Here is a 56,940-nt window from a genome sequence, read left to right as displayed (position 1 = left end):
TGCCTCGTCACCGCAAGAGGTAACACCATTCATGACTGACAAGGCCACGGAAATTGCCAGCTCTCCGCTCTTTCCGATCCGCGAAGTCTCACGCCTGACCGGCGTCAACTCGGTCACGCTGAGAGCTTGGGAGCGTCGTTACGGGCTGATCGAACCGCGTCGCACTCCCAAGGGGCATCGTCTATATGCCCGTGAGGATATCGAGCGCATTGAGCATATTCTGCAGTGGCTCAACCGCGGTGTGCCAGTCAGTCAGGTGCGCGAACTACTCGACCAGCCACAACCGGAAGCGGCTCCGATGCCTGATGAAGGCAGCTGGAGCGGCCAACAGCAGCTGGCGATGGCTGCGATTGACGCACTGGACGAGACGCGGCTGGCAGAGCTCTATAACCAGAGCCTCGCGCTGTATCCGGTCAGTAGTGTGGTTGAGCGTCTGTGGCGGCCACTGGTCGAGCAGCTGGAAGAACGTGGCAACGCCACCTTTGGTGTACGCCTGTCCCAGTGCTTTTTCGAGAGCTTCTTGCGCTCGCGCGTCGGTGCCCGCTTGGTCTTTGCCAATCAGGAACGCCACGCCCCACATATCACGGTGACACGTCTGCCCGACGAGCCGGGACTGTGCTGGTTGTTACTGTTTGCACTGGTCGCCAGCGACGCCGGCTATCACGTCAGTCTGCTGGATGGTCCGTTGCCGCTGGCCGAGCTGCCACTGGCGGCTGAACGCCTTCAAGCACAGGCCGTGATTCTGGTCGGCACTCAGGCAGAACGTACCGATGTCATGCGCCGCCAGCTACCGCGCGTGGCAGAACAGTTGTCAGTGCCGTTGGCCATCACCGGCCCGGCAGCCCAAATTCGTCAGCAGGAGCTGGTGGGTGGGCCTGTTGAAGGCCTAGGCGCCGACCCCATTCAGGCGGTTGCTCGCTTAAGGTCGCTGATAGCCCGCTGAGCTCAACACTCCTGCGCGAGACTTACGTCATCATCGCCAAGGAGTTTGCATGCCCACTTCCTCTACCTCTCCCGACTCCTCCGCATCTGCGGAGGTATCCCTGCAGCTGGTCTGGCTGCGCAGCGACCTACGCGTACATGACAACACCGCGCTTGCGGCCGCCGCGGAGCGTGGCCCGGTGGTAGTGGTGGTCACGCCCTGTTATCCGCAATGGCGACAGCATGGTCACGGTGCCAACAAGCTCGACTTTCTGCGCCGTGGCTTACACGTGCTGCAGCAGGCGCTCGCTGGCTACCACATACCTCTCAAGGTAATCGACTGCGACACCTTTGCAGAGATTCCCGAGGTACTGGCAGCGCTCTGCGCATCACTGAACGTTGCGGCGCTGCACTTCAATGATGAGTACGCCATCAATGAGCAGATACGCGACGCGGCCGTCCGCCGGCGTCTCGCTGATCTGGATATTCGCCTGCATCACTACACCGACATGATCGCCTTCGCACCGGGCGAATTGCTGACCGGAAAAGGCGACTACTACGGTGTCTTCACGCCGTTTTCCAAACGCTGGCATAAAGACCTCGAGGCGCGTCGACTCAAGCTGGCTCCTGCTCCCGGGGTACAAGCGACTCCGCTCGATCCACACGGCCAGGCCATCCAGGGCGATGCGATTCCTTCCCTGCCACACGATCTTCCCGTGCCAGTGGATGCCAGCCTGTGGCCCGCAGGCGAAGACGCGGCCCAGGAGCGCCTCGAACGCTTCATGACCTTCCGGGCTCGTCGTTACCATGAACAACGCGATCTACCGGCTACGCGCGGCACCAGTGAGCTATCCGCTTATCTGGCGCTAGGCATGATTTCGGCGCGCCAGTGTTACGCAGCGGTACTGGCAGAAAACGGCAGCCTGTCCGATGGCGATGTCGGCCTGACGGCCTGGGTCAATGAATTGATCTGGCGTGAGTTCTATCAGCACATCCTCATCGGCTTCCCGCGCGTCAATCGCCACCGACCCTTCCAGCGCCATACCGAAGCACTTGCCTGGCGTGATGATGATGCAGGCTTCGACGCCTGGTGCGAGGGCCGTACCGGTTATCCACTCGTCGATGCCGCCATGCGCCAACTGACCAGCACAGGCTGGATGCACAATCGCTTGCGCATGGTAACGGCGATGTTCCTGACCAAGCATCTGCTGATCGACTGGCGACGCGGTGAAGCCTTCTTCATGGAACATCTCGTTGATGGTGAGCTCGGCGCCAACAATGGTGGTTGGCAGTGGGCGGCTTCTACCGGCACCGATGCGGCGCCCTATTTCCGAATTTTCAATCCGACGACGCAGGGCGAGCGCTTCGACAAGGACGCTGAGTTCATCGCCAGTCTTGTACCAGAATTATCCAGCCTGCCCGCCAAGCGCCGTCATCAACCCAGTGATGAAGATCGTCACGCGTGCGGCTATCCGCGCCCGATCGTCGATCACAAGGCGGCTCGCCTGCGTGCACTAGATGCCTTCAAAGCACTGTCAAAAGGCAATTGATCTTGCGATTTGCGTGATTATCGGAAGAGCAGAATCACTCGCACTCTCTCACCTCCTACCCAGGATCATTGTCATGCAGGCACTCCCCCAAGACATGAGTCCGGCATTGATACGCGTCTGCCGACTTTACGAAAAGCTGGACAAGACCTCTACAGAACTGCTGAAATCAGTCTATGCCACTGATATAACCTTCCGTGATCCACTACATGAAGTGCAGGGCATTCGTGCCCTCAACGCTTACTTCGCCGAACTTTATGCCAATGTCGACTCGATCGAGTTTGCCTTTCATCAGCCGCTCGGGCCGTTAAACAGTGGGGACGAAGGTCATGAGTCGGGGCTAGCGTGGCTGAGCTGGACCATGACCTACCGCCACCCGCGTCTGAATCGCGGGCTGGACATAACAGTAGAAGGGGCATCACGGCTCGAGTTTCATGAGGGGCACGTCATTCATCATCGCGATTTCTTTGATGCTGGCGAGCTGCTTTACGAGCAACTGCCTGTCCTGCGTAACGTGATTGGCCTACTCAAGCGCCGGCTAGGGTGAGTGCAACAGAAAGTGCAGCCGGCAGTTCAGCAAGCAGTAGATAGTGCAATGGAAGATGGCAGTGGCATCTGAATATGCATAACAGACGTTACTCCCAGCAGGATGTCATCCAAGGAGATTGAATGACCAGTCATGGTACGCCCCCCCAACCAGCCGCACGCAAACGTATCTGGCTGACAGGTGCCAGTTCCGGCATCGGAGAAGGCTTGGCGCGACGACTGCTGGCCGACGGCCATCGAGTCGCCATCAGTGCGCGCTCGACCGACAAGCTGGAAGCGCTCGCCCAGGCAGCTGCCAATGGACCGGGCGAGGCACTGGTGGTGACACTAGACCTCACTGATCGCGACGCCATCTGTCAGGCTGCAGTGAAGATAGAGGAAAGTTTCGGCGGCCTGGACATGCTGCTGCTCAATGCCGGCACCTGTGAATATCTCGATGCCCGTGATTTTGAGGCAAACCTCGTGCAGCGGGTATTTGCGACAAACTTTCACGCTGCCATTGATGTCATCGAAAGCGCGCTACCGCTATTGCGCGTAGCAGTCGCCGAGGGCGGTGAACGCCCACAACTGGCAGCCGTCTCCAGTGCATCTGCTTATTTACCGCTGCCACGCGCCGAAGCTTACGGCGCGTCAAAGGCGGCACTCAGCTACTTCCTTGAGTCACTGCGATTGGACCTGGATGCACAAAACATCGATGTGAGCATCATTCATCCGGGATTTGTGAAAACGCCGCTGACGGAACGCAATGACTTTCCGATGCCGGTGCAAGTGACCACCGGGCAAGCCGTGGAGGCCATTCTCAAGGGACTTGCCAAGCATCGACTCGATATACATTTTCCTAAGCGCTTCACTCTGCTGGTCAAGCTGTTAGGCATTCTGCCGCAGCCATTACGGCGGCGTATTGGGCTACGCATGACACGTAGTTGACCCAAGGCATTCTCTGCCAATCAAGATATTGCTACCCAGTACTTGTCAGTCGCCTTTGTGGACATACTTTTATTCATATCAGGAGTGGCATGAATACATCCTCTTCGCGTTCATCGGCAGGCTTGCCTCGCCAACGCATTGCCGTAATTGGCAGTGGTATCAGTGGTATGGCGGCGGCCTACTACCTCGCCCGTCATCATGAGGTGCATGTCTTCGAATCTGCGGAGCGGCTGGGGGGCCATACCGCCACCATGGACGTGGAAACTCCTGATGGACGCGAATGGGCAATCGATACCGGCTTCATTGTCTTCAATGATCGTACCTACCCTCATTTCCAGCGCCTGCTAGCGCAGCTCGGAGTAGCGTATCAGCCGACTGAGATGAGCTTCTCGGTGCACTCGACCACTCAGGACTTCGAGTACAACGGCCACACTCTGCTGTCGCTGTTCGCCCAGAAGCGCAATGTGCTGCGCCCCCGCTTCTACCGCCTCTTGCGCGACATCATGCGCTTCAACACTCAAGCCGCCGCTGACCTCGACAATGGCGTACTGACCGAAGGCGCGACGCTGGGTGAGTATCTTGATACCAAGCGCTACTCACAGGTATTCCGCGACTACTATCTACTGCCGATGGGTGCTGCCATCTGGTCCGCCAGCATTGAGGACATCGCAGGCTTCCCGCTGATCTTTTTTGTGCGCTTCTTCCGTAACCATGGCCTGCTGTCAGTCAATGACCGCCCTCAGTGGTTTACGTTGGAAGGAGGATCACGCGCCTACATTCCCCGGCTGACCGAGCCCTATGCCGAACGCATCCATCTCGGCTGCGAACTGCGCCGTATCACTCGGGATACAGACGGCGTGACGCTGGAGCACTCCGATGGTCGCAGCGAACGCTTCGATCAAGTCGTGCTGGCTTGCCATGCACCACAGGCTCTCGCGCTGCTGGGCGATGCCAGCGATGTCGAACGCGAGGTCCTTTCGGCCATCACGACCCAGCGCAATGAAGTGGTCATGCATACTGACACCTCCCTCCTGCCCAAAAGACGAGCTGCCTGGGCGAGCTGGAACTATCGCCTCGATGGCAGAGAAGATGCACAGCGTGTCAGCGTCACCTATGACATGAATATCCTGCAGTGCCTCGACGATGCCGAGCATCCACCACGCGATACCTTCTGCGTGACGCTCAACGATAGCGACGCCATTGATCCAGACAAGGTGCTTGGGCGTTATGCCTATGACCACCCCCGTTTCACGCTACACGCAGAAGCGGCCAAGGCACGTTTTGCCGAGATTTCGGCGGTCGAAGGCTATGTAGGAGGTCCAGTGGGGCGTACGCATTTCTGTGGCGCTTGGTGGCGTAACGGCTTCCATGAAGACGGTGTATGGAGTGCCCTGCGGGTCGCAGAAGCTCTAGGCGCCAGCGAGGCAGACGACTGATGACACCCGCCAGCTGCATCGGCTACGGCACGTTGCGCCATCGACGCCACTCGCCCCGTGAGCATGCCTTTCGCTATCGCGTGGCCATGGCTTGGCTAGCACTGGATGAGATGCCAATGCTGATGAATGGCCAACGATTCATTAGCGCCAGTCACGCTGCGCCGCTGGCCTTCCGCGAGCGTGATCATCTGCCGGCAAGTATCCATGGCCTATCTGCCGGCTCTCTCGAGGAGCGAGTCCGCGAAGCTTGCGCTCGTGAACTGACACGCGCGGGCGATGACGCCCTACTGCCCACAGGACGTATCTTTCTGCTCACACAGCTACGACATTTCGGCGTTGGCTTTAATCCGATTCGGCTCTACTACCTCTATACCCAAGAAGGTCAGCTAGGTGCCGTACTCGGCGAAGTCACCAGTATTCCGTGGGGCGAGCGAGTGCTATACGCCTGGCGTACTGATACGCAGCGCCGTGTTCAGGCAGCATGCTTCGACAAGCGCATGCATGTGTCGCCCTTCATGCCGATGGGCATGCGCTATCACTGGCGCTTCAATGATCCTTCCGATGGTCAGTTGTTGCTACACATGGAAAACCACCCACTCACCGATGACACGAGGCGTATTCCCAAACAGGTCGTCTTCGATGCAAGCCTGAGCCTGGCGCTCGAGCCGGCAACCCCTCGCGCCCTGACCCGACTGTTACTGCGCTTCCCCTGGATGACGCTCAAGACCGTAGCAGGCATTCATTTCGAAGCGCTACGTCTGGCGATCAAGCGTGTCCCGATATTCGATCGCCCACGCACCCAGTCATAGTCTCAGTACCTGTCATGAGGAACCCATCATCATGAGTCATTTCGAATCCGTACCGCCCCGTCCTTCGACGACCCGTCTTTCGACGGACCGTCTGACTCGTCTGCTGCGTCCACGCCTGTTACGCATGCTGGATTCGCTGGAGGGTGGCACCTTGACCGTACTGGAAGGCCATGAATGCCAAATGCTGGGCAAGGGTGGGCCGCGCAATGTCACGCTGCGCATCAACGACTCGCGCGCCTGGCGGCGCATGGCATTGGGGGGCACCGTTGCTGCCGCAGAAGCCTACATGGACGGCCAATGGGAAGCGGATGATCTCGTCGGTCTTATCCGTCTGTTCGCCTTCAACCTGGAGCAGGTCAATAGCTCCGTGGATAGCGGTACCTCACGCTTCTCCAAGTGGGCACTCAGTGTGGCTTATGCGTTGGCGCGCAATACATTGCAGGGCTCGAAGCGCAACATCTCGGCCCATTACGATCTCGGCAACAACCTGTTCACGCTGTTTCTCGATAATGAACATCGCATGTATTCCTCTGCTGTATTCCCTCACCCAGAGGCCAGCCTGGAGGAGGCGTCGGCTCACAAACTGGAGCGGCTGTTCGACATGCTAGAGCTGGGGCCAGATCATCACCTGCTGGAGATCGGGACAGGCTGGGGCGGACTTGCCCTGCACGCCGCCAAGACGCGTGGCTGTCGTGTCACTACCACCACGATCTCCGATGAACAGCATGCCTACACGGCGAAGAGAATTGCCGAGGAAGGGCTTGGAGATCGCATCACTCTGCTCAAGCAGGATTATCGAGCACTGGAAGGTCGCTTCGACCGCATCGTCTCGGTGGAGATGATCGAAGCCGTGGGCCACCAGTACCTGCCTACCTACCTGAAGACGCTCGAGCGCCTGCTGACACATGATGGCTTGATCGCTCTGCAGGCCATCACGATCCGTGACCAGCGTTTTGCGGCCGCGCGCCGCGAGATGGACTTCATCAAGCGCTACATCTTCCCCGGCGGCTTCTTGCCCTCACATGGTGCCATTCTGACCGCCATGCAGCGCGACACTCAGCTCAACCTGCTGCAGCTCGAAGATATCGGGTTGCACTATGCGGCCACTCTGAAGGCATGGGGGGAGCGCTTTGAGTCACGATTGGGAGAGGTTTACGCGCAGGGTTATGACGAGCGCTTTGTCCGCATGTGGCGCTACTATCTGGCTTACTGCGAAGGGGGGTTCCGTGAGCGCACCATCGGTACTTGTCAGTTATTGATGGGCGGGCCTGGCGCACGTCCAGCCCAGGTCGGCCTGACAGATTGGAACGCCTGAGCATGCTGGCACCTCAGGCACGCGCACTACTCAATGCCGGGCTGTTTCAGCTCGGTTGGTTCAGTTGTGTCATGGGAGGGCCGCTAATCGCCACACTGGTAGCGCCGTTGATATTGGTACTTCATCTGACAATAGTGGTTCCTGCTCATCAGCGTATGCGGGAATTACGCTGGCTGATCGGCTTTACAGCACTGGGAATGGTGGTTGATGGCAGCCTGTCATTGGCAGGCGGATATACACTGCCAGCACAGGCCTCTGATGGCATTACTACCTGGCTACCGCTGCCCGTCTGGATGTGGTGGTTATGGCCACTGTTCGCTAGCACCATTCATCACGCGCTCTCCTGGCTATGGCAGCGTCCATGGCTGGCAGCAGTAGGCGGAGCCGTCAGTGCTCCACTCTCCTACTACGGTGGCGCGCAGCTCGCGGGCATCGGGCTTGCAGATTGGCTGCTACCGGTGCAGGCACTGATCTGGGCTGGGCTGTGCCTAGGCATTACTCGCCTGCATCCAGGCCGGTCAACGACCTGACTGCCAGACCCTTATCGCTTACAGAGCTGATGCCTGATGCCTGATGCCTGATGCCTGATGCCTGATGCCTGATGCCTGATGCCTGATGCCTGATGCCTCACAACTCTATCACGCTGCGGCAAGAGACAGCTGACCAGCTTCATAGCCAACAAGGCGCTCAATCCCGGTTGAAAGAGGCTTGCGGCCACATACGAGACTCTCGGCCAAAGGGATAATATCAAAGGAACATCATTGTCATGGGTTGGCGACCTTCGACTCGAGACTCCTCGAACTGTCGACACCTGCATGAGAATGTTATGCCACACTGGTGATACACCTCGTCCTATCGACCGCTGCAGTCCAAGCTGTAGGACATATTTGCACCTTGCCCTCCTGCCCTTTAGTCTGACCCCCACGTGCATTCACGGGGGCCAGCCATTAGACTAGCCCCATTCGGGCGCCGATGCGCCTCGTACGGTATAACCATCCCGCTACTCGGAATGACTCAGTGACCAAGCAACACTCCTTTACTCACGACGAGCTGCTGGCCTGTGGCCAGGGCGAACTCTTCGGCCCAGGCAATGCTCAACTGCCTGCCCCTAACATGCTGATGCTTGATCGCATCACTCACATCAGTGAGGAAGGCGGTAGCCACGGCAAAGGCCAGCTGATTGCTGAGCTGGATATCTCCCCGGACCTGTGGTTCTTTGACTGCCACTTCCCGGGTGATCCGGTGATGCCTGGCTGCCTGGGTCTTGATGCCATGTGGCAACTGGTAGGCTTCCACCTCGGCTGGCTCGGCAATCCGGGACGCGGCCGCGCACTGGGCTGCGGTGAGGTCAAGTTCTCTGGCCAGGTTTTGCCGACGGCCAAGAAAGTGACCTATACCATCAACATCAAGCGAGTCATTACTCGCAAGCTGATCCTCGGCATTGCTGATGGTACAGTGACTGTTGATGGCCGCGACATCTATCAGGCCAACGACCTTCGCGTCGGTCTGTTCACCTCCACTGCGAACTTCTGAACGGGAGGCTCCCATGCGTAGAGTGGTAGTCACCGGGCTGGGCATTGTTTCCTGCCTGGGCAACGATCGCCAGCAGGTCCTGGATTCGCTCCGCGAAGGGCGTTCTGGTATCCGCCGCAAAGAGGAATACGCCGAACTGGGCTTCCGTAGCCAAGTTGCAGGCGTTGTCGACATTAACCTCGAGGACCATATCGATCGCAAGCAACTGCGCTTCATGGGTGATGCGGCAGCTTATGCCTACATCTCCATGGCGCAGGCGATTGCCGATTCTGGCCTCAGTGAAGAGCAGGTTTCAAACGAGCGTACCGGCCTCATCGCTGGCTCGGGCGGCGCCTCCTCCGCGAATCAGGTCGAGGCTGCAGATATCATGCGTGCCAAGGGCCTGCGTCGTGTCGGACCGTACCGTGTGACCCGCACCATGGGTTCCACCGTTTCTGCCTGTCTGGCCACACCGTTCAAGATCAAGGGGCTCAATTATTCGATCTCCTCAGCTTGTGCGACGTCGGCTCACTGTATTGGCAGCGCGGTTGAACAGATTCAGCTGAACAAGCAGGACGTGGTGTTTGCCGGTGGCGGTGAAGAAGAGCACTGGACCCTGTCCTGCCTGTTCGACGCCATGGGAGCCCTCTCCACCAGCTACAACGATGTACCGGAAACAGCCTCACGCCCGTACGACAAGACCCGCGATGGGTTTGTCATTGCAGGCGGTGGCGGCATGTTGGTACTGGAAGAGCTGGAGCATGCCAAGGCACGCGGCGCCAAGATCTATGCCGAAGTGACTGGCTATGGCGCGACTTCCGATGGCCACGATATGGTCGCTCCGTCCGGCGAAGGTGCAGCACGCTGCATGCGTCAGGCGATGGCAACCGTAAATGGAAAGATCGACTACATCAATACTCACGGCACCTCGACGCCAGTGGGTGATGTCGCCGAACTCAAAGCCATTCAGGAAGTCTTCGGTGCAGCCAGCCCGGCGATGAGCTCGACCAAATCGCTGACTGGCCACTCGCTGGGTGCGACTGGCGTGCAAGAAGCCATCTATTCACTGCTGATGATGGAGAACGACTTCATTGCCGCCTCCGCCAATGTCAGTGAACTGGATGACCGTGCTGCTGGTCTCGACATCGTCACGACTCGTCGTGACGGCGTGAAGATCGATCGTGTACTGTCTAATAGCTTCGGCTTCGGTGGTACCAATGCCTGCCTGATTCTGGAACGCTTCCAGGATTGATCAGTGCGAAAGGCCGTCATGCAGTAACCGGTACGATGTAAAAAGGCCGCCCTTCGGGGCGGCCTTTTTGTTGGCGCATACTGCGGGGATTACCTTGACGCTGGCATGGCGCCAAAAACTAGGCACCGACACTATCCGCCGGAGCTTCGGCCTCTAGCGGTGGGCGCTGTACCTGAGAGATTTCCGCCAGCGTTGCCTCAACCCACGCCTCAGCTTCAGCGACTACCACGTCCGGCTTACGTCCTGTCGTTTCGATGGCAGGACCAAATACGACATTGAGCGTACCAGGTTGTTTGATCCAACTATCGTTGGGCCAGATTTCACCAGCGTTGTGGGCAACTGGCACGACCGGTACGCCTGCACGACACGCGATGGCAGCACCGGACTTGTTGAACTTCTTACGGTGGCCCGGCGCGATGCGAGTTCCCTCAGGGAAGATCAGTACGGTGAAGCCATCCTTCAGGCGCTGCGTGCCAACGGTCAGCACCTGCTTGAGTGCCTTGGCAGGCTGAGTGCGGTCCAGCGGTATCGGCTCCAGCAGCTTCAAGCCCCATCCAAAGACAGGAATCTTGAGCAATTCCTGCTTGAGCACAGTACACAACGGACGCTTTACGACCTGAAGATAGATGGTTTCCCACTCGCTTTGATGATTGGCCAGCAGCACACAAGCGCCTTCGGGAACCTGTTCACGGCCGCTGACGTTTACAGTGACGCCACAGGTCAAACGAAACCACCACAGCACAATGTGATTGTAACTGTGCAATACACGATAACGTGCCTGAAGCGGCAAACAGGCGGCCAGCGGTACCAGTACTACGGCGCTCAGCAGCAGCGCCATAAAATAACCAAAGTAAAACAACACACTACGCACCGCATTCACAGGCTTGATCTCCGCATGTCAGGTAGGGTCAGAAATAGGGGCGGTCGGTGCGCGCTGCGCAATCCAATCATCCAGCAAACGAGAGAGCTCAAGACGCCATGGCTTCTGATGGACACCAAAAGTCTCTAGTACGCGTCGGCAGTTGAGAACTCGGCGAAGGGGCGTACCTGAATTCAGCGTCAGTGCCTTGAGCGAGCCCGGCGTAACCGCTTCGCCAATACCTTCAAGACGCGTGACTAGCTGAGTGCGCACGATACTCACGAAAGCATAGGTGCTGATAGGCTCGGTACCGGCCAGATGATAGGCACCCCAGGAGTCTGCGCCACAACGTTGCTGCTGCAACATTCCTATCAAGGCCATCGCCACTGCATCGACACTGGTCGGGCACAGTATGACATCTTCGGCAGCACGAATTTCTTTTCCTGCCAGTAAGCGCTCGATCAACGTCGGCAGCCAAGCATCTCGACCATCGGGGCCGAACAGTGGACCAAGGCGTACGATCAGATGATGCGGCAGCTCAGCGCGGATCCGGTCCCCCGTCGCGATGACGCGTCGCAGAGCAGTATCGATAGGCGAAGGAACTTCCTCTTCATCTAGCAGGCCCTCTCCACCCTGCTCGAACATCTGATCAGCCACGCACCACACCAGCGGAGTATCCGTCTCGATACAGGCAGCCAGCACCGCTTCTACCGCCTCAGCGTGAGCAGTGACATCTGCTGGTGCAGCATCAGCCGGGCTGACAAATGGCGGCACGATGACGACATCCGCCTGACAAGCACGAATATCCGTTGCGCCAATACGATCAGCATCGACGACATTAAGCTCAAGATCAGTGCGCGAACTGGCCGTACGCGCCAAGCCAAGGCTCAGGCAATGCCCAGCATCAAGCAGCAAGAGTTTCACAGGCACACTCCAGCAAACAGGCGCATCGATGCAAGAGGCGTCGATGCAAAGGCCACATTCTATCAACCTTGCAAGCTGGCTGCAGGCCCGTTGTCATGTGGTGTGCCTGAGGAAAGAGGGGAGCCCAGTGGCTTGGGGCGACCTACGCCATAACCCTGCACAAAATCGACGCCAATCTTTTCAAGTGCTGGTAGCAGCTCAATATGCTCGACATATTCTGCCACCGTGATAATGCCCACCTGAGCACAGATCTGGCAGATGGCAGAGACAATGGCGGCATCCAGACTGTCACGAGTGAGGTTGCGAACGAAGGCGCCGTCTATCTTGAGCTGATTGACCGGTAGCTCCTTGAGATAGGCAAAGGAAGACATGCCGCTACCAAAATCATCCAGCGAGAAGCTACACCCCAAGCGGCGAAGGCTATAGATGAATTCACGGGCCTGTGCCAAATCTCTGATGGCTGCCGTTTCGGTAATCTCAAAACACAACCGCTGAGGCTCAACCGAACTCTGGCTCACCAGCTCAATCAACTGATCACGTAATTTCAAATCTCCCAGGCTCTGCTCCGAGAGATTGATCGCCAAAATGGCATCCGGCTCAATGCGCCCATCATCTGCCTCCAGCACCTGAAGTGCCTCAGTGACGACCCAGATATCGATAGCAGACATTAAGCCAAAACGTTCCGCAGTGGCCATGAAATGAGCAGGTGCAAGATGCTCGCCCGTATCACTGATATAGCGCAGTAGTACCTCATAGTAAGGCTGTTCGGCCGGCGCACTCAGTGAACGAATCGGCTGGATATAAAGCGTGAAGCGATTATGCTCCAATGCCTCATGCAGCAACGGTAGCCATTGCACTTCGCGCTGCGCTCGCTCAAGACTGGCATCACCGTCCAAATAGCCGTGCACCTGATTACGTCCATTCTGCTTGGCTATATAACAGGCGGCATCGGCTTGACGCAGGACATCAGAGGGTTGGTGCTCTCCCCCTTTTGGCGCCACACCGATACTGACTCCCAGCTGGAACGGACGCCCTTCATCGTAATAACGGTACTGACCTACTGCGACACACAATGCGTCGGCCCGCTCCATTGCCTGCTCCCGAGTGCAGCGATACAACAGGATGGCAAACTCATCTCCTCCCAAGCGCGCCAACACATCAGAATCACGTACATGTGAGCGCATCAGAGAGGATATCTCACGCAGCACCGTGTCTCCGGCAGCATGACCACAGGTGTCATTGACGACCTTGAAGAAGTCCAAATCCAGATATAGAAGCTGATGACACTCACCATCATCATTCGATGTATTCAGTGCCTCATCGAAGGCGCTGCGATTATGCAAGCCTGTCAGGCTGTCATGGTGCGCCTGGAAGTTGAGGCGGCGAATCATGGCCTGACGGTAGCTGATATCGCGAAATACCAGCACGGCACCATCAATATCGCCATTACGATGGCGCACAGGTGATGCCTTCAGCTCCACTGCACATTCACTCCCATCGCGTGCGACTAGCAGCGTCTGAGTAGACATATGCACTACCTCGCCATGACTCAATACGCCATCAAACTGAGCATCCAGCGACTGGAGCGTACCTTCATGGCGTAGCTGCAGAATACGCGCCCAAGGCCGCCTTCTCGCCAGTGATGGATTCCAGCCGCACAGCCCTGCTGCAATCGGGTTGATATGTCGAATCAGCCCGTCGCTATCGAGACTGATCACTCCTTCATCAATCGAGTCCAACATTACCGCGACCTGATCACGCTCATGACGCAGCTCTTGAGTACGATTCACCAGTAAATCGTTAACACGTGAGCGGTAGTGATGACTGCGCCGGATACGCTGCTCAGCTCCAATCGCCAGCAACGTCAGCCCTAGCACCAATAGCGTCGCCATACCGATGGCAAGCGCCAGCCAGAGATGCTGGCCGTCCTCAGGCACAAGCTCCAAGAGAGGGGGGGTCGCAAGAGGCACCATTTGCATTGCTGCCATACCGAGATAATGCATCCCGGAAATACCCAGGCCCATCAGTCCCGCTGCAAGCGCCTGACATGCTCTGCGTGGCCGGCGCTGACGCAGGAAGACGCCCCCGACCCACAACCCTGCAGTCGATGCCCCAATGGCGATTAGAATCGAGAGCGACAACAACAACGCATCATACTGATACGTCATATCCATCTGCATCGCCGCCATACCGGTGTAGTGCATCATCGCGGTGCCACTGCCCATCACGAGCCCACTGCCAGCCAAGAGAGGGAGCGTCAGGCGCGGTAAGGTATTGACCCACAGCGCCAGTCCCGACGACAACACCGCAATTAGCATCGATAATGCTGTTAGCTCTACCCCGTATGAAATCGGCCTACCTGTCTCGTATGCCAACATGCCGATGAAGTGCATAGACCAGATGCCAAGCCCCATCGCAAGCGCCCCTCCCAGCAACCAGCCGAGATTACTGGTACGCGATGTCGCTAACGCAACCTGATGGATGAGTTGCAACGCGGCATGAGATGCAAGCACAGCCACTACAATCGAAAGCATCACTAGAGGAGGGGAATAACTGCCATGCATGAATAACCTCAATCATCAGTGGCATGCCACAGTAGACAAGCAGTGTGGGCAAATACATCAATGGAAATAGCAGTCTATCCGCAGGCATCGTCGGAACGGACATTTTCCGTGCTCTGCTCTCAACGGCCTTCCGGTATTGATCAATACCAAGTGATAGTCTGCTGGCTACCCCCCTTTACGCTCGTCACGATGATGCAGATGTCATGCGATAAAAGATTCTTTCAACCTGAGAATGAGCTATCCGCATGCAGCATGCTCAACCTCCTCCACGTCTATCGGCTGCCATCCCGTCTTCTGAAATCAAAAAACCCCCGCGGAGCGAGGGCTTTCCATGATATGTCGCACAGTTATCTAGCAATTCACGCCGCGGTGACCTCTACCCCCTACAATTTAGCGTACCTTAAAACGGGATCTCATCATCGAAGTCATCAAAGCTACCCGCGGGCGGCGCGCCAAAGTTATTGTTCTGCTGGCTCGCTGGTTGAGCCGGACTGGACGATTGCTGTCCACCAAAGCCGTTACCCTGCTGCGGAGCAGATTGCTGACCACCAGAATTGCCGCCCTGTTGTTGAGCAGGCTGCTGACCACCGAAGTTTCCACCCTGCTGTGGAGCCGCGGCAGGCTGTGACGCTGCTTGTTGCTGGCCACCAAAGTTACCACCTTGCTGCGGCGGTGCCTGCTGCGGGCGCCCACCACCACTAAAGTTACCACCACCGCCTTCACCGCGCGTGTCGAGCATCTGCATATCGTTGGCCACGATCTCAGTGCTGTAGCGGTCGTTACCGTTTTGGTCCTGCCACTTGCGCGTCTGCAGACGACCTTCGATATACAGGCGCGAGCCCTTCTTGACGTACTGCTGAGCAACCTCTGCCAGCTTGTTGAACATCACTACCCGATGCCATTCAGTACGTTCCTGACGCTGACCGCTCTGACGATCATTCCAGGTATCGGTAGTAGCGAGGTTCAAGTTGCATACCGCGCTGCCAGATGGAGTGAAGCGAACTTCCGGGTCCTGGCCGAGATTGCCGATCAAAATGACCTTGTTTACGCCGCGAGCCATGAAAATTACTCCTGCAAATAGACCGATGCGCATCTCGCATCGGAGAAGGTATCGAGTGCACCGACAACAACTTGCCGGTGTCAGGGTTCAGCTAGCAGGCACCTCAGTACCTGCCGGAGTCTCATCGTCACGCTGGCGAGTAAAATGTGCCAACGCCTTATCATCTAGTGTATCGCGTGTGACCTTAAGGTAGGCGACCTGTTCCTCTCGCACTACCAGCGCCTCTTCCACGCCAGCGATCGCCAGCAGCTGGGATTGCAGCTCAACTGCCGACAAGTGAGATACTTCGCGGGATAGCCCCACAACTTCACTGGCCAGATGCCGCGGCGGTTGCATGCCCCAAACGGCCGCTAACCACAGCAGTGCCAACAGCCCCATGGCGATGAAAACGCCACTCAAGCCGAACTGGCCAGTCAACCAGCCTCCGCCAACACCGCCGACAAAGGCCCCGAGAAACTGACTGGTCGAATAAACGCCCATCGCTGTCCCCTTGGCGCCTGCCGGTGCCAGCTTGGAAATCATCGAGGGCAGCGTAGCCTCCAGTAGATTGAAGGCAACGAAGAACAACCACAGAACAGCGAGGAACATGGTCAAACCGGTATCCTCAATACCCTCTATGCCCAGTAATAGCAGGCTGATTGCAATGGTCGCGACCGCACCGAGGAAAACCGGCTTCATACGCCGATACTTCTCGGCCACAATGACCAAGGGAAGCATTGCGACAAATGCCAAGCCCATCAAGGGTAGATAAACCCAGCCATGATGTGCCGGCTCAATACCGAAGCTGACCAGCTGCTGAGGAATCGCCACGAAACAGGCCGTAAGGATCATGTGCAGCGCAAATATCGAGATATCCATCCGTAATAGCGCTGAATTAGCCAAGATGCCCTTGAGCTGGCGGCGATCAAGCCCCACATCCTGATGTTGACGCTTCGGTGCAGCAGGCACCAGCTTCCAGAGGACGAGTAGACTGGCAACAGCCATTACCGCGGTTAACCAGAAGACGCCCGATAGCCCAAAGGCATCAGCGGCCAAGGGACCAACCACCATGGCCAGCGCAAAAGCTAGACCAATCGACATGCCAATAGAGGCCATCGCGACAGTGCGAACCTCCTCACGCGTCTGATCGGCCAGCAGTGCCATGATGGCTCCGGCAACAGCGCCGCTCCCCTGCAAGCAACGCCCGAGGATGATCATCTCGATGCTGGTGGCTGTCGCAGCGACTACCGAGCCAAGAATGAATAGCCCAAGCCCGAAGCCAATGACGGCCTTGCGCCCAAGGCGGTCAGATAACCAGCCGAACGGTATCTGTAGTACGGCCTGAGTCAGGCCATAGCCACCAAGCGCAATGCCTACCAGCGTCGGCGTTGCACCAGCGAGATCGCGGGTGTATAGCGCCAATACTGGCAACACCATGAACAGTCCCATCATGCGCGTGGCGTAGAGGCTGGCAAGGCCAGCGATCGCACGGCGTTCAGGGCCTAGCAGTTGAGAGGTCTTCATGGGCGGCGGCGGGCTCCGGAGCATGACAGTCTAGAAAAGGAGGCCGACCATACGGGTCGCCAGAAAGTGCCGTTCACACGCAGTGCATGCGCGTCGGACTGCACATTCTAAGGCCCGCTTGACGGCTTTGAAAGCATGCAGCCTTTGCCGGGCGTTTCGCCCGCGCCTTATAATCGTTGCTTTTATCGACGCAGCCCGAGGTGGCAATGGACAGGATTCAGGTCAGGGGTGCACGCACCCACAACCTCAAGAACATCGACGTCGAACTGCCGCGTGACAAGCTCATCGTGGTAACGGGCCTTTCTGGCTCCGGCAAGTCCTCTCTTGCCTTTGACACGCTCTATGCCGAGGGACAGCGGCGCTACGTCGAATCACTGTCGACTTATGCACGTCAATTTCTATCGATGATGGAAAAGCCGGATATCGACCATATTGAAGGTCTATCACCGGCGATCTCCATCGAGCAGAAATCGACATCACACAATCCACGCTCCACTGTGGGAACCATCACCGAGATCTACGACTACCTACGCCTGCTCTATGCACGTGCTGGTACGCCGCGTTGCCCCGATCACGGCAATGATCTTGAAGCTCAGACTATCTCGCAGATGGTCGATCAGGCACTCGCTCTCCCCGAAGGCAGCAAGCTGATGCTGATGGCACCGGTAGTCAACGGCCGTAAGGGTGAGCATCTACAGCTGCTCTCCGAGCTACGCGCTCAAGGTTTCGTTCGCGCCCGCATCGACGGCGTCATTGTTGAGCTTGACGATCTCAAGCCGCTGGAAAAGAACAAGAAACACAACATCGAGGTTATCGTCGACCGCTTCAAGGTGCGTGAAGACCTCAAGCAGCGCCTGGCTGAGTCCTTCGAGACTGCGCTCAATCTGGCAGATGGCAGTGCACATCTGCACTTCATGGATGGCGAGCAGGAAGATCTCGTGTTCTCCTCGCGCTTCGCCTGTCCGGTATGCGGCTACGCCCTAGCCGAACTGGAACCACGCCTTTTCTCGTTCAATAACCCGGCGGGCGCTTGCCCGACCTGTGATGGCTTTGGGGTAAAGCAGTACTTTGATCCCGATAAGTTGATCAGTCATCCAGAGTTATCGCTAGCCGAAGGCGTCATCAAGGGTTGGGATCGCCGTAGCGTCTATTACTTCAGCCAACTGCAAGCCGTCGCCGAGCACTATGGATTCGCACTTGAAGCTGCATGGGAATCATTAAGTGACGAAGCGCGTAACGCTGTGCTCAATGGCAGCGGCCGCGAAGATATCGCTTTCAGCTACGTCAATGATCGTGGCCGCAAGGTTACTCGTGAGCACCCGTTCGAGGGCGTTCTGCCCAACATGAGCCGCCGTTACCGCGAGACGGAATCCAACATGGTACGCGAAGACCTTTCGCGCTATCTGGCCGTACAACCTTGCCCAAGCTGCGATGGCGCACGCCTACGTCGAGAAGCACGTAACGTCTACGTCGATAACCGCACGCTCTCTGAAGTAGTACGTCAGCCAATCGGTGAGGCCTGGAAGGAATTCGGCAAGATGAGCCTGCCGGGACGCAAGGGCGAGATTGCCGCCAAAATCGTCAGCGAGATCCAGGCGCGACTCGAGTTCCTCGTCAATGTCGGTCTCGACTATCTAACATTGGAGCGCAGTGCCGATACGCTGTCCGGTGGAGAAGCACAGCGTATCCGTCTGGCCAGCCAAATCGGCGCTGGGCTGGTAGGCGTCATGTACATCCTTGATGAGCCCTCAATCGGGCTTCATCAGCGTGACAATGACCGACTGCTCAAGACGTTGATTCATCTGCGCGACCTCGGCAATACCGTCATCGTGGTCGAGCATGACGAAGATGCTATTCGCGCTGCCGATCACGTACTCGATATTGGGCCCGGCGCCGGCGTGCATGGTGGTGAGATCGTCGCCCAAGGGACTCCTGCCCAAATCGAGGCTACGCCAGGCTCACTGACCGGTCAGTACCTGAGCGGCGCACGTGAAATCGCGGTACCTCCCTACCGGCTACCAGCCAATCCAGACAAGATGCTGCGCCTGAGCGGAGCCACGGGCAACAATCTGCAGAACGTGACGCTGGCAGTGCCTACCGGCCTACTGACCTGTATCACTGGCGTATCCGGCTCGGGCAAGTCGACGTTGATCAACGCAACCTTGATGCCATTGGCGGCACGCGAGCTCAATCGCGCGACGACTCTGACACCCGCTCCCTACGGTAAAATCGAAGGACTAGATCTGTTCGACAAGATGGTCGATATCGACCAGAGCCCTATCGGGCGTACACCTCGCTCCAACCCGGCCACCTATACCGGCATCTTTACGCCCATCCGTGAGCTGTTTTCGGGCACCCAAGAGGCACGTGCGCGTGGCTATAAGCCGGGCCGCTTCAGCTTCAACGTCAAGGGAGGCCGCTGCGAGGCCTGCCAAGGTGATGGCCTGATCAAGGTCGAGATGCATTTCCTACCCGACATGTACGTGCCCTGTGATGTCTGCAAGGCCAAACGCTACAATCGCGAAACACTCGAGGTGCAGTACAAAGGCAAGAACATCCATGAAGTGCTGGAAATGACGATCGAAGAGGCTCTGGAGTTCTTCTCACCAGTGCCTGCTATCGCGCGTCGTCTGCAGACACTCATGGACGTAGGGCTATCCTATGTACGCCTCGGCCAGAGCGCGATAACACTATCAGGTGGTGAAGCCCAGCGTATCAAGCTGGCTCGCGAACTAGCCAAGCGTGATACTGGCAAGACGCTCTACATCCTTGATGAGCCGACCACTGGTCTGCACTTCGAAGATATTCGTCAACTGCTGGTCGTCCTGCACCGCTTGCGTGATCATGGCAATACGGTGGTCGTGATCGAACACAATCTCGATGTCATCAAGACAGCTGACTGGTTGATCGATCTCGGGCCAGAAGGCGGTTCCGGTGGCGGACAGATCATTGCCGAAGGCACGCCGGAACAGTTAGCCACACAAGAGGTGTCACATACTGGGCGCTTCCTTGCCCCTTTGCTAGCACGTCAGGCAGCGAACAAAGCTGCAAAAGACAAGGCGGCTGGAAAAGCACGAAGACGACCACCAAAGTGACAGACTGAACAGGTAGATAGATACACTATGAAAGCCATCATCCACGGAGGGATGATGGCTTTTACTTGCAGCGAAAGTGCCTCAAAGAACCGGCCTTCGCGAGAGTGGTGTCGATGTGCATTACATGTAATGCACGCATAAAAAAAGGCCAACCCCTGGGGGTTGGCCTTTTCTTGTGGACGAAGCAAGCCGGAGCTTACTCTTCGCCCGCTGCCTCAGAGGCAACCGGACGATCGACCAGCTCGACGAATGCCATCGGGGCATTGTCACCGGTACGATAGCCGCACTTCAGGATACGCAGATAACCGCCCGGACGGGTGGTGTAGCGCGGGCCGAGCTCAGTGAAGAGCTTGCCGACCGCTTCCTTGGAGCGCGTGCGAGAGAACGCCAGACGGCGGTTCGCAACGGTGTCCTGCTTGGCCAGAGTGATCAGCGGCTCGATATAACGACGCAGTTCCTTGGCTTTCGGCAGGGTAGTCCTGATGACTTCGTGCTCTACCAGAGAGATGCACATGTTCTTGAACATGGCTTCACGGTGAGAGCTGGTACGGTTCAGGTGACGACCACTCTTACGATGACGCATGGTTGTGATTCCTTACCAGTCTGGGGCTTGAGCCGACCGGACTTCCTTAAGCGGAAGCCTTGTCGTCCTTCAGGCTTTGAGGCGGCCAATTTTCCAACCGCATGCCGAGGGACAGACCACGCGCGGACAGCACGTCCTTGATTTCATTCAAGGACTTCTTACCGAGATTCGGGGTCTTCAGCAGCTCAACTTCGGTGCGCTGAATGAGATCACCGATGTAGTAGATATTCTCGGCCTTGAGACAGTTCGCACTGCGAACGGTCAGCTCAAGATCGTCTACGGGACGGAGAAGAATCGGATCAATTTGATCTTCTTCTTCTTCGACTTCCTGTTCCTTGTCTGCTTCCAGATCAACGAAGGCGGCCAACTGCTCCTGCAAGATAGTTGCGGAGCGGCGAATCGCTTCTTCCGGATCCAGCGTGCCGTCGGTTTCCAGGTCAATCACCAGCTTGTCGAGGTTGGTACGCTGTTCAACACGCGCAGCCTCGACGGCATAGGAGACTCGGCGAACCGGCGTAAAGGTCGCATCCAGCTGGAGGCGGCCAATCGCACGAGATTCGTCATCTGCAGAAAGACGCGCATCAGCCGGTTCGTAGCCACGGCCACGAGCGACTTTGAGTTGCATCTTCAGCTCGCCACCATCATTCAGGTGAGCAATGACGTGATCCGGATTTACGATCTCAAGATCATGATCGCCAGCGATGTCGCCAGCAGTCACGATACCCGGGCCCTTCTTGTTCAGCGCCAGTACAGCTTCGTCGCGACCATGCATCTTGATGGCCACGTCCTTGAGGTTCAGCAGGATTTCAATCACATCCTCCTGCACCCCTTCAATGGCGCTGTACTCGTGCAGAACGCCTTCGATCTCAGCTTCCACGACGGCGCAGCCGGGCATGGAAGAAAGCAGGATGCGACGCAGAGCATTCCCCAGGGTGTGGCCAAAACCACGCTCGAAGGGCTCGAGGACGATCCGCGCATGATTGGCGCTGACTTCCTCGACCTTGATATCGCGAGGACGGAGAAACTCTGTCACTGAGCGCTGCATAAGAACACCTTTAAGGCTGCCAAACGGATAATCTGGGTACTCCACAGCTGGGCCGATGAATCGGCCCAGCATCACATTACTTGGAGTACAGCTCGACGATCAGGTTTTCGTTGATATCGGCAGACAGGTCGCCACGCTCGGGGACAGCCTTGAAAGTGCCTTCCATCTTCTTGGAGTCGACGTCGACCCAAGTCACATCACCGCGATTGGCAGCAATTGCCAAAGACAGCTGGATGCGAGCCTGGTTCTTGGCCTTCTCACGAACGGTGACCACATCGCCTGCCTTCACTTTGAAGGAAGCAACGTTGACGGTACGGCCGTTCACGGCGATCGCCTTGTGGCTGACCAGCTGACGTGACTCAGAACGCGTAGAGCCGAAGCCCATGCGGTAGACGACGTTATCGAGGCGAGCCTCGAGGAGCTGGAGCAGAACCTCACCGGTCGCACCCTTGAGGCGAGCGGCTTCTTTGTAATAATTGCGGAATTGCTTTTCCAGTACGCCGTACATACGACGAACCTTCTGCTTTTCACGCAACTGCAGGCCGTAGTCTGAAAGACGCTGACGGCGCTGGCCATGAACACCCGGGGGTTGTTCGGATTTGCACTTTTTCTCGAACGGAGTCACGCCACTCTTCAGGAAGAGGTCGGTGCCTTCACGACGAGACAGTTTGCACTTCGGTCCAATATAACGAGCCATGAGTCTGTCTCCTTAAACGCGGCGTTTCTTCGGCGGACGGCACCCATTATGCGGGATGGGGGTCACGTCGTTGATGCTTTGCACGCGGAAGCCTGCGGCATTGAGAGCGCGCACGGCAGACTCACGACCCGGACCCGGGCCCTTGACCAGCACGTCGACGTTCTTCACACCATATTCGGCTGCAGCAGTCGCTGCACGTTCACTTGCGACTTGCGCAGCGAACGGGGTGCTCTTGCGAGAACCACGAAAACCCGAACCACCGGCAGTTGCCCAGGAAAGAGCATTGCCCTGGCGGTCTGTGATCGTCACGATAGTATTGTTAAAAGAGGCGTGGATATGCGCGATGGCATCCACAACCTGCTTTTTAACTTTCTTGCGCTTACTCGGGTTAGCCATTAGATGTTTCCTGTCTAAACGCCAGTTCGTTTACTTGCGAATCGGTTTACGCGGACCTTTGCGTGTACGTGCGTTGGTCTTGGTGCGCTGACCGCGCAACGGAAGACCACGACGATGGCGCAGGCCACGATAGCAACCGAGGTCCATGAGACGCTTGATGTTAAGCGTGATCTCACGACGCAGGTCGCCTTCGACGGTGTACTTACCCACCTCGGCACGAACCAAGTCCAATTGTTCAACAGACAGATCAGCGATCTTGACGCTCGGCTCTAGACCGAGGGCGGCGCAGATCTGCTGTGCACGCGTACGGCCAATCCCGAAGATATAAGTCAGCGAGATCGCCGCGTGCTTGTTGTCCGGGATATTGACGCCAGCAATACGGGCCATCAGTTTTCTCCGAAAGGTTAGCGGCGGATTTTTCATCCACAAAGGGCGCAATAGCATACCCCTTGATCCCATTGGGAGCAAGGGGGTATGCCAGCACCCGAGCTTGTATTCAGCTAAGCGGGTCTAGGGGATTAACCCTGACGCTGCTTGTGGCGCGGCTCAGTGCAGATGACCCGCACTGCGCCACGACGCCGAATGATCTTGCAGTTACGGCAAATTTTCTTGACGGAAGCTCGAACTTTCATCGTTCTCTCCAGTTTACTAACAGAGGCTGCGCAATCAGCGCATCATGCCACCGCTGCCATAGCCTTTGAGGTTGGCCTTCTTCATCACCGACGCGTACTGATTTGACATCAAGTGCGATTGCACCTGAGCCATAAAGTCCATGACTACCACAACCACGATGAGCAAAGAGGTGCCGCCAAAATAGAACGGGACCTGCCACGCAACAACGAGGAACTGAGGCATCAGAGATACGAGGGTGATGTAGAGGGCGCCGAACAGCGTCAGGCGAGTCATCACCTTATCGATGTAACGGGCCGTCTGTTCGCCTGGGCGAATCCCCGGCAGAAACGCTCCTGACTTCTTGAGGTTGTCAGCAACATCCTTGGGGTTAAAGACCAGCGCCGTGTAGAAGAAGCAGAAGAATACTACAGCGGCAGCGAAAAGCAAGATGTAGAGAGGCTGACCCGGGCCAAGTGCCTGAGAAGCCGTCTGCAACCATTGCATACTTTCACTCTGGCCAAACCATTGACCCATCGATGCAGGGAACAGCAAAATGCTTGACGCAAAGATCGGCGGGATAACCCCAGCCATATTGACCTTCATAGGCAAGTAACTGCTCTGACCTGCATACATCTTATTGCCCACCTGACGGCGTGGGTAGTTCACAGTGATACGGCGTTGACCGCGCTCAATGAACACCACAAAGGCAACGGTAATGACTGCAAGCAGCGTTAGCGCCAGCAGCGGAAGCACATTCCAGGCACCATCATTGCGCGCCAGTTCGAAAGACTGGCCGATGGCACTCGGCAGCCCGGCGACAATACCAGCAAAGATGATCAATGAGATCCCGTTGCCAATACCCTTCTCGGTGATCTGCTCACCCAGCCACATCAGGAACACTGCACCAGCCACGAATGTACTCACGGCGGTAAAGTAGAAACTGAAGTCAGCGGAATAGGCGACACCGTTTCCGACCAGTCCGACTGCCATGCCGATCGATTGGACCAGGGCCAGTACTACCGTGCCGTAGCGCGTGTACTGACTGATCTTGCGACGGCCGGCCTCGCCTTCCTTCTTCAATTGCTCAAGCTGAGGCGAGACCACCGTCAGGAGCTGCATGATGATCGACGCGGAGATGTAGGGCATGATGCCCAGCGCGAAGATACTCATTCGCTCCAGTGCACCACCAGAGAACATGTTGAACATGCTCAAGATGGTGCCCTGGTTTTCCCTGAACAAGGCAGCAAGCTGGTCAGGATTGATACCGGGAACGGGGATGTGCGCACCGATTCGGTACACCACGATGGCGATGAACACGAAGCGCAAACGCGCCCAGAGTTCGCTCAACCCACTTCCCTGCACTGCCGGTACGTTTCCTGACTTAGCCATTTAGTCCTCTACCTTTCCACCGGCAGCTTCGATCGCAGCACGGGCACCTTTGGTGACCTTAACGCCGCGGACGGTAACTGCCTTGTCCAGTTCGCCGGAGAGCATGACCTTCGCAAACTTCGTAGAATTACGAAGCACGTTGGCCTTCTTCAGCGTTTCGAGGTCGACGATGTCGCCGTCTACCAATGCCAGTTCGCTCAGGCGCACTTCTTCCGAAATCAGGGATTTCGCGGAAGTGAAACCAAACTTCGGCAGACGACGCTGCATAGGCATCTGACCGCCTTCGAAGCCCGGCTTGACACTGCCACCGGAACGGGACTTCTGGCCTTTATGGCCACGACCGCCGGTCTTACCAAGACCGGAGCCGATACCACGACCAACACGCTTTGCAGCGTGCTTGGAGCCCGGGGCCGGACTCAGGGTATTCAATTTCATGGATTACTCTCCCTCAACACGGACAAGGTAATGAACCTTGTTGATCATGCCGCGTACCGCGGGGGTGTCTTCCAGCTCGACAGTATGACCGATGCGACGCAGCCCAAGACCTTTCATAGTAGCCTTGTGCTTTTCTAGGACGCCGATGGTGCTGCGGATCTGGGTTACCGTGATCTTAGCTGCCATGGTGTCTTACCCCGCAATCTTGTCGACAGACAGGCCACGCTTGGCGGCGATGTCTTCCGGAGATTTCATGGAGGCGAGACCATTAATAGTCGCGCGCACCACGTTGACCGGATTGGTGGAACCGTAGCACTTGGCCAGGACGTCATGGACGCCGGCCAGTTCGAGCACGGAACGCATCGCACCGCCGGCAATGATGCCGGTACCTTCGGATGCTGGCTGCATGTAGATCTTGGATGCGCCATGACGTGCCTTCACCGGGTACTGCAAGGTGTGGCCCTTCAGGTCAACCATGATCATGTTGCGGCGTGCTTGATCCATTGCCTTCTGAATCGCGACCGGCACTTCACGCGCCTTGCCACGACCGAAGCCAACACGACCATTGCCGTCACCGACGACAGTCAAAGCGGTGAAACCGAAGATACGGCCGCCCTTGACTACCTTGGCGACGCGGTTGATCTGCACGAGTTTCTCTTGCAGGTCACCGCCCTTCTGTTCGATATGCGCCATCGTAAAACCCTTTAGAATTCCAGGCCGCCTTCACGTGCGGCATCGGCCAGGGCCTTCACGCGACCGTGGTACTTGTACCCGGAGCGATCGAAAGCCACTTGCTTGATACCCGCTTCCTTCGCGCGCTCGGCAATCAGAGCACCCACCTTGGCGGCGGAGTCCGAGTTGCCGGTAGAGCCTTCACGCAGGCTCTTATCAAGCGTGGATGCGGTGGCCAGGACCTGGCCACCATCCGGCGAGATGATCTGCGCGTAGATGTGACGCGGGGTGCGGTTCACGCACAGGCGAAACACGCCCAGCTCGCGGATTTTCGCACGAGCGCGGCGGGCACGACGGAGACGAGATTCTTTCTTCGCGTTCATAACCCTGCCTTACTTCTTCTTGGCTTCTTTACGACGGACGACTTCGTCACTGTACCGAATACCTTTGCCCTTATAGGGCTCCGGCGGACGGAAGGAGCGAATCTCTGCGGCGACCTGGCCCAAAGCCTGCTTATCAGCAGACGTCAGGACGATCACAGTGTTCTTCGGCGTTTCAGCCGTAACACTTGCCGGCAGTTCATAGTCGACCGGGTGTGAGAAACCCAGTGTCAGGTTGATTGTCTGGCCTTTGGCCTGGGCACGATAACCCACACCATTGATTTCCAAAGACTTAGTGAAGCCTTCGGAAACACCAGACACCATGTTGTTGACCAGAGCACGAGTGGTACCAACCATCGCCCAGTTCTTGGCAGCATCACTCTGAGTGAAGGACATTTGACCTTCTTCCAGAGTGATAACCACGTCCTGGTGGACGGTCAGTTCCAGCTGGCCTTTGCTGCCCTTCACGGTCAGCTTGTCGCCATCGAGTTTTGCCTCGACGCCGTTCGGCAATTTAACCGGATACTTGGCTACGCGGGACATTCCAAACTCCTAGAATACGGTGCAGAGGACTTCGCCGCCGACACCAGCTTGACGGGCCGCACGATCGGTCATCACGCCCCGGGAGGTGGAAACGATCGCAATACCCAGGCCATCCGCGACTTTCGGAAGCTCACCCTTGCCCTTGTACTGGCGCAGGGAAGGCTTGGAAATGCGCTTGATGTGCTCGATAACCGATTTGCCTTCAAAGTACTTGAGGGTCACGGTCAGCTCCGGCTTGGCGCTTTCTGCGACAGCAAACTCGGAAATGTAACCCTCTTCCTTCAATACGCGGGCCACTTCAATCTTGAGCTTGGAAGACGGCATGGAAACCGTCTCCTTGGTGGCCATCTGCGCATTGCGGATACGAGTAAACATATCCGCCAGAGTGTCTTGCATGCTCATTACGTTGCGCTCCTGAATTCTTGCAATGGTGTTACCAGCTGGACTTGGTCAGTCCAGGCACGTCACCACGCATAGCGGCTTCACGCAGCTTGTTGCGGCTCAGGCCGAACTTGTTGTAGTAACCGTGCGGACGGCCAGTGATACGGCAGCGATTACGCTGACGAACCGGGTGGGCATCACGCGGTAGCTGCTGCAACTTCAGCTGTGCGTCGAAGCGCTCTTCTTCGGAAGCGTTGACGTCGTTGATGATGGTCTTCAGTGCGTCGCGCTTAACGGCGTACTTAGCGACCAGCTTGGTGCGCTTGAGCTCACGCTCAACCATGCTTTTCTTTGCCATGATCCACCCTTATTTCTTGAACGGGAAGTTCAGCGCGCCCAGCAACGCACGACCTTCATCATCGGTGTTGGCGCTAGTGGTGATAGTGATATCCAGGCCACGAATCCGATCGATCTTATCATACTCGATCTCAGGGAAGATGATCTGTTCACGCACACCCATGGAGTAGTTTCCACGGCCATCGAAGGACTTCGGGTTCAGACCGCGAAAATCACGAACGCGCGGGATAGCCACGTTCACGAGGCGGTCCAGGAAATCCCACATACGATCGCTACGCAGGGTCACCTTAACACCGATAGGCCATCCTTCGCGGACTTTGAAGCCAGCGATGGACTTGCGTGCCTTGGTGATGATCGGCTTCTGACCAGAAAGCATCTGGAGATCGGCAAATGCATTGTCGATCAGCTTCTTGTCAGCGGTCGCTTCACCGATGCCCATATTCAGGGTCACCTTGGTGATACGCGGCACCTGCATCACGTTGGCGTAGCCGAACTGCTCTTTAAGCTGGGCGGCCACTTCGTTCTGATAACGTTCTTTCAAGTTCGCCATGTTGTACCCGACTCGCGTTAGGCGTCGATCAGCTTCTGAGTCGACTTAAAGATGCGTACCTTAGTACCGTCTTCCTGTACCTGGATACCGACACGATCCGCCTTGCCGGTCTCCTGGTTGAAGATGGCCACGTTGGACGCGTGAATCGGAGCCTCGCGCTCGACGATACCCCCCTGAGTGCCCAGCATCGGGTTGGGCTTGGTGTGACGCTTAATCATATTCACACCGGACACGACCAAACGGTCACCCTTCAGCACTTTGCTGATGGTGCCGCGCTTGCCCTTGTCCTTCCCGGCGATGACGATGACTTCATCGTCACGTTTGATCTTTTGCATATCCGCTCCGCTCCTTACAGCACTTCGGGCGCCAGGGAAATGATCTTCATAAACTTCTCACTGCGAAGTTCACGGGTAACCGGGCCGAAGATACGGGTACCGATCGGCTGTTCGTTGGTATTATTCAACAAAACGGCCGCATTACCGTCGAAGCGGATCACGGAACCGTCATTACGACGGACACCGGCTCTGGTACGAACGACCACTGCCTTCATGACTTGGCCTTTTTTGACCTTGCCACGCGGGATAGCTTCTTTGACGGTGACCTTGATAATGTCTCCAACACGAGCGTAACGACGGTGTGAACCGCCTAGCACCTTGATGCATTGCACCCGGCGCGCGCCACTGTTGTCGGCGACATCCAGCATTGTCTGAGTCTGAATCATCGGTTTTCTCCAAACCTAATCTGACTGCCTGGTGGGAACTGGCCTAGGGAATTAACCCTTGGCCTGTTCAACCACCTCGACCAGGGTCCAGGCTTTCTTCTTGGACAGCGGACGAGTCTCGGCGATAGAGACGGTGTCACCGATCCGAGCCTGATTCGCCTCATCATGGGCGTGCAGCTTGGTGGAGCGTCTCAGGTACTTGCCATAGATCGGATGACGCTCACGGCGCTCGATCATGACAACGATGGATTTTTCCATCTTGTCACTCACCACTTTGCCGGTGAGTATGCGTGCTTTAGTTTCTTCGGCCATTTTACTCACCTGACTTCTGGTTGAGCACAGTCTTAACCTGAGCAATTTGGCGACGAGTCTGCTTGAGCAGGTGAACCTGACTCAGCTGACCGGTAGCCTTCTGCATGCGCAGATTGAATTGCTCACGCAGGAGTTCAAACAACTGCTCCTGAAGCGCCTCGACTGACTTTTCACGGAGTTCCTGGGCTTTCATCACATCACCGTCCGCTTAACAAAGGTGGTGGAGATCGGCATCTTCATAGCGGCCAGACTAAATGCTTCGCGGGCCAGCTCTTCAGATACGCCTTCGATCTCGTAGAGGACCTTGCCGGGCTGGATCTGAGCGACCCAGTACTCGACAGAACCCTTACCTTTACCCATGCGAACTTCCAACGGCTTGTTGGAAATCGGCTTATCCGGGAAGACGCGGATCCAGATCTTACCACCACGCTTGACGTGACGGGTGATGGCACGACGGCCAGCTTCGATCTGACGAGCGGTGAGACGACCACGGCCCGTGGCTTTCAGGCCAAACTCACCAAAGCTTACCTTACTTCCGCGATGCGCCAGGCCACGGTTGCGACCTTTCTGCATCTTACGGAATTTCATACGCTTGGGCTGTAACATCGATTACCCCCTTACTTGCCTTTCTTCTTGGGTGCGGACGCGGGCTGCTTCGCCTTGGCTCGCACCTCTTCGATGCCACCGAGGATCTCGCCTTTGAAGATCCAGACCTTGACACCAATGATGCCGTAGGTGGTGTGAGCTTCGAAGGTGGAGTAATCAATGTCAGCACGCAGAGTGTGAAGCGGAACGCGGCCTTCGCGGTACCATTCGGTACGGGCGATTTCGGCACCGCCAAGACGACCAGAGAGCTGAATCTTGATGCCCTTGGCGCCCAGACGCATTGCGTTCTGCACAGCACGCTTCATCGCACGACGGAACATTACACGACGCTCGAGCTGACCTGCCACATTGGCAGCAACCAGCTTGGCATCGAGTTCCGGCTTGCGAATCTCCTCGATGTTGATGTGGACGGGAACGCCCATCATCTCGGAAACTTCACGACGAAGGCGATCGACATCTTCACCTTTCTTACCAATCACGATACCCGGACGGGCGGTGTGAATGGTAATACGGGCGTTGTTTGCCGGACGCTCAATGCTGATGCGGCTCACGGAAGCGCTTTTCAGACGCTCTTCCAGGAAGCTACGCACCTGCAGATCGTTGTTCAGTTTGTCGGCATAGGTAGCGCCTTCGGCGTACCAGACAGAGGTATGATCCTTGACGATACCCAGTCGGAAACCTGTCGGATTAACTTTCTGACCCATCTGGTCGTCTCCTACTTCTCGGCTACCTTGACGGTGATATGACAAGTGCGCTTCAAGATACGATCCGCACGGCCTTTGGCACGTGGCTGGATGCGCTTGAGCGTCATGCCCTCGTCGACACAGATAGTCGAGATGCGAAGCTCGTCAATGTCCATGCCGTTATTTTCTTCCGCATTTGCGATCGCGGACTGCAGAACCTTGCGAACTATCTTCGCAGCCTTCTTCGGTGAGAAAGCGAGCAGATTCAGCGCCTCGGCGACCGGCTTACCGCGCACCTGGTCAGCCACCAAACGGGCCTTCTGGGCGGATAAACGAGCGCCGCGCAGCTTAGCAGCTACTTCCATCTCTTAAATCCTCTCTGGCTTACCGTTTGGCTTTTTTATCTGCAGCATGCCCACGGTATGTGCGGGTGGCAGCAAACTCGCCGAGCTTATGACCGACCATTTCCTCAGAAACGAGAACCGGTACATGCTGGCGACCGTTATGGACGGCAATGGTGAGCCCGACCATGTTCGGCAGGATCATGGAACGACGCGACCAAGTCTTGATCGGTTTGCGATCGTTCTTTTCCACTGCTGTCTCAACCTTCTTCAGCAGATGAAGGTCAATAAAAGGACCTTTCTTCAGTGAACGTGGCACAGCCGTTACCCCTCAATATCTGTTACTTGGCCTTACGGCGACGGACGATAAGCTTATCGGTGCGCTTGTTCTTACGAGTCTTGTGACCCTTGGTCGGGACGCCCCACGGGCTGACCGGGTGACGGCCACCAGAGGTACGACCTTCACCACCACCATGCGGGTGGTCGACGGGGTTCATCGCGACACCGCGAACTGTCGGGCGCACGCCTCTCCAACGCTTAGCACCGGCCTTGCCCAGCTGACGGAGGCTGTGCTCAGAGTTGCCCACTTCGCCGAGAGTTGCACGGCATTCGGACAGCACTTTGCGCATTTCGCCAGAGCGCAGACGCAGAGTGGTGTAGTTACCTTCACGTGCCACAACCTGGGCACTGGTACCTGCACTACGTGCAATCTGAGCGCCTTTGCCCGGCTTGAGCTCTACACAGTGAACGGTGGAACCCACCGGAACATTGCGCAGCGGCAGAGCGTTGCCTTTCTTGATCGGTGCGTTGACACCGGACTCGAGACGGTCACCAGCAGAGACACCTTTCGGTGCAATGATATAGCGACGTTCGCCATCGAGGTACTTCACCAGCGCAATGTTCGCGCTGCGGTTCGGATCGTATTCCAAGCGCTCGACGATGGCAGCGATGCCATCCTTGTTGCGCTTGAAATCTACCAAACGGTAATGGTGACGATGACCACCGCCGATGTGGCGAGTAGTGATGCGACCATTATTGTTACGACCACCGGACTTTGACTGCTTTTCAAGCAGCGGAGCGTACGCGCGACCTTTGAAAAGTTCGTCATTGACGACTTTTACCAGGTGGCGGCGACCGGCGGAGGTAGGTTTTGTCTTAACAATTGCCATGATCCGTACTCCTGCCTTACTCGGCGCCAGAGAAGTCTTCGATGGTCTCGCCGGCGGCCAGAGTTACATAGGCCTTGCGATAACCAGCGCGACGACCAACACCGCGAGCGGTGCGCTTGGTTTTGCCCTTCATGTTCAGAACCTGAACACTATTGACCTTTTTACCAAACAGCGCTTCGACGGCTTTCTTGATTTCGGGCTTTGTCGCGTCGCTGGCAACCTTGAACACGTACTGGTTGTTCTCGGCGGCGACCGCGGCCTTCTCGGTCATATGAGGACCAAGCAGGACCTTGAATACGCGTTCCTGATTCATCCCAGGTTCTCCTCGAACTTACGCAGGGCAGCGACAGTCATCAGCACCTTGTCGTAACCGACGAGGCTGACCGGGTCAGCGCCAGCGACATTGACGACGTCAACATACGGGATGTTGCGCGCAGCCAGATACAGGTTGACGTCCTGCTCTTCAGTGACGATCAACGCTTTCTCAAGGCCCAGTTCCTGGAGCTTGGCAATCAGCAGCTTGGTCTTCGGAGCATCGACGCTAATAGCATCGACCGCGACCAGGCGATCCTGACGGACCAGCTCAGACAGGATGGAACGCATGGCAGCGCGATACATCTTGCGGTTAACCTTGTGCGAGTGGTCCTGAGGACGCGCCGCAAAGGTAACACCGCCAGAACGCCACAGCGGAGAGCGGATGGTACCGGCACGTGCACGACCAGTACCTTTCTGACGCCACGGCTTCTTACCACCGCCGGACACGTCAGAACGGGTCTTCTGAGCCACTGTACCTTGACGTGCACCAGCCAGATAGGCGGTGACGACCTGGTGAACCAGAGCCTCGTTGAAGTCCTTACCAAAGGTGGCATCGGAGACGTCTACTGCGCCGCCTGCACCTGCAAGATTAAGATTCATCGGTTAATTCCCCTCAGCGAGCTTTCACAGCGGAACGCACGATCACTTCGCCGCCCGGAGCACCTGGAACGGCACCCTTGACCAACAGAAGATTGCGTTCAGCGTCGACGCGAACCACTTCCAGGCTCTGGACGGTGGAACGGACGTTGCCCATCTGGCCAGCCATCTTCTTACCCTTGAAGACGCGGCCCGGGGTCTGACAGTTACCGATGGAACCCGGCGCGCGGTGCGACAGTGAGTTACCGTGGGTAGCGTCTTGGGTGCGGAAGTTCCAGCGCTTAACTGCGCCCTGGAAACCTTTACCCTTGGAGGTGCCGGTCACGTCAATCTTTTGACCAGCTTCAAAGAGGGATACGGTGAGTTCGCCGCCCACTGCAGGAGCTTCATCGCCTTCATTCAGACGGAATTCCATTAGGGTACGGCCAGCCTCAACACCCGCCTTGGCGTACTGACCAGCAGTCGCCTTGGTGAGGTGCTTGGCTTTACGAGAGCCAGTTGTCACCTGAATGGCATTGTAGCCGTCAGTCTCGAGAGACTTGATGGTTACGATGCGGTTAGGCTCAACTTCAATCACGGTAACCGGCACAGATGCGCCAGCTTCGGTGAAGACACGGGTCATCCCGGCCTTCTTACCGACTAAACCGATAGACATGTTCAGTCTCCTTTAGTGTACGGGGCTGTCACCCGCTATGGCTGCCCTTTCCAGAGCATTCCACTAGCACATTGTATGACGCCATCCCGGCGTGGCGGCTGCTGCTCCGGAATCAGTTTCGGAGCGCTGGGCCGCAGTGACTAGTGAGGTATCAGTCAACCTTGATCTGGACGTCTACACCGGCGGCCAGGTCAAGCTTCATCAGCGCGTCGACAGTCTTCTCTGTCGGCTCGACGATATCGAGAACGCGCTTGTGGGTACGAATCTCATACTGGTCACGCGCGTCTTTGTTGACGTGCGGAGAGACCAGGATGGTGTAACGCTCGCGACGGGTCGGCAGCGGGATCGGGCCACGAACCTGAGCACCAGTACGCTTTGCAGTTTCAACGATCTCTGCAGAGGACTGATCGATCAGACGGTGGTCGAATGCTTTCAACCGGATGCGAATCTTCTGGTTTTGCATTGCCCAAAACTCCAATGGATGTCGACGGCGTAGGCCGTCACCCACGCATTCAAAGGATGCGCATTATAGGCAGACTGACATCAGGTGTCAAACATGCGAGAAAAGGGGGCCCTTTCAAGGACCCCCTTCTGTGTCAGGCAAGGAGAACCTTACTCGACAATCTTGGCCACGACGCCAGCGCCGACGGTACGACCGCCTTCACGGATAGCGAAACGCAGACCATCTTCCATCGCAATCGGAGCGATCAGAGATACGACCATCTGGACGTTGTCGCCCGGCATGACCATCTCGACGCCTTCCGGCAGTTCACAAGTACCAGTAATATCGGTGGTACGGAAGTAGAACTGCGGACGATAGCCTTTGAAGAACGGAGTGTGACGTCCGCCTTCTTCCTTGGACAGGATGTAGACTTCGGCTTCAAACTTGGTGTGCGGCTTGATGGAGCCCGGCTTGGCCAGAACCTGACCACGCTCGACGTCATCACGCTTGGTGCCACGCAACAGGGCGCCAACGTTTTCGCCAGCACGACCTTCGTCCAGCAGCTTGCGGAACATCTCGACACCGGTAACGGTAGTCTTGGTAGTGTCACGCACGCCGATGATCTCGATCTCTTCGCCAGTCTTGACCAGACCACGCTCGATACGGCCAGTAACAACAGTACCGCGGCCAGAGATAGAGAAGACGTCTTCGATCGGCATCAGGAACGGCTGATCAATAGCACGCTCCGGCTCCGGGATGTAGTCATCCAGAGCCTTGATCAGGTTGGCGACGGCGGTAGTACCCATGCCGTTGTCATCCTTGCCTTCCAGAGCCATCAGGGCAGAGCCGATGATGATCGGAGTGTCGTCACCCGGGAAGTCGTACTGGCTCAGAAGTTCACGAACTTCCATTTCGACCAGTTCGAGCAGCTCTTCGTCATCGACCATGTCTGCCTTGTTCAGGAAGACAACGATGTACGGAACGCCGACCTGACGGGACAGCAGGATGTGCTCACGAGTCTGCGGCATCGGGCCATCTGCGGCAGAACAGACCAGGATAGCGCCATCCATCTGCGCAGCACCGGTGATCATGTTCTTGACGTAGTCAGCGTGACCCGGGCAGTCGACGTGCGCGTAGTGACGCACTTCAGACTGATACTCAACGTGAGCTGTGGAGATGGTGATACCACGCTCACGCTCTTCCGGGGCATTATCGATGGAGTCAAACGCACGCGCGTCACCACCGAAGACCTCTGCAGAGACGCGAGTCAGAGCCGCAGTCAGAGTGGTCTTGCCGTGATCGACGTGACCAATGGTGCCGACGTTGACGTGCGGCTTCGAACGCTCAAATTTTTCCTTAGCCACTGCTATAACCTCTTTCGTTAGCTAATCGGTTACTTCTGATTGATGACGGCTTCGACGATGCTGTTCGGCGCTTCGTCGTATTTCGCAAACTCCATAGAGTAGCTTGCGCGGCCCTGGGTCTGTGAGCGCAGATCGGTCGCATAACCGAACATCTCACCCAGAGGCACCAGTGCATTGATGATCTTACCAGTGGAAGAGTCATCCATGCCCTGAACGAGACCACGACGACGGTTCAGATCGCCCATGACGTCACCCATGAAATCTTCAGGTGTGACGACTTCGACTTTCATGAGCGGCTCAAGCAGCACGGCACCGGCTTTCGGGGCACCAGCCTTGATTGCCATGGAAGAGGCAACCTTGAACGCAGTCTCGTTAGAGTCGACGTCGTGGTAGGAACCATCGAACAGCGTTACCTTGACGTCAATCATCGGATAGCCGGCGATGACACCATTCTTGAGCTGCTCAGCGGCGCCCTTCTCGACGGCAGGTACGTATTCCTTCGGAACCGCACCACCGACGACCTCGGACACGAACTTGAAGGTCATCTCTTCGTCATCGCCCTTGTCCTCTGCAGTCAGAGGCTCAATGCGAAGCCAGACATGACCAAACTGCCCACGGCCACCTGACTGACGAACAAACTTACCTTCTTGCTCGACCTTGCTACGGATGGTTTCACGGTAAGCCACCTGCGGCTTGCCGATGTTCGCTTCGACATTGAACTCGCGACGCATACGGTCGACGAGGATGTCCAAGTGAAGCTCACCCATACCGGAGATAATCGTCTGACCTGACTCTTCGTCAGTTTCGACGCGGAATGACGGATCTTCCTGGGCCAACTTACCCAGTGCAACACCCATCTTTTCCTGGTCAGCCTTGGACTTCGGCTCAACAGCAACGGAAATCACCGGCTCCGGGAATTCCATGCGCTCAAGGATGATCTTGTTGTCCGGATCACATAGGGTATCCCCAGTGGTCACGTCCTTCAGACCGATGCACGCCGCGATATCGCCAGCGTACACTTCCTTGATCTCCTCGCGAGAGTTAGCGTGCATCTGGACGATACGACCAACACGCTCCTTCTTGCTCTTAACGGAGTTGAAGACACCGTCGCCAGACTTCAGCACGCCAGAATAGATGCGAATGAAGGTCAGAGTACCCACGAACGGATCGGTGGCAATCTTGAACGCCAGGGCCGCGAACGGCGCGCTGTCGTCTGCTTCACGCGTCTCGATGGTGCCGTCTTTATCGTCAAGCTCACCTTCGATGGCCTTGACTTCAAGCGGAGACGGCATGTATTCGATGACCGCATCCAGAACTGCTTGAACACCCTTGTTCTTGAAAGCAGAACCACAGGTCACGAGGCAGATTTCATTGGCCAGAGTACGCTGACGCAGCGCAGCTTTGACTTCTTCCTCGGACAGTTCGCCTTCTTCAAGGTACTTGTCCATCAGCTCTTCAGACGCTTCAGCAGCAGCCTCGAGCATATGCTCACGCCATTCGGCAGCTGTTTCTTGCAGCTCAGCCGGAATGTCGATCAGCTCGTGGTTCATGCCGTGGTTAGCTTCGTCCCAGACGATCGCCTTCATCTTGAGAAGGTCGATGACGCCTTTGAACTCTTCTTCTGCGCCCCAGTTGATCTGGATCGGCACAGCGTTAGCACCCAGACGCTTGCGCACCTGGTCAACAACCATGAAGAAGTCTGCGCCAGCACGGTCCATCTTGTTGACGAAGATCAGACGCGGCACTTCGTAACGGTTAGCCTGGCGCCAGACAGTTTCTGTCTGAGGCTGGACACCGGAAGAAGCACACAGCACAACAACCGCGCCATCGAGAACACGCAGTGAACGCTCGACTTCGACCGTGAAGTCAACGTGCCCCGGAGTATCGATGATATTGATACGGTGCTCGTCGAACTGCTTGTTCATGCCCTGCCAGAAGCAGGTGGTCGCCGCGGAGGTGATCGTGATGCCACGTTCCTGTTCCTGCTCCATCCAGTCCATGGTGGCTGCGCCATCGTGGACTTCGCCGACCTTGTGAGACAGGCCAGTGTAGAACAAGACACGCTCGGTAGTAGTCGTCTTACCGGCGTCAACGTGAGCCACGATACCGATATTGCGGTAACGCTTAAGTGGAGTCTTGCGTGCCACGGTGAGTATCCCCGTTGTTTAGAAGCGGTAGTGGGAGAAGGCCTTGTTGGCTTCCGCCATGCGATGCACGTCTTCACGCTTCTTCACAGCAGAACCCTTGCCTTCAGCGGCATCCAGGATCTCACCAGAGAGACGCTGCACCATGGTCTTTTCGCCGCGCTTACGCGCAGCGTCCACCAGCCAGCGCATGGCAAGCGCGTGACGGCGGGACGGGCGAACTTCCACGGGCACCTGATAAGTTGCACCACCGACACGACGGGACTTCACCTCAACCATCGGCTGGATGGCTTCCAGCGCCTTGTCGAAGAGATCCAGCGGATCTTCATTGGAGCGTTCGGCAACGCGATCGAGGGCACCGTAAACAATGCGCTCTGCAACAGACTTCTTGCCGCTGAACATCAGGTGGTTCATGAACTTGGCCAGGCGCTCGCTTCCGAACTTAGGATCCGGGAGGATTTCGCGCTTAGCTGCTACACGTCTTCTAGGCATGATAAGCCCTCAGTAGAAGGGTCCTTCAGGTAAACCCGGGATGCTTCGCGATATACGCAACGCCCGACCTTACTCTTATCAGACCGATATTAAACTTTGATTTAGACTTTCGGGCGCTTGGCGCCGTACTTGGAACGACCCTGCTTACGACCTTGGACGCCAGAGGTATCCAGTGCACCACGAACTGTGTGGTAACGGACACCCGGCAAATCCTTCACACGACCGCCACGGATCAGAACAACAGAGTGCTCTTGAAGGTTGTGACCTTCACCGCCGATGTACGAAGTGACTTCGAAACCATTGGTCAGACGAACACGGCAAACCTTACGGAGTGCGGAGTTCGGCTTCTTCGGGGTAGTAGTGTATACGCGAGTACACACGCCACGCTTTTGCGGACATGCCTGCAGCGCAGGGACGTCACTTTTCGTGACCTGACGCTTGCGCGGCTTGCGCACGAGCTGGTTAACGGTTGCCATTTGCTTGCTCCAATGGGTTGTACTGCCTTCCAACAGCAAGACAGAATTCACCTGTCCTACTGTTAAAGGCTGCATATTCTAGGGCTTGGGCCACAAGGGCGTCAACCCCGCCGCCAGAGACGACGGGGTTGCAAGACCTCAGAGGTCGTCGTCGTCCGCGTCGAGCGCGGTGAGCTGGGCACCCAGCTCCTGCTCAACGTCCTGTGCCGACGGGGCCGGTGCGAGTGGCAGGCCATCACGACGGCGGCGACGCTCATCATGATAAGCCAGGCCAGTACCCGCCGGAATCAGGCGACCGACCACGACGTTCTCCTTCAGACCACGGAGATAATCGCGCTTGCCGGTAACAGCCGCTTCGGTCAGAACTCGCGTGGTTTCCTGGAAGGATGCCGCGGAGATGAACGATTCGGTTGCCAGGCTCGCCTTGGTGATACCGAGCAGGATGCGGTCGAACTTGGCCAAGAACTTGCCATCAGCCTCGAGACGCAAATTTTGTTCAACGACACGGGCGTATTCCACCTGGTCGCCGGTGATGAAGGTGGAATCACCAGAGTCAGTAATCTCTACCTTACGCAGCATCTGACGCACGATAACTTCAATGTGCTTATCATTGATGCCAACGCCCTGAAGGCGATAAACCTCCTGGACCTCAGTAGTGATGTACTTGGTCATTTCCGCAACACCGAGCAGGCGCAGAATATCGTGTGCATTACTCGGGCCATCGGAGATAACTTCCCCCTTCTCGACCGTCTCCCCTTCAAAGACGCTGATTTGGCGCCATTTCGGGATCAACAACTCGAACGGATCACCTTCAGTCGGGGTGATGGTCAGACGACGCTTGCCTTTGGTTTCCTTGCCGAAGGTCACAGTACCGGAGATTTCGGCAAGAATAGCCGGTTCCTTCGGACGACGTGCTTCGAACAGGTCGGCAACGCGCGGCAGACCACCGGTGATGTCCTTGTTACTAGTCGCTTCCATCGGAATACGTGCGATAACGTCACCGACGCCGACAGTCGCTCCATTCTCGGCGGAAACAACAGCATTACCCGGCAGCAGGTACTGGACCGGCGTATTGGAGCCCGGCAGAGTCACGTGCTGACCACTGTCATCCACCAGCATGATCATCGGACGCTTATCACGAGCCGCGGACGGGCGTGAGGCGCTTTCGATGATCTCGATGAAGGACAAGCCTGTCATCTCATCGGTGGTGCGGTTGATGGTCTGACCATCCTCCATATCAGTGAACTGCACCTGACCCGCGACTTCCGCGACAATCGGGTGGGTGTGCGGATCCCACTTAGCAACAGACTGACCGGATGCAACCGGGTCGCCATCACGTATGGACAGTTCAGCACCATACGGAAGCTTATAGAACTCACGCTCACGACCGTGATCATCTGCCACAGCCAAGGCGCTGGAACGCGAAACGACAATCAACTTGCCATCAGCACGCTCGACCGACTTGATGTTATGCAGACGCACCTTGCCGCCATGCTTGACCTGAACACTATCCACGGCAGAGGCCCGCGATGCGGCACCACCGATGTGGAAGGTACGCATAGTCAGCTGGGTACCCGGCTCACCAATGGACTGTGCCGCGATGACGCCGATGGCTTCACCGACATTGACCTGATGGCCACGTGCCAGATCACGTCCATAACAGGACGAACAGACACCGTGCACAGTTTCACAGCCGATGGTAGTACGCACGATGATCTCGTCGACACCCATGGTATCGAGCTGTGCACACCAAGCTTCATCCAGCAACGTACCGCGAGCGATCAACACATCGTCAGAGGTCGGATCAATCACGTCCTGCGCCACGACACGACCCAGCACACGCTGAGACAGCGGGACGATGATGTCGCCACCTTCGATGACCGGGTGCAGAATCAAGCCTTCCTGGGTGCCGCAATCGACTTCGGTGATGACCAGATCCTGGGCAACATCGACCAGACGACGCGTCAGGTAACCAGAGTTGGCGGTCTTCAGAGCCGTATCCGCCAGACCCTTACGGGCACCGTGAGTCGAGATGAAGTACTGGAGTACGTTCAAACCTTCACGGAAGTTAGCGGTGATCGGCGTCTCGATGATCGAGCCATCCGGCTTAGCCATCAAGCCACGCATACCGGCCAGCTGACGGATCTGAGCAGCAGAACCACGCGCACCGGAGTCAGCCATGATGAAGACGCTGTTGAAGGAGTCCTGCTCCAACGGCTTACCATCTTCACCGTAGACAACTTCGCCCTTCCAGTTGATGACGGTCTCTTTCGAAATACCCGCCATCATCTCTTTGGCAACGCGGTCGTTGGCACGCGCCCAGATATCGATGACCTTGTTATATTTCTCACCCGCGGTCACAAGACCGGAGGAGAACTGGTTCTCGATTTCTTTCACTTCATCTTCGGCTGCGTCGATGATGACCTTCTTCGCGTCCGGAATAACGAAATCGTTGACACCGATAGAGGCGCCAGACCACGTTGCAAGACGGAAACCGGTGTACATCAGCTGATCAGCAAAGATGACGGTGTCCTTCAGACCCACGCGACGATATGCCTCGTTGATCAATCCGGAGATGGCCTTCTTCTTCATCACCTGGTTGATCAGCTCGAACGGCATACCCTTCGGCAGGATGCGGAACAGCAGCGCCCGACCGACGGTAGTGTCATGCAGGGAGACCTTCTCGTACAGCTCACCGGACTCTTCATCCTTGAGCGTTTCGGTCAGACGTACCTTGACCATCGCGTGCAGGTGAGCGTTATGGGTGCCAAAGGCACGCTCCACTTCACCCAGATTCGCGAAGGCCATGCCTTCACCTTTGGCACCGATCTTCTCGCGGGTCATGTAGTACAGACCCAGCACGACGTCCTGAGACGGCACGATGATCGGCTCGCCGTTGGCCGGCGACAGCACGTTGTTGGTCGACATCATCAGCGCGCGCGATTCCAGCTGGGCTTCCAGCGTCAGCGGCACGTGAACAGCCATCTGGTCACCATCAAAGTCAGCGTTGTACGCAGCGCAGACTAGCGGGTGAAGCTGGATGGCCTTGCCTTCGATCAGCAACGGCTCGAACGCCTGGATACCCAAACGGTGCAAAGTCGGGGCACGGTTCAACAACACCGGGTGCTCACGGATGACATCGGCGAGGAAATCCCAGACTTCCGGGGCTTCGCGCTCGACCATCTTCTTGGCAGCCTTGATGGTGCTGGCATGACCAGACGCTTGCAGCTTGGCGTAGATGAACGGCTTGAACAGTTCAAGTGCCATCTTCTTCGGCAGACCACACTGGTGCAGACGAAGTGTCGGGCCCACGGTAATAACAGAACGACCAGAGTAGTCGACGCGCTTACCCAACAGGTTCTGACGGAAACGACCCTGCTTACCCTTGATCATGTCGGCCAGCGACTTCAGCGGACGCTTGTTGGAACCGGTGATGGCACGACCGCGACGACCGTTGTCGAGCAATGCATCCACGGATTCCTGCAGCATGCGCTTCTCGTTGCGCACGATGATATCCGGCGCATTGAGATCAAGCAGACGCTTGAGACGGTTGTTACGGTTGATCACACGACGATACAGATCGTTCAGATCCGAGGTCGCGAAACGGCCGCCGTCCAGCGGTACCAACGGACGCAAGTCCGGCGGCAGCACTGGCAACACTTCCATGATCATCCAACCCGGCTTGTTGCCGGAATAGTAAAAGGCTTCCAGCAGCTTGAGGCGCTTGGAAAGCTTCTTGATCTTGGTCTCGGAGTTGGTCTGCGGGATCTCTTCACGCAGACGCTCGACCTCTTCTTCCAGCTCGATGTCTTCAAGCAGCGCCTTGATAGCTTCGGCGCCCATGCGGGCATCGAAGTCATCACCAAATTCTTCCAGCGCTTCGAAGTACTGCTCATCGTTGAGCAGATGACCCTTTTCAAGAGTCGTCATGCCCGGATCGATGACCACGAAGCTTTCGAAATACAGTACGCGCTCGATATCACGCAATGTCATATCGAGCAGCATGCCGATACGAGACGGCAGTGATTTCAGGAACCAGATATGCGCGACCGGGCTCGCCAGTTCGATGTGAGCCATACGCTCACGACGAACAGCCGCCTTGGTCACTTCTACGCCACACTTTTCACAGATGATGCCACGATGCTTCATCCGCTTGTACTTGCCACACAGGCACTCATAGTCCTTTACCGGACCAAAGATCTTGGCACAGAAAAGACCATCACGTTCCGGCTTGAATGTCCGGTAATTGATGGTTTCAGGCTTTTTCACTTCACCAAAAGACCACGAGCGAATCATGTCCGGTGACGCTAGCGTAATCTTGATAGCGTCGAATTCTTCGGACTGCGCCTGTGATTTGAGAACTTTCACCAAATCTTTCATGGGTCGCTCCGCTGCGGAGTTGTCATGGGCAAAGCCTGGCTGCTGACACCAGGCTTTGCGGACCGTCAAACTTGTGGCTTTTCGGCGTCAGCCTTCCAGCTCCATGTCGATACCCAGCGAGCGGATTTCCTTCACCAGCACGTTGAAGGATTCGGGCATGCCCGCTTGCATAGTGTGATCGCCATCTACGATGCTCTTGTACATCTTGGTACGGCCTTCCACATCATCGGACTTGACCGTGAGCATCTCCTGGAGGGTGTAGGCAGCGCCATACGCCTCGAGGGCCCAGACCTCCATCTCACCGAAGCGCTGACCACCAAACTGCGCCTTACCACCCAGCGGTTGCTGTGTGACGAGGGAGTAGGAGCCGGTAGAACGCGCATGCATCTTGTCATCCACCAGGTGGTTGAGCTTGAGCATGTACATGTAACCGACGGTCACCTTGCGATCGAACTTCTCGCCGGTGCGGCCATCGTAGAGGTCCATCTGACCGGAATCCGGGATGCCAGCCAGCGTGAGCAGCTGCTTGATCTCATGCTCCTTGGCACCATCGAAGACCGGCGTTGCCATCGGCACACCCTTCTTCAGATTATGGGCCATGGAGATGATTTCATCATCGCTGAGCACAGACAGGTCTTCCTGACGGCCACCGACAGTGTTGTACACCTTGTCGAGGAACTCGCGGATCTGCTTGACCTGCTCGGCACGCTCCTCGCGCAGCATGTGCTCGATCTTCACACCAAGACCACGCGCGGCCATGCCGAGGTGAGTCTCGAGGATCTGACCGACGTTCATGCGCGACGGTACACCCAGCGGGTTCAGAACCACATCAACCGACTCGCCAGAATCATCAAACGGCATGTCTTCTACCGGCATGATGGCGGAGATGACACCCTTGTTACCGTGACGGCCAGCCATTTTATCGCCCGGCTGGATACGACGCTTCACGGCAACGTATACCTTGACGATCTTGAGTACGCCTGGTGCCAGGTCATCACCCTGAGTGAGCTTGCGCTTCTTGTCTTCAAAGCGCTCATCCATCTCGCGACGACGAATCTCAAGCTGCTCATCGGACTGAGCCAGCAGCTCGTTGAGTGCTTCATCCTGCAGACGCAGTTTGAACCACTCTTGACGCGGCAGTGACTCAAGATAGTCATCAGTCAGCACGTCGCCCTTCTTGAGCTTCGGACCACCGTTGACGGCCTGGCCCATCAAGTTGCGCTGCATACGCTCGAAGGTCGCCTCTTCCGCAATGCGGTAGGTTTCCTGCAGATCCTTGCGGACCTCAGCGAGCTGCATCTGCTCAATAGACAGTGCACGCGCATCTTTCTCGACGCCATCACGGGTGAAGACCTGAACGTCAATGACGGTGGCCTTCATGCCGGTAGGAGCACGCAGAGAGGTGTCTTTGACGTCAGACGCCTTCTCACCAAAGATGGCACGTAGAAGCTTCTCTTCCGGCGTCAGCTGGGTCTCACCCTTCGGCGTGACCTTGCCGACCAGGATGTCGCCCGGGTTCAGCTCGGCACCGATGTAGACAACACCAGACTCATCCAGCTTGGAGAGTGCAGATTCGCCGACATTCGGAATATCGGAAGTGATTTCCTCCGGCCCGAGCTTGGTGTCACGTGCGACACAGGTCAGTTCCTGGATGTGGATCGTGGTGAAGCGATCTTCCTGCACCACACGCTCCGAGAACAGGATGGAATCCTCGAAGTTGAAGCCGTTCCAGGGCATGAACGCCAGACGCATGTTCTGACCGAGTGCCAGATCGCCCATGTCGACGGACGGACCGTCGGCCAGGATGTCGCCAATGGCGACTTCATCACCCGGACGAACGATCGGACGCTGGTTCTGACAGGTGTTCTGGTTAGAACGTACGTACTTGGTCAGGTTGTAGATATCAACGCCAGCTTCACCGCCGATGATTTCTTCTTCCCGCACACGTACCACGATGCGCTTGGCATCGACAGAGTCGATGAGGCCGCCACGACGTGCCACGGCACAGACGCCGGAGTCACGCGCCACGAAGCGCTCCATGCCAGTACCGACGAGCGGCTTATCAGCACGCAGTGTCGGAACGGCCTGACGCTGCATGTTCGCACCCATCAGGGCACGGTTAGCATCATCGTGCTCGAGGAACGGGATCAGCGCAGCTGCGACAGAAACAACCTGACGCGGCGATACATCCATCATGGTCACCTTTTCGGGCGCCATGAAGGTGGTCTCACCACGGTGACGCACCTGAACCAGGGCATCTACCAGACGATTATTCTCGTCGACGGTCGCCGAGGCCTGAGCGATGATGAAATCGCCCTCCTCGATCGCGGACAGATCGACAACATCGTCGGTGACCTGACAATCCACGACCTTGCGGTACGGCGTCTCAAGGAAGCCATAACTGTTGGTCTTGGAGTAGGTCGCCAGCGAGTTGATCAGACCGATGTTCGGGCCTTCAGGTGTCTCGATCGGGCACAGGCGGCCGTAGTGAGTAGCGTGAACGTCACGCACTTCGAAGCCGGCACGCTCACGGGTCAAACCACCCGGGCCAAGTGCCGAGACACGACGCTTGTGCGTCACTTCGGACAGCGGGTTGTTCTGATCCATGAACTGGGAGAGCTGGCTGGAACCGAAGAATTCCTTCACCGCTGCCGCAACCGGCTTGGCGTTGATGAGATCCTGTGGCATCAGGCCTTCGCTCTCGGCCATGGAGAGACGCTCCTTGACCGCACGCTCGACGCGCACCAGACCGACACGGAACTGGTTTTCCGCCATTTCGCCTACAGAGCGAATACGACGGTTGCCCAGGTGATCAATGTCATCGACATCGCCATTACCGTTACGGATGCTGATCAATTCCTGCATGACCGTCAGAATGTCATCCTGACCCAGCACACCGCTACCAGTGTCGGTTTCACGACGCAGGCGACGGTTGAACTTCATACGACCAACGCCCGACAAGTCGTAGCGGTCTTCGTTGAAGAACAGGTTCTGGAACAGTGACTCTGCAGCGTCCTTGGTGGGCGGCTCGCCCGGACGCATCATGCGGTAAATCTCGACCAGAGCTTCAAGCTGATTACGCGTACCATCCAGCTTCAGCGTGTCGGAAACAAACGGTCCGCAATCCAGATCATTGGTGTAGATAACCTCGAACTGGGTGATCTTGGCCTGAGCCATTTTCTCCAACAATTCCGGGGTAATCTCGCTATTGCTTTCGCATACCAACTCACCCGTGGCCGAATCAATCTGATCCTTGGCCAACACCTTGCCATACAGATAGTCCATCGGCACTTCGAGTTGCTTGAGGCCGGACGCTTCTATCTGACGGATGTGCTTCTGGGTGATACGACGACCTTCCTCCACGATCACACTGCCATCGGTATCCTTGATATCGAAGGCTGCAGTCTCGCCACGTAGACGCGACGGCACCAGCTCAACGGAGAAACCGCTGCGCTCGATGTTGTACATCGTAGTATCGAAGAAGGCACCGAGGATCTCTTCGCTGGTCATGCCCATGGCACGCAACAACACGGAGGCCGGCAGCTTACGACGACGGTCAATACGGACGTAGACGTTGTCCTTCGGATCAAACTCGAAGTCCAACCAGGAACCGCGGTAAGGAATCACACGTGCCGAATACAGCAGCTTGCCGGAGGAGTGGCTCTTGCCCTTGTCATGGTCGAAGAACACACCCGGCGAGCGGTGAAGCTGAGACACGATGACACGTTCAGTACCATTGATAACGAAGGTACCGTTCTCTGTCATCAGGGGGATTTCCCCCATGTAGACTTCCTGCTCCTTGATGTCCTTGATCGCCTTGTTTGACGATTCTTTGTCATAGATCATCAGGCGCACTTTCACGCGCAGCGGTGCAGAGTAGGTTACTCCGCGCAGCTGACATTCCTTGACGTCGAACGCCGGCGTACCGAAACGGTAGCTGACATACTCGAGCGCTGCGTTGCCAGAGAAGCTGGCAATCGGGAACACGGACTTGAAGGCAGCGTGAAGGCCGACTTCCAGGCGCTGTTCTGGCGCCCTGTCCTGCTGGAGAAAGTCGTGGTAGGAATCAAGCTGGATGGCCAGCAGGTAAGGCACATCCATCACTTGGGGCAGTTTGCCAAAATCCTTGCGGATGCGTTTTTTCTCAGTGTATGAGTAAGCCATCTGTATTCCCCAGCTTGTTCACCTTGGGTGACCGATGCGTGGTCGGCTCATCCTGATGGCGCGGCGATGTCCATCAGGCGCGGACGGCAAGCCTCCCTTGCGGGCTGGCTCGCCGTCATAATTCATCTTGCAACAGAAAAAGGCTGGCGGCGGAGTCCGCCACCAGCCTGGAAGCTTACGCAGCGTGCGCAGCTTGGAACACGTGTTACTTGAGTTCCACGGTCGCGCCAGCTTCTTCCAATTTCGTCTTAGCAGCTTCAGCTTCGTCTTTGCTCAGGGCTTCTTTCACAGTAGCCGGAGCGCCGTCGACAGTTGCCTTGGCTTCTTTCAGACCCAGACCGGTCAGCTCACGAACAGCCTTGATGACGTTAACTTTCTTGTCACCAGCAGCGGTCAGAATGAGGTCGAATTCAGTCTGCTCTTCAACAACTTCAGCAGCAGCCGGGCCAGCAGCGACAGCGGCAGCGGCAGAAACGCCGAATTTCTCTTCCATTGCTTCGATCAGCTCAGCCACTTCCATGACGGTCATGTCAGCGACGGCGTTGATGATGTCTTCTTTGGTCAGTGCCATTTTAGCAATCCTAAACTTTGCGGAGCAAAGATGCTCAGTCAAACGGAAATCGATTCAGGCTGCACGAGACAGCGAGGAGGGAGAAGCGCAGCTTACGCAGCGGCTTCGGCTTCCTGCTTCTGATCGCGCAGTGCTGCGATAGTACGGACCAGCTTGCCTGCAGAAGCTTCCTTCATGACAGACAGCAGCTTGGACAGTGCTTCATCGCGAGTCGGCAGAGATGCCAGACGGTCAATGTTCGCCGCCGGGATGAACTCGCCTTCGTAGGCTAATGCCTTGACTTCGAATGCCTCGACCTTCTTGGCAAATTCCTTGAACAAACGAGCGCCAGCGCCCGGGTGTTCCATGGAGAATGCAAGCAGGGTCGGGCCGACGAAGGACTCATTCAGCACCTCATAAGAGGTACCGGACAGCGCACGACGAGCTAGCGTGTTGCGAACAACACGTAGCTGGACGCCCGCTTCGCGGCACTGTTTACGCAATTCGGTCATTGCGCCAACAGTAACACCACGAGAGTCGGCAGCGACTACGGAGAGAGCACCCTTGGCGGTTTCGGTGACCTCAGCAACAATTGCCTTCTTGTCTTCGAGACCTAAAGCCACGGTGTTGACTCCATTTCGTGCCAGGGAACGAATTCCCTAGTGGTTTACCATCTCTCTCACCTGTGGTGCGCGGGAGAGTCTTGGATGATGGTTGCCACCAGCAAGGCTGGGACACCATCTGCGCAGGCTACGAGTAATGCAAGCATCACATCACGATTAAGCCAGCCTAGATACCGAAGTAACGAGACCAGCGCCTGCGGTCTTTGACGGCGCCCCGCGGCTGAGCACGGGGACCGCAAAGTGAAACATTCTGTGACTGCCTTACGCGTACTTGGCGTGATCGACGGTCAGACCCGGGCCCATAGTGCTGGACAGGGAAATCTTCTTCAGGTAGATACCCTTGGAAGTGCTCGGCTTGAGCTTCTTGACTTCGGCGACCAATGCATCAATGTTACCCTGAATAGAGTCAGCACTGAAGTCAGTCTTGCCGATACCAGCATGAATGATGCCGTTTTTATCGGTACGGAAGCGAACCTGACCTGCTTTGGCATTCTTGACGGCAGTTGCAACGTCCGGCGTCACAGTACCAACTTTCGGGTTCGGCATCAGACCGCGCGGACCAAGAATCTGACCCAGCTGACCGACGACGCGCATGGCATCCGGAGAAGCGATGACGACGTCAAAGTCCATCACGCCTTTCTTGACCTGCTCGGCGAGGTCATCCATGCCGACGATATCTGCACCAGCTGCCTTCGCTGCTTCAGCGTTAGCGCCTTGAGTGAAGACCGCGACGCGCACATCGTTACCAGTGCCGTTGGGCATAACGGTAGCACCGCGAACAACCTGATCAGATTTACGCGGATCAACACCCAGATTCAAAGCGACTTCGATGGTCTCTTTGAACTTGACGGTAGATAGCTCGGACAGCAGAGCGACAGCTTCTTCAACGCTGTAGACCTTGCCAGCTTCAACTTTCTCGTTGATTGCCTGGGTGCGCTTTGAAATTTTAGCCATGATCAAAGACCCTCCACGTTCAGGCCCATACTACGGGCAGTACCAGCGATAGTACGAACAGCAGCATCCAGATTGGAAGCTGTCAGGTCCGGCTCTTTGGTGGCCGCAATCTCTTCCAGCTGAGCGCGGGTCACAGTACCGACCTTCTTCTTGTTCGGCTCGCCAGAACCAGACTTGATGCCAGCTGCTTTCAGCAACAGGACGGCCGCAGGCGGCGTCTTGGTGACGAAAGTGAAGCTGCGATCAGAATACACAGTGATGACCACAGGAGTCGGAAGACCGACTTCGATGTTCTGGGTAGCGGCATTGAACGCTTTACAGAACTCCATGATGTTGACACCGTGCTGACCGAGGGCAGGACCTACGGGCGGACTCGGATTTGCTTTACCGGCTGCAACCTGCAGCTTGATGTAAGCATTAACTTTCTTAGCCATGATAAGACTCCAGTATGGGTGGTAGCGCCTTGCGGCTCCCCGTAAAACCGGGCCGCCTCAGGCGACCCGTCATGTTGCCGCGATGCTCATACTCAGCAAGATGTCATAATCCGAAGATTAATCTTTCTCTACCTGAGAAAACTCGAGCTCCACCGGCGTAGCACGCCCAAAGATCAGCACACTGACCTGCAGACGGCTCTTCTCGTAATTCACCTCTTCGACGACGCCGTTGAAGTCCGCGAACGGACCATCGGTGACACGAACAGTCTCGCCCGGCTCGAAGAGCGTCTTCGGCCGCGGCTTATCGGTACCATCCTGCACACGCTGCAGCATGGCATCCGCTTCTTTCTGGGTGATCGCTGCCGGCTTTTCCGGAGTGCCACCGATGAAACCCATGACGCGCGGGGTTTCGTTCACCATGTGCCAGGACTGATCATTCATTTCCATTTCGATCAGCACATAGCCCGGGTAGAACTTGCGCTCGCTCTTGCGGCGCTTGCCGTCACGCATTTCGACGATTTCTTCTACAGGTACCAGGATCTCACCGAAATGATCTTCCATGGCATAAAGCTTCACTCGCTCAGTAAGCGAACGCAGCACCTGCTTTTCGAAACCGGAATAGGCGTGTATGACATACCAACGCTTGGACATGGAAACTCCGTTAACTGACGATGCCGGACATCAGCCAGCCGAGGGTGGTATCGATGAGCCATAGCAACAGGCCCACGATAAGCACGGCACCCAGCACGATGGCAGTTGTCTGGACAGTTTCCTGTCGGGTCGGCCAAACGACGCGCTGGATCTCACGGCGCGCACTACTTGCCAGCTCAACAACATCACGGCCCTTGTTGGTCGTGATAGCCAAAGCGGTCGCTGCAACGCCAAGCACGACGACGCCAAGCACGCGATAAAGCAGCGCTTGGTCAGCAAAATAGGCGTTGCCGGCGACAGCCAGCACAAGAAGAATGACGACGACCGACCACTTGAATCCGTCGTGGCGCGCTTCCTGCACCTCGGCGTTCTGTTTCATCAAAAGAGACTCCTCAAGGGTGCAGCGATCGCTAGAATCGAGAATCGGTAAGAAGTCGATACCATCCTGGGGAAGGATGGCAGGCCAGGAGGGAATCGAACCCCCAACCTGCGGTTTTGGAGACCGCTGCTCTGCCAATTGAGCTACTGGCCTGTAACACTTGCGTGTTCCAGAGACTAAAAACAAGGCTGATTTAACAGCGGGCGCCATCATAGCTGAGACAACCCAAACTGACAAGCCTTATCTTTGACCGCGACCTGGGAGGTCGTCGGAAACAAAAAAGACGAGCCAACCAGCGACTCGCCTTCTTCATTGTATGGAGCTCGTGGGCGGATTTGAACCGCCGACCTCACCCTTACCAAGGGTGTGCTCTACCCCTGAGCTACACGAGCAAAACCTTGCATCACTCTCGCACTGCGAGATGAACTGGAGCGGGCAGCGGGAATCGAACCCGCGTCATCAGCTTGGAAGGCTGAGGTTCTACCATTAAACTATGCCCGCTTTCCAACTCTTGCTGCCCTGATGCACGAAGCATCATAAGCGAATCTGGTGGTGGGGGAAGGATTCGAACCTTCGAAGCTTTCGCGGCAGATTTACAGTCTGCTCCCTTTGGCCACTCGGGAACCCCACCATCTCTGGCGACAAATCTTACGTCGCTTGCAATACGCTGTCAAGTGCTTGATTTTCTTTCACTTCAAGCGCTTGAGGGAATGTATCGCCTCAGAACGGGGCGTAGTATGTCAAAGCATTTGGGTCAGTGCAAGTCCCGAGCGAATTTTTTCCAAGTCTGCTACGCGTGGCAATTCTGGCGCACCGGAAAGGCGGCCCGCACGCTCGGCAGCCGTCAATGGGTATAGCGCCTCGAGCCCTGCATAGACCATATCCGGCCATAAAGCGTGCGGGACACGCAGGCCGCGCGCAACCACTCGCGCATCGCCTCCTGTCAACAGTAGCGGCAAGGCTACGCCCTCACGGTCGCAAACTTCAGCATACAACCGATTAACCGCACTGACCGCAGCCATATAGATGCCATGATTGACAGCTTCGACGGTGTTGCGGCCGGGCGCCAATAAGCTGTCGACCTCGCTATCAGGGTCGATGGCGACATTGCGCGTTCCCAGCTTGAGACTTTCTTTCATCAGGCGCAGTCCTGGGATGATGTAGCCACCAAGGTGACGCCCACCCGGCAGGACGAAGTCCACTGTGATGGCACTTCCACAGTCGACACTGCAACAGCCTCCCGTCAGATGGTGCCCAGCCAGCGCCCCAAGCCAACGATCAACTCCAAGACGTTGAGGCTCTTCGTAGCCGCAGGTAACTCCGAGTGCTTCACGCGTAGAACGAGCAACATGCACTGCCCCCACTTGATTACGTAACAAGGTCACTGTCTCGTCCAACACTTGCTTACGCGCCACGCTGGAAATGCGCACTGCCGTGACGACGTCCAGATCGGGAATATCCTCCCCTGGACGCCACTCTTCACGGGTCCATACTGCGCCGCGTGAGCGGATCTCGCTGGAGACAGTGTCCTTGAGACGCCACTTGGACAAGGTGTTGCCGATATCAAGATCCAGAATCATGAGACAGCGCGCAGACTGATCTCGCCACCGGCGAGTGTGATGGTTTCGCCATTCATGCGCACCTCGAGATTTCCGTTGATATCCACACCTTCAGCGATGGCTTCCTCCCGCTTGTCGCCTCGCAAAATCACCACATCGCGCCCCTTGAACGCATTGCGCTCATTCCAGCGCTGCTGCCAGGCAGAAAACCCTTCAGCTTCGAACTCAGGCAACAGGGCCAGCAGCGACTCCATCAGGCGAGCCGCATAAGCGTTGCGTGAAGCCCCCGGGATGATGTCACGTACCGCCGTGACCGATTGCCCGATATCCTCGCGATGACTCGCCGGCAACTCGATGTTCAACCCGATACCAATCACTACATCACAAGGACCCGAAACATCCCCGGTCACTTCGACCAGAATGCCGGCAATCTTGGGCTGATCCTTCTGAATCTGCAAAAGAACATCATTTGGCCACTTTAAGCGCGCCGGCAAACCGTCGCTCTCCAGCATTTCAGCGACTACCACACCGATGGCCAAGCTCAACCCTTCCAGAGAGGAGGCGCCCGATTCAAAACGCCAACCCAGCGAAAAGACCAGACTGCGCCCCCAAGGGGTCTGCCACTCGCGCCCGCGACGGCCTCGCCCAGCAGACTGAACTTCCGCAAGACAGACTTCAGCGTGGCCCGCTCCCTGACGAAACCGCTCACGCAGGAAGGTATTGGTGGACTCTACCGACTCCTCGACGAACAGACGCGTCAGACGTTTACGCGTTTCTCGCGGCAGCGCTTCGATAATGGACTGTCCATCCAGCAGCTCAATAGGGTGCGCGAGACGATAACCGAGCCCCTTGACGGCTTCGAGCGGGATATCAAGTGCTTCCAGCTTTTTCAGCTGTTTCCAGACCGCCGTACGCGACACCCCGAGCTCTTCGCCCAGGGCCTCTCCAGAGTGGTAACCACCATCTCCAAGTAGGCGAATGAGATCACGGATAGTCATGCGAGGCGTGTCCCTGTGTAAAAGGCCACATTCTATCGGATTCAGAGGCTTGCAAGCCAAGAACAACGACCAAAGTTGCCTGACAATTCATGAATTCTTGCCTTTACCACTTCCCCCCGCTCCTGCGAGACGCTTGAATAGGCCCGCTAACAGCATCAATGCCGTACCCAGACCAAGCCACGACCCTGCCCGCCATAACCCTTCAAGGGTCGCGGTATCCCATATCCCTACCTTGATGACAGCTAGAATCAGTACACCTTGCCCTACCCGCTGCCAATGTAACTGCTGCAACCTGGCACCACTCATTACAAGCGCCGCGGCGACACACAACAACGTCAAGCTATAGGCATAAAGCTCTGCCGGTACGACGCCGTACCATAGCCCAAGCTCTCCTCCGTGCCAGTAGTGGCGTAAATTCAAGCCAAGCCACAAGCTAGCGGAGAGCAGGCCCATCCCTTCGCACAAACGTCGTGAACGAGCCTCTTGCGGTATAAGACGCCATACGAGTGCCGCCGATACTGCCGGCAGCCCATAAGCAGGCAGCAACCAATTCAGCAGCGGCCAGCGGCCAACGTCACCGTCATGCCACAACGGATTGAACATCATGATGACACCGCCCAGCCATATGAGCACCACCAAACCACCGACACCAAGTGCAAGCGCACGATACAGACGGGCACCGGCACCCACGCCACGAGCACGCCATGTATAGCCTGCCGCCACACCTGCGAGCGCTAGTACCTGCAAGGAAAGCTCCGGTAGCGACAACTCACCACTGAAAGGATGCCCCTCCGTCAGCAGGTAACGAATCTCCAATACCGCCGTGGCAAGCATGAGCTGGACGACGACTCCTTCCAGCCAGCGCTGGATACGCGGGCGATGACGCATGCCGTAACTGGCAAGGGTGACGCACAGCAATACCGGCAGGAAGATCTGCAGGGGCCAGTGCGCGACACCAACATAGCCATCCGTAGCGACCTCATACATCAAACGCAGCACCAGCCCCCAGGCCAGCAACCTCGACAACTCGGCGAACAATGAACGCCCTGCATTAACCTCACTCTGCTGGCTCCGCCACCAGCGCCACTCACAGGCTGTCAATCCAAGCAGCTGCAATGCCAACGCCAGTGTTAGTGACGGGCCTTCCAGTCCGGTCACCAGTGACAGGAAAATACCAAACTGGGCCGGCAGCCAAAGCCCTGCGGCAAGCTGCACCCCCTCCTTGGCATGAAAGCGATTAGCGCCTACCCAGCAGATAAGCCCCCAGATCAGCGGCGGCAGTGCTCCATTGAGCAGTATTTCATGCCCTGCTTGCTCAGTACTTCCGGGGGTTGCTCCCTGCCAAGTCGCCAGCGCCCATGCCAACAGTGGCGTTAGTGTAGCCAGTGCCCACCAGCAGGCCCCCATTAAGCGAAGGTGTACTGCACTAGTGGCGCTCGCCAGCTTCAGCCGCGCCAGGATCAGTAGCGTCAGGGTTATCAGTAGCGGCCAGCCGATGGCTTCGATACCGCTCGTCGGCGACAGCGCAAGAGCCCAGACCAGCAACCAGAGCACAACATTGATCAAGAGCATGGACCACAACACCGCGTGTCGGCGAGATACCCCGGCAATAACCAGCATCGGAAGCACTCCGATCATGCCCCAGCTCATGTCATTGATGACGATACCCGGCACATCACCCGCCAAGCTGCTTGCCCCAATGGACTGAATCCATAGGCTCAAGGCAGTGGTAACACCAAGCAGGGCACCGGCGAGCCATTGGCGGCGTAGCGCTGTACTGACCTGCCATGGGCACCAAGCTTCCTCACGGGTCATCACTTCTTCCTGCTGCTCCGCTTGGAGAGATAACGTGCTTTTCCACGAATGCAGATATGCGAGTGCCAGCACACCCAGCCACACGCTGCCCAACATGCGTGTTTCAAACACCCCCAGATCTGCTGGGTTCAACATGAACCACCATGCCACCGCACCCATCAATCCTCCCCAATACAGCCAGCTTACCGCGACCTGCTGATAGAGGAGTCGGCATGCCAGGGCAATCACACCAACATGACCAAGCAACAACAAATTTCCTGAATTCCCCAACATTGCCTGAACAGGCAAGGCTAGCGGCAACGCATAACCTCCCAGCATGCCAAGAGCTGCTAACCACGGACCATGATGGCGGGCTCGCTCCATCGTCCAAAGGCTGAGCGTGGCAAGCACAAAGAAGGTCATCGGCAACGAGATCAACGCCAAAAGATAGTGACCGGCAAGCAAGCTGGCAGCCATGACCAAGCTACCGGCAGCGCTGATAGCCCCTGTCAGACTGGATGACTGATTCGTTCGGAGCCGGAGCCATTCGGCGAGTACTGTCATGATCACCCCGAAGCCCAGACCAAGCACCAGCCGCACTCCAGGTCCCAGCAGACCCTGGTCAAGGGAATAGCCCACCAACAATACGCCAGCCATCACTAGCGATAGTGCACCTATCAATATCATCCAGTGCTCGCGCACTAATGTGATGAGTCGAGCAGTGTAGCTATACGCGCCACCTCGATCTGACTTGTAACCTTCAGTATTATCTGGATTCTGCTCAGCACGGACAGCAGCTCCGGAAGCCCCATACAACAAACGCTTCAGCAGAGCATTGAAGGGAGAATTTTCTGCAGCAGGACGAGGTGAATCAATTCTTCCACCAGCAGCTTCCTGCGGGGAAGCCCTGTCATTACCTAAGGTGCGATCACTCTCATTCGATACTGTCGTGGATAACCCAGATACCGGCGAGGCTAATGGTGATGGAGCTGACTCTGCTGACTGAGAGCGCCCTGACTTATCCACACCTGGTAATGCGCCCCTGCTGTGCATAACAGAGTGTGTCGAGCGTGAGAGCTTTCCCTCCACCTGACGGAGACGGCGCTCCAACCCCCTGACTCTCAGCATGCTGAGCCAGCCCATGAGCGCGCCACTCAGTACAAACAGTACCAATACGGCGCCTATTACCATTAACTCGTCCATTGCCTGCCCTGTCATCGGGGTATCATTGCACGAAGAGTACGCCATTTCCTCGAGCGACTCATGCCAAGTCCGACAACCAGCCCTCACAGTGCTGTAAACAAAAACCAGTCCCCATAAACGCAAACCGCCCCTATCGCAGTGGCGACAGGGGCGGTGTATCACGAAAGCATTCAGGTGCACTCGCGTTCAGTATTCTTGCTCGGCCTGGCGTGTTCCTGCGCACTGACTTTTTCTGCGCACAAAGAGAACCGCCCCTGCAGCAAGGCTACAGGGGCGGGTTCAGTATAGGTGCCTGACGATGACCTACTCTCGCATGGAGAAACTCCACACTACCATCGGCGCTAAGCGGTTTCACTTCCGAGTTCGGCATGGGATCGGGTGGTTCACGCTCGCTATGGTCGTCAGGCGAAACGGTGGTGCATTGCTGCACCTGAGTCTCAAGGCTTGTGGGCCTCGCGACTCGCAATATGAATCATGCTGACCGATATGTCGGTCCGACCACACTTGCGTGTGTCGCAATCCCGGCGTTTGCCTGCGCAAACCCCTTGGGTGTTATATGGTCAAGCCTCACGGGCAATTAGTACTGGTTAGCTCAACACATTGCTGTGCTTCCACACCCAGCCT

Annotated in this window: 59 protein-coding genes, 4 tRNA genes and 1 rRNA gene; 11 read left to right on the top strand and 53 right to left on the bottom strand. The window is 56.8% G+C overall.

Features of this window, described 5'->3' with window-relative positions:
- The first annotated feature begins 31 nt into the window (after positions 1 to 31).
- The 10 genes from CFN46_RS16330 (at position 32) to fabB (ending at position 10,265) form a co-directional block, all read left to right on the top strand.
- Positions 32 to 943: a MerR family transcriptional regulator gene (locus CFN46_RS16330; RefSeq protein ID WP_024952763.1), complete on the top strand. Its 912-nt coding sequence runs from the start codon at positions 32 to 34 to the stop codon at positions 941 to 943.
- Positions 944 to 992: 49 nt separating this feature from the next.
- Entirely contained in the window at positions 993 to 2,471 is a 1,479-nt protein-coding gene (gene phrB / locus CFN46_RS16325; RefSeq protein WP_088744164.1) for a deoxyribodipyrimidine photo-lyase, read from the top strand.
- Between the two features lie 73 nt (positions 2,472 to 2,544).
- Positions 2,545 to 3,015 (top strand): nuclear transport factor 2 family protein, encoded by a 471-nt coding sequence (locus tag CFN46_RS16320; protein ID WP_246116616.1) that lies wholly within the window; start codon positions 2,545 to 2,547, stop codon positions 3,013 to 3,015.
- Between the two features lie 122 nt (positions 3,016 to 3,137).
- Entirely contained in the window at positions 3,138 to 3,941 is an 804-nt protein-coding gene (locus CFN46_RS16315; protein WP_088744163.1) for an SDR family oxidoreductase, read from the top strand.
- An 89-nt stretch (positions 3,942 to 4,030) separates the two neighbouring features.
- Positions 4,031 to 5,377: an NAD(P)/FAD-dependent oxidoreductase gene (locus CFN46_RS16310; protein WP_088744162.1), complete on the top strand. Its 1,347-nt coding sequence runs from the start codon at positions 4,031 to 4,033 to the stop codon at positions 5,375 to 5,377.
- Entirely contained in the window at positions 5,377 to 6,186 is an 810-nt protein-coding gene (locus CFN46_RS16305) for a DUF1365 domain-containing protein (RefSeq protein ID WP_035160193.1), read from the top strand. The genes CFN46_RS16310 and CFN46_RS16305 overlap by 1 nt, the downstream gene beginning before the upstream one ends.
- A 31-nt stretch (positions 6,187 to 6,217) precedes the next feature.
- Positions 6,218 to 7,501, top strand: a complete 1,284-nt coding sequence (locus CFN46_RS16300) for a cyclopropane-fatty-acyl-phospholipid synthase family protein (protein WP_088744161.1) — start codon at positions 6,218 to 6,220, stop codon at positions 7,499 to 7,501.
- Between the two features lie 2 nt (positions 7,502 to 7,503).
- Positions 7,504 to 8,031 (top strand): DUF2878 domain-containing protein, encoded by a 528-nt coding sequence (locus CFN46_RS16295; RefSeq protein WP_024952759.1) that lies wholly within the window; start codon positions 7,504 to 7,506, stop codon positions 8,029 to 8,031.
- Between the two features lie 487 nt (positions 8,032 to 8,518).
- Positions 8,519 to 9,034, top strand: a complete 516-nt coding sequence (fabA, locus tag CFN46_RS16290) for a 3-hydroxyacyl-[acyl-carrier-protein] dehydratase FabA (protein WP_024952758.1) — start codon at positions 8,519 to 8,521, stop codon at positions 9,032 to 9,034.
- Between the two features lie 13 nt (positions 9,035 to 9,047).
- Positions 9,048 to 10,265 carry a beta-ketoacyl-ACP synthase I gene (gene fabB, locus CFN46_RS16285; RefSeq protein WP_088744160.1) on the top strand — a complete coding sequence of 406 codons (1,218 nt, stop codon included), beginning with the start codon at positions 9,048 to 9,050 and terminating at the stop codon, positions 10,263 to 10,265.
- A gap of 118 nt (positions 10,266 to 10,383) precedes the next feature.
- Here the strand turns inward: fabB and CFN46_RS16280 are convergent, their stop codons facing one another.
- From CFN46_RS16280 to CFN46_RS16260, 5 genes are all read right to left on the bottom strand, one after another.
- A complete protein-coding gene (locus CFN46_RS16280; protein ID WP_051511012.1) occupies positions 10,384 to 11,103 on the bottom strand; it encodes a 1-acyl-sn-glycerol-3-phosphate acyltransferase in 720 nt (239 codons plus the stop codon).
- Between the two features lie 60 nt (positions 11,104 to 11,163).
- Positions 11,164 to 12,048, bottom strand: coding sequence for a sugar nucleotide-binding protein (locus tag CFN46_RS16275; protein WP_024952756.1), 885 nt, complete (start codon positions 12,046 to 12,048; stop codon positions 11,164 to 11,166).
- A 62-nt stretch (positions 12,049 to 12,110) separates the two neighbouring features.
- Positions 12,111 to 14,612: a bifunctional diguanylate cyclase/phosphodiesterase gene (locus tag CFN46_RS16270; RefSeq protein ID WP_088744159.1), complete on the bottom strand. Its 2,502-nt coding sequence runs from the start codon at positions 14,610 to 14,612 to the stop codon at positions 12,111 to 12,113.
- A 400-nt stretch (positions 14,613 to 15,012) separates the two neighbouring features.
- The gene (locus tag CFN46_RS16265; RefSeq protein WP_024950678.1) at positions 15,013 to 15,672 is read right to left on the bottom strand and encodes a single-stranded DNA-binding protein; all 660 of its coding nucleotides are present in this window, start codon (positions 15,670 to 15,672) and stop codon (positions 15,013 to 15,015) included.
- A gap of 87 nt (positions 15,673 to 15,759) precedes the next feature.
- Positions 15,760 to 17,175, bottom strand: coding sequence for an MFS transporter (locus tag CFN46_RS16260; protein WP_024950677.1), 1,416 nt, complete (start codon positions 17,173 to 17,175; stop codon positions 15,760 to 15,762).
- A gap of 206 nt (positions 17,176 to 17,381) precedes the next feature.
- Here CFN46_RS16260 and uvrA point away from each other — a divergent pair, with 206 nt between their 5' ends.
- The gene (gene uvrA, locus CFN46_RS16255) at positions 17,382 to 20,270 is read left to right on the top strand and encodes an excinuclease ABC subunit UvrA (protein WP_088744158.1); all 2,889 of its coding nucleotides are present in this window, start codon (positions 17,382 to 17,384) and stop codon (positions 20,268 to 20,270) included.
- 196 nt (positions 20,271 to 20,466) lie between these two features.
- On the opposite strand, the gene rplQ is transcribed toward uvrA, so the two are convergent.
- From rplQ to rrf, 48 genes are all read right to left on the bottom strand, one after another.
- Positions 20,467 to 20,853, bottom strand: a complete 387-nt coding sequence (rplQ, locus tag CFN46_RS16250; protein ID WP_024950676.1) for a 50S ribosomal protein L17 — start codon at positions 20,851 to 20,853, stop codon at positions 20,467 to 20,469.
- Positions 20,854 to 20,899: 46 nt separating this feature from the next.
- Positions 20,900 to 21,898, bottom strand: coding sequence for a DNA-directed RNA polymerase subunit alpha (gene rpoA, locus CFN46_RS16245; protein WP_024950675.1), 999 nt, complete (start codon positions 21,896 to 21,898; stop codon positions 20,900 to 20,902).
- A 76-nt stretch (positions 21,899 to 21,974) separates the two neighbouring features.
- On the bottom strand, positions 21,975 to 22,595 hold the full coding sequence (gene rpsD, locus CFN46_RS16240) for a 30S ribosomal protein S4 (protein WP_024950674.1): 621 nt from the start codon (positions 22,593 to 22,595) through the stop codon (positions 21,975 to 21,977).
- A gap of 12 nt (positions 22,596 to 22,607) precedes the next feature.
- A complete protein-coding gene (gene rpsK, locus CFN46_RS16235) occupies positions 22,608 to 22,991 on the bottom strand; it encodes a 30S ribosomal protein S11 (protein ID WP_024950673.1) in 384 nt (127 codons plus the stop codon).
- Between the two features lie 30 nt (positions 22,992 to 23,021).
- Complete coding sequence (gene rpsM, locus CFN46_RS16230) at positions 23,022 to 23,378, bottom strand: 30S ribosomal protein S13 (RefSeq protein WP_024950672.1); 357 nt, start codon at positions 23,376 to 23,378, stop codon at positions 23,022 to 23,024.
- Positions 23,379 to 23,509: 131 nt separating this feature from the next.
- Positions 23,510 to 23,623 carry a 50S ribosomal protein L36 gene (rpmJ, locus tag CFN46_RS16225; RefSeq protein ID WP_077373351.1) on the bottom strand — a complete coding sequence of 38 codons (114 nt, stop codon included), beginning with the start codon at positions 23,621 to 23,623 and terminating at the stop codon, positions 23,510 to 23,512.
- Between the two features lie 34 nt (positions 23,624 to 23,657).
- A complete protein-coding gene (gene secY, locus CFN46_RS16220) occupies positions 23,658 to 24,992 on the bottom strand; it encodes a preprotein translocase subunit SecY (RefSeq protein ID WP_024950671.1) in 1,335 nt (444 codons plus the stop codon).
- Positions 24,993 to 25,427, bottom strand: a complete 435-nt coding sequence (gene rplO / locus CFN46_RS16215) for a 50S ribosomal protein L15 (protein WP_024950670.1) — start codon at positions 25,425 to 25,427, stop codon at positions 24,993 to 24,995. It abuts the gene before it with no gap.
- Positions 25,428 to 25,430: 3 nt separating this feature from the next.
- Positions 25,431 to 25,613 carry a 50S ribosomal protein L30 gene (gene rpmD, locus CFN46_RS16210; protein WP_024950669.1) on the bottom strand — a complete coding sequence of 61 codons (183 nt, stop codon included), beginning with the start codon at positions 25,611 to 25,613 and terminating at the stop codon, positions 25,431 to 25,433.
- A gap of 6 nt (positions 25,614 to 25,619) precedes the next feature.
- Complete coding sequence (rpsE, locus tag CFN46_RS16205) at positions 25,620 to 26,120, bottom strand: 30S ribosomal protein S5 (protein WP_024950668.1); 501 nt, start codon at positions 26,118 to 26,120, stop codon at positions 25,620 to 25,622.
- A gap of 11 nt (positions 26,121 to 26,131) precedes the next feature.
- Complete coding sequence (rplR, locus tag CFN46_RS16200) at positions 26,132 to 26,482, bottom strand: 50S ribosomal protein L18 (protein WP_024950667.1); 351 nt, start codon at positions 26,480 to 26,482, stop codon at positions 26,132 to 26,134.
- A gap of 9 nt (positions 26,483 to 26,491) precedes the next feature.
- The gene (rplF, locus tag CFN46_RS16195) at positions 26,492 to 27,022 is read right to left on the bottom strand and encodes a 50S ribosomal protein L6 (RefSeq protein ID WP_024950666.1); all 531 of its coding nucleotides are present in this window, start codon (positions 27,020 to 27,022) and stop codon (positions 26,492 to 26,494) included.
- Positions 27,023 to 27,031: 9 nt separating this feature from the next.
- The gene (rpsH, locus tag CFN46_RS16190; RefSeq protein ID WP_024950665.1) at positions 27,032 to 27,424 is read right to left on the bottom strand and encodes a 30S ribosomal protein S8; all 393 of its coding nucleotides are present in this window, start codon (positions 27,422 to 27,424) and stop codon (positions 27,032 to 27,034) included.
- 31 nt (positions 27,425 to 27,455) lie between these two features.
- Positions 27,456 to 27,761, bottom strand: a complete 306-nt coding sequence (gene rpsN / locus CFN46_RS16185; RefSeq protein WP_024950664.1) for a 30S ribosomal protein S14 — start codon at positions 27,759 to 27,761, stop codon at positions 27,456 to 27,458.
- Between the two features lie 9 nt (positions 27,762 to 27,770).
- Positions 27,771 to 28,310 carry a 50S ribosomal protein L5 gene (rplE, locus tag CFN46_RS16180; protein ID WP_065392566.1) on the bottom strand — a complete coding sequence of 180 codons (540 nt, stop codon included), beginning with the start codon at positions 28,308 to 28,310 and terminating at the stop codon, positions 27,771 to 27,773.
- A 17-nt stretch (positions 28,311 to 28,327) separates the two neighbouring features.
- Positions 28,328 to 28,645 (bottom strand): 50S ribosomal protein L24, encoded by a 318-nt coding sequence (gene rplX / locus CFN46_RS16175; RefSeq protein WP_024950662.1) that lies wholly within the window; start codon positions 28,643 to 28,645, stop codon positions 28,328 to 28,330.
- 14 nt (positions 28,646 to 28,659) lie between these two features.
- Positions 28,660 to 29,031 carry a 50S ribosomal protein L14 gene (rplN, locus tag CFN46_RS16170; RefSeq protein ID WP_024950661.1) on the bottom strand — a complete coding sequence of 124 codons (372 nt, stop codon included), beginning with the start codon at positions 29,029 to 29,031 and terminating at the stop codon, positions 28,660 to 28,662.
- Positions 29,032 to 29,082: 51 nt separating this feature from the next.
- Positions 29,083 to 29,343, bottom strand: coding sequence for a 30S ribosomal protein S17 (gene rpsQ / locus CFN46_RS16165; RefSeq protein ID WP_024950660.1), 261 nt, complete (start codon positions 29,341 to 29,343; stop codon positions 29,083 to 29,085).
- 1 nt (position 29,344) lies between these two features.
- Positions 29,345 to 29,536, bottom strand: coding sequence for a 50S ribosomal protein L29 (rpmC, locus tag CFN46_RS16160; protein WP_024950659.1), 192 nt, complete (start codon positions 29,534 to 29,536; stop codon positions 29,345 to 29,347).
- Entirely contained in the window at positions 29,536 to 29,949 is a 414-nt protein-coding gene (gene rplP, locus CFN46_RS16155; protein ID WP_024950658.1) for a 50S ribosomal protein L16, read from the bottom strand. The genes rpmC and rplP overlap by 1 nt, the downstream gene beginning before the upstream one ends.
- Positions 29,950 to 29,960: 11 nt before the next feature.
- Positions 29,961 to 30,653, bottom strand: coding sequence for a 30S ribosomal protein S3 (rpsC, locus tag CFN46_RS16150; protein WP_024950657.1), 693 nt, complete (start codon positions 30,651 to 30,653; stop codon positions 29,961 to 29,963).
- 11 nt (positions 30,654 to 30,664) lie between these two features.
- Positions 30,665 to 30,997 (bottom strand): 50S ribosomal protein L22, encoded by a 333-nt coding sequence (gene rplV, locus CFN46_RS16145; protein WP_024950656.1) that lies wholly within the window; start codon positions 30,995 to 30,997, stop codon positions 30,665 to 30,667.
- A 19-nt stretch (positions 30,998 to 31,016) separates the two neighbouring features.
- On the bottom strand, positions 31,017 to 31,292 hold the full coding sequence (rpsS, locus tag CFN46_RS16140) for a 30S ribosomal protein S19 (protein WP_024950655.1): 276 nt from the start codon (positions 31,290 to 31,292) through the stop codon (positions 31,017 to 31,019).
- A gap of 22 nt (positions 31,293 to 31,314) precedes the next feature.
- On the bottom strand, positions 31,315 to 32,142 hold the full coding sequence (gene rplB, locus CFN46_RS16135) for a 50S ribosomal protein L2 (protein WP_024950654.1): 828 nt from the start codon (positions 32,140 to 32,142) through the stop codon (positions 31,315 to 31,317).
- A gap of 16 nt (positions 32,143 to 32,158) precedes the next feature.
- Positions 32,159 to 32,455: a 50S ribosomal protein L23 gene (gene rplW / locus CFN46_RS16130; protein WP_024950653.1), complete on the bottom strand. Its 297-nt coding sequence runs from the start codon at positions 32,453 to 32,455 to the stop codon at positions 32,159 to 32,161.
- Positions 32,452 to 33,057 (bottom strand): 50S ribosomal protein L4, encoded by a 606-nt coding sequence (gene rplD / locus CFN46_RS16125; protein ID WP_024950652.1) that lies wholly within the window; start codon positions 33,055 to 33,057, stop codon positions 32,452 to 32,454. Before rplD ends, rplW begins: the two co-directional genes overlap by 4 nt.
- Before the next feature lie 13 nt (positions 33,058 to 33,070).
- Positions 33,071 to 33,709, bottom strand: a complete 639-nt coding sequence (gene rplC, locus CFN46_RS16120) for a 50S ribosomal protein L3 (protein WP_024950651.1) — start codon at positions 33,707 to 33,709, stop codon at positions 33,071 to 33,073.
- 151 nt (positions 33,710 to 33,860) lie between these two features.
- The gene (rpsJ, locus tag CFN46_RS16115) at positions 33,861 to 34,172 is read right to left on the bottom strand and encodes a 30S ribosomal protein S10 (protein ID WP_024950650.1); all 312 of its coding nucleotides are present in this window, start codon (positions 34,170 to 34,172) and stop codon (positions 33,861 to 33,863) included.
- A gap of 149 nt (positions 34,173 to 34,321) precedes the next feature.
- Positions 34,322 to 35,515 carry an elongation factor Tu gene (tuf, locus tag CFN46_RS16110; RefSeq protein ID WP_024950649.1) on the bottom strand — a complete coding sequence of 398 codons (1,194 nt, stop codon included), beginning with the start codon at positions 35,513 to 35,515 and terminating at the stop codon, positions 34,322 to 34,324.
- A 29-nt stretch (positions 35,516 to 35,544) separates the two neighbouring features.
- Positions 35,545 to 37,662: an elongation factor G gene (gene fusA / locus CFN46_RS16105; RefSeq protein ID WP_088744157.1), complete on the bottom strand. Its 2,118-nt coding sequence runs from the start codon at positions 37,660 to 37,662 to the stop codon at positions 35,545 to 35,547.
- A gap of 18 nt (positions 37,663 to 37,680) precedes the next feature.
- Positions 37,681 to 38,151, bottom strand: coding sequence for a 30S ribosomal protein S7 (rpsG, locus tag CFN46_RS16100; RefSeq protein WP_024950648.1), 471 nt, complete (start codon positions 38,149 to 38,151; stop codon positions 37,681 to 37,683).
- Positions 38,152 to 38,252: 101 nt separating this feature from the next.
- Positions 38,253 to 38,627, bottom strand: a complete 375-nt coding sequence (gene rpsL / locus CFN46_RS16095; RefSeq protein ID WP_024950647.1) for a 30S ribosomal protein S12 — start codon at positions 38,625 to 38,627, stop codon at positions 38,253 to 38,255.
- 138 nt (positions 38,628 to 38,765) lie between these two features.
- A complete protein-coding gene (rpoC, locus tag CFN46_RS16090; RefSeq protein ID WP_088744156.1) occupies positions 38,766 to 43,007 on the bottom strand; it encodes a DNA-directed RNA polymerase subunit beta' in 4,242 nt (1,413 codons plus the stop codon).
- 87 nt (positions 43,008 to 43,094) lie between these two features.
- Complete coding sequence (gene rpoB, locus CFN46_RS16085) at positions 43,095 to 47,171, bottom strand: DNA-directed RNA polymerase subunit beta (protein WP_024950646.1); 4,077 nt, start codon at positions 47,169 to 47,171, stop codon at positions 43,095 to 43,097.
- 205 nt (positions 47,172 to 47,376) lie between these two features.
- Positions 47,377 to 47,742, bottom strand: a complete 366-nt coding sequence (gene rplL / locus CFN46_RS16080; protein WP_088744155.1) for a 50S ribosomal protein L7/L12 — start codon at positions 47,740 to 47,742, stop codon at positions 47,377 to 47,379.
- A gap of 92 nt (positions 47,743 to 47,834) precedes the next feature.
- Positions 47,835 to 48,344, bottom strand: a complete 510-nt coding sequence (gene rplJ / locus CFN46_RS16075) for a 50S ribosomal protein L10 (RefSeq protein ID WP_088744154.1) — start codon at positions 48,342 to 48,344, stop codon at positions 47,835 to 47,837.
- A 261-nt stretch (positions 48,345 to 48,605) separates the two neighbouring features.
- Positions 48,606 to 49,298 carry a 50S ribosomal protein L1 gene (gene rplA, locus CFN46_RS16070; protein WP_024950644.1) on the bottom strand — a complete coding sequence of 231 codons (693 nt, stop codon included), beginning with the start codon at positions 49,296 to 49,298 and terminating at the stop codon, positions 48,606 to 48,608.
- A 2-nt stretch (positions 49,299 to 49,300) separates the two neighbouring features.
- Entirely contained in the window at positions 49,301 to 49,732 is a 432-nt protein-coding gene (gene rplK / locus CFN46_RS16065) for a 50S ribosomal protein L11 (protein ID WP_024950643.1), read from the bottom strand.
- A gap of 117 nt (positions 49,733 to 49,849) precedes the next feature.
- Positions 49,850 to 50,383, bottom strand: a complete 534-nt coding sequence (gene nusG, locus CFN46_RS16060; RefSeq protein ID WP_024950642.1) for a transcription termination/antitermination protein NusG — start codon at positions 50,381 to 50,383, stop codon at positions 49,850 to 49,852.
- A gap of 10 nt (positions 50,384 to 50,393) precedes the next feature.
- Complete coding sequence (secE, locus tag CFN46_RS16055) at positions 50,394 to 50,762, bottom strand: preprotein translocase subunit SecE (RefSeq protein ID WP_024950641.1); 369 nt, start codon at positions 50,760 to 50,762, stop codon at positions 50,394 to 50,396.
- Between the two features lie 77 nt (positions 50,763 to 50,839).
- Positions 50,840 to 50,915: transfer RNA gene (locus CFN46_RS16050), tRNA-Trp, on the bottom strand.
- A gap of 164 nt (positions 50,916 to 51,079) precedes the next feature.
- Positions 51,080 to 51,154, bottom strand: a tRNA-Thr gene (locus CFN46_RS16045).
- Positions 51,155 to 51,189: 35 nt separating this feature from the next.
- Positions 51,190 to 51,263 (bottom strand) — tRNA-Gly (locus CFN46_RS16040).
- A gap of 46 nt (positions 51,264 to 51,309) precedes the next feature.
- Positions 51,310 to 51,393 (bottom strand) — tRNA-Tyr (locus CFN46_RS16035).
- A gap of 109 nt (positions 51,394 to 51,502) precedes the next feature.
- Positions 51,503 to 52,342, bottom strand: coding sequence for a type III pantothenate kinase (locus CFN46_RS16030; protein WP_088744153.1), 840 nt, complete (start codon positions 52,340 to 52,342; stop codon positions 51,503 to 51,505).
- Positions 52,339 to 53,319 (bottom strand): biotin--[acetyl-CoA-carboxylase] ligase, encoded by a 981-nt coding sequence (locus CFN46_RS16025; protein WP_024950640.1) that lies wholly within the window; start codon positions 53,317 to 53,319, stop codon positions 52,339 to 52,341. The genes CFN46_RS16030 and CFN46_RS16025 overlap by 4 nt, the downstream gene beginning before the upstream one ends.
- Before the next feature lie 87 nt (positions 53,320 to 53,406).
- Positions 53,407 to 55,800: a DUF2339 domain-containing protein gene (locus CFN46_RS16020; RefSeq protein ID WP_176426511.1), complete on the bottom strand. Its 2,394-nt coding sequence runs from the start codon at positions 55,798 to 55,800 to the stop codon at positions 53,407 to 53,409.
- 806 nt (positions 55,801 to 56,606) lie between these two features.
- Positions 56,607 to 56,722 (bottom strand): 5S ribosomal RNA (gene rrf, locus CFN46_RS16015).
- Positions 56,723 to 56,940: the final 218 nt, after the last annotated feature.

The sequence above is a fragment of the Cobetia sp. QF-1 genome, from assembly GCF_002213105.1.
GTDB classification, from domain to species: Bacteria; Pseudomonadota; Gammaproteobacteria; order Pseudomonadales; family Halomonadaceae; genus Cobetia; species Cobetia crustatorum.
The sequence above is the reverse complement of the archived record's forward strand: the minus strand, read 5'-3'. Positions and strand labels throughout refer to the sequence as shown.

Excerpts from the sequence above, each read along its gene's own strand:
- rplR (WP_024950667.1), bottom strand. The coding sequence starts at position 26,482 with ATGAACGCGAAGAAAGAATCTCGTCTCCGTCGTGCCCGCCGCGCTCGT.
- rpsE (WP_024950668.1), bottom strand. The coding sequence starts at position 26,120 with ATGGCGCATATCGAACAGAAGGGCGGTGACCTGCAAGAGAAACTCGTG.
- rplV (WP_024950656.1), bottom strand. The coding sequence starts at position 30,997 with ATGGAAGTAGCTGCTAAGCTGCGCGGCGCTCGTTTATCCGCCCAGAAG.
- rpoA (WP_024950675.1), bottom strand. The coding sequence starts at position 21,898 with ATGCAGCGCTCAGTGACAGAGTTTCTCCGTCCTCGCGATATCAAGGTC.
- rplL (WP_088744155.1), bottom strand. The coding sequence starts at position 47,742 with ATGGCACTGACCAAAGAAGACATCATCAACGCCGTCGCTGACATGACC.
- CFN46_RS16280 (WP_051511012.1), bottom strand. The coding sequence starts at position 11,103 with ATGGCGCTGCTGCTGAGCGCCGTAGTACTGGTACCGCTGGCCGCCTGT.
- fabB (WP_088744160.1), top strand. The coding sequence starts at position 9,048 with ATGCGTAGAGTGGTAGTCACCGGGCTGGGCATTGTTTCCTGCCTGGGC.
- CFN46_RS16265 (WP_024950678.1), bottom strand. The coding sequence starts at position 15,672 with ATGGCTCGCGGCGTAAACAAGGTCATTTTGATCGGCAATCTCGGCCAG.
- CFN46_RS16320 (WP_246116616.1), top strand. The coding sequence starts at position 2,545 with ATGCAGGCACTCCCCCAAGACATGAGTCCGGCATTGATACGCGTCTGC.
- secE (WP_024950641.1), bottom strand. The coding sequence starts at position 50,762 with ATGAAACAGAACGCCGAGGTGCAGGAAGCGCGCCACGACGGATTCAAG.
- rplW (WP_024950653.1), bottom strand. The coding sequence starts at position 32,455 with ATGAATCAGGAACGCGTATTCAAGGTCCTGCTTGGTCCTCATATGACC.
- rpsM (WP_024950672.1), bottom strand. The coding sequence starts at position 23,378 with ATGGCCCGTATTGCTGGCGTCAATATCCCGGACAACAAGCACGCGGCG.
- CFN46_RS16310 (WP_088744162.1), top strand. The coding sequence starts at position 4,031 with ATGAATACATCCTCTTCGCGTTCATCGGCAGGCTTGCCTCGCCAACGC.
- rpoB (WP_024950646.1), bottom strand. The coding sequence starts at position 47,171 with ATGGCTTACTCATACACTGAGAAAAAACGCATCCGCAAGGATTTTGGC.
- rplE (WP_065392566.1), bottom strand. The coding sequence starts at position 28,310 with ATGGCGAACTTGAAAGAACGTTATCAGAACGAAGTGGCCGCCCAGCTT.
- rpmJ (WP_077373351.1), bottom strand. The coding sequence starts at position 23,623 with ATGAAAGTTCGAGCTTCCGTCAAGAAAATTTGCCGTAACTGCAAGATC.
- rplA (WP_024950644.1), bottom strand. The coding sequence starts at position 49,298 with ATGGCTAAAATTTCAAAGCGCACCCAGGCAATCAACGAGAAAGTTGAA.
- CFN46_RS16030 (WP_088744153.1), bottom strand. The coding sequence starts at position 52,342 with ATGATTCTGGATCTTGATATCGGCAACACCTTGTCCAAGTGGCGTCTC.
- rpmC (WP_024950659.1), bottom strand. The coding sequence starts at position 29,536 with ATGAAAGCCCAGGAACTCCGTGAAAAGTCAGTCGAGGCGCTTCAGGAG.
- rplF (WP_024950666.1), bottom strand. The coding sequence starts at position 27,022 with ATGTCCCGCGTAGCCAAGTATCCGGTTAAATTGCCGAACGGCGTCGAG.
- CFN46_RS16020 (WP_176426511.1), bottom strand. The coding sequence starts at position 55,800 with ATGATATTGATAGGTGCACTATCGCTAGTGATGGCTGGCGTATTGTTG.
- rplK (WP_024950643.1), bottom strand. The coding sequence starts at position 49,732 with ATGGCTAAGAAAGTTAATGCTTACATCAAGCTGCAGGTTGCAGCCGGT.
- rplD (WP_024950652.1), bottom strand. The coding sequence starts at position 33,057 with ATGAATCTTAATCTTGCAGGTGCAGGCGGCGCAGTAGACGTCTCCGAT.
- rpsJ (WP_024950650.1), bottom strand. The coding sequence starts at position 34,172 with ATGCAAAACCAGAAGATTCGCATCCGGTTGAAAGCATTCGACCACCGT.
- CFN46_RS16025 (WP_024950640.1), bottom strand. The coding sequence starts at position 53,319 with ATGACTATCCGTGATCTCATTCGCCTACTTGGAGATGGTGGTTACCAC.
- rpsD (WP_024950674.1), bottom strand. The coding sequence starts at position 22,595 with ATGGCTCGTTATATTGGACCGAAGTGCAAACTGTCTCGTCGTGAAGGC.
- CFN46_RS16260 (WP_024950677.1), bottom strand. The coding sequence starts at position 17,175 with ATGAAGACCTCTCAACTGCTAGGCCCTGAACGCCGTGCGATCGCTGGC.
- CFN46_RS16295 (WP_024952759.1), top strand. The coding sequence starts at position 7,504 with ATGCTGGCACCTCAGGCACGCGCACTACTCAATGCCGGGCTGTTTCAG.
- rplC (WP_024950651.1), bottom strand. The coding sequence starts at position 33,709 with ATGTCTATCGGTTTAGTCGGTAAGAAGGCCGGGATGACCCGTGTCTTC.
- rpsG (WP_024950648.1), bottom strand. The coding sequence starts at position 38,151 with ATGCCTAGAAGACGTGTAGCAGCTAAGCGCGAAATCCTCCCGGATCCT.
- CFN46_RS16330 (WP_024952763.1), top strand. The coding sequence starts at position 32 with ATGACTGACAAGGCCACGGAAATTGCCAGCTCTCCGCTCTTTCCGATC.
- uvrA (WP_088744158.1), top strand. The coding sequence starts at position 17,382 with ATGGACAGGATTCAGGTCAGGGGTGCACGCACCCACAACCTCAAGAAC.
- rplB (WP_024950654.1), bottom strand. The coding sequence starts at position 32,142 with ATGGCAATTGTTAAGACAAAACCTACCTCCGCCGGTCGCCGCCACCTG.
- rplO (WP_024950670.1), bottom strand. The coding sequence starts at position 25,427 with ATGAAATTGAATACCCTGAGTCCGGCCCCGGGCTCCAAGCACGCTGCA.
- CFN46_RS16270 (WP_088744159.1), bottom strand. The coding sequence starts at position 14,612 with ATGCATGGCAGTTATTCCCCTCCTCTAGTGATGCTTTCGATTGTAGTG.
- secY (WP_024950671.1), bottom strand. The coding sequence starts at position 24,992 with ATGGCTAAGTCAGGAAACGTACCGGCAGTGCAGGGAAGTGGGTTGAGC.
- rpsQ (WP_024950660.1), bottom strand. The coding sequence starts at position 29,343 with ATGGCCGAAGAAACTAAAGCACGCATACTCACCGGCAAAGTGGTGAGT.
- rpsN (WP_024950664.1), bottom strand. The coding sequence starts at position 27,761 with ATGGCAAAGAAAAGCATGGTTGAGCGTGAGCTCAAGCGCACCAAGCTG.
- rpsH (WP_024950665.1), bottom strand. The coding sequence starts at position 27,424 with ATGAGCATGCAAGACACTCTGGCGGATATGTTTACTCGTATCCGCAAT.
- CFN46_RS16300 (WP_088744161.1), top strand. The coding sequence starts at position 6,218 with ATGAGTCATTTCGAATCCGTACCGCCCCGTCCTTCGACGACCCGTCTT.
- rpoC (WP_088744156.1), bottom strand. The coding sequence starts at position 43,007 with ATGAAAGATTTGGTGAAAGTTCTCAAATCACAGGCGCAGTCCGAAGAA.
- rpsL (WP_024950647.1), bottom strand. The coding sequence starts at position 38,627 with ATGGCAACCGTTAACCAGCTCGTGCGCAAGCCGCGCAAGCGTCAGGTC.
- rplX (WP_024950662.1), bottom strand. The coding sequence starts at position 28,645 with ATGCAAAAGATCAAACGTGACGATGAAGTCATCGTCATCGCCGGGAAG.
- nusG (WP_024950642.1), bottom strand. The coding sequence starts at position 50,383 with ATGTCCAAGCGTTGGTATGTCATACACGCCTATTCCGGTTTCGAAAAG.
- phrB (WP_088744164.1), top strand. The coding sequence starts at position 993 with ATGCCCACTTCCTCTACCTCTCCCGACTCCTCCGCATCTGCGGAGGTA.
- rpmD (WP_024950669.1), bottom strand. The coding sequence starts at position 25,613 with ATGGCAGCTAAGATCACGGTAACCCAGATCCGCAGCACCATCGGCGTC.
- rplP (WP_024950658.1), bottom strand. The coding sequence starts at position 29,949 with ATGTTACAGCCCAAGCGTATGAAATTCCGTAAGATGCAGAAAGGTCGC.
- CFN46_RS16305 (WP_035160193.1), top strand. The coding sequence starts at position 5,377 with ATGACACCCGCCAGCTGCATCGGCTACGGCACGTTGCGCCATCGACGC.
- rplQ (WP_024950676.1), bottom strand. The coding sequence starts at position 20,853 with ATGCGTCATCGTAAGAGTGGTCGTCACCTGAACCGTACCAGCTCTCAC.
- rpsK (WP_024950673.1), bottom strand. The coding sequence starts at position 22,991 with ATGGCTAACCCGAGTAAGCGCAAGAAAGTTAAAAAGCAGGTTGTGGAT.
- rpsC (WP_024950657.1), bottom strand. The coding sequence starts at position 30,653 with ATGGGTCAGAAAGTTAATCCGACAGGTTTCCGACTGGGTATCGTCAAG.
- CFN46_RS16315 (WP_088744163.1), top strand. The coding sequence starts at position 3,138 with ATGACCAGTCATGGTACGCCCCCCCAACCAGCCGCACGCAAACGTATC.
- rplN (WP_024950661.1), bottom strand. The coding sequence starts at position 29,031 with ATGATTCAGACTCAGACAATGCTGGATGTCGCCGACAACAGTGGCGCG.